General features: G+C 71.9%; 49 protein-coding genes, 1 tRNA gene and 1 pseudogene (1 of these 51 running past the window's edge). 25 read left to right on the plus strand and 26 right to left on the minus strand.

The window, feature by feature from the left end; all coding sequences use genetic code 11:
• From ACW9J6_RS27370 to ACW9J6_RS27405, 8 genes and pseudogenes are all read left to right on the plus strand, one after another.
• Positions 1 to 248, plus strand: a pseudogene (locus ACW9J6_RS27370) (hypothetical protein); the annotation flags it as partial.
• Positions 245 to 2,344, plus strand: coding sequence for a DNA cytosine methyltransferase (locus ACW9J6_RS27375; RefSeq protein WP_457119504.1), 2,100 nt, complete (start codon positions 245 to 247; stop codon positions 2,342 to 2,344). The pseudogene ACW9J6_RS27370 and the gene ACW9J6_RS27375, both read left to right, overlap by 4 nt.
• Positions 2,341 to 2,778: a hypothetical protein gene (locus tag ACW9J6_RS27380; RefSeq protein WP_457119505.1), complete on the plus strand. Its 438-nt coding sequence runs from the start codon at positions 2,341 to 2,343 to the stop codon at positions 2,776 to 2,778. Before ACW9J6_RS27375 ends, ACW9J6_RS27380 begins: the two co-directional genes overlap by 4 nt.
• Positions 2,779 to 2,780: 2 nt before the next feature.
• Positions 2,781 to 3,008 (plus strand): hypothetical protein, encoded by a 228-nt coding sequence (locus ACW9J6_RS27385; protein ID WP_457119506.1) that lies wholly within the window; start codon positions 2,781 to 2,783, stop codon positions 3,006 to 3,008.
• Between the two features lie 40 nt (positions 3,009 to 3,048).
• Positions 3,049 to 3,474: a phosphatase domain-containing protein gene (locus tag ACW9J6_RS27390; protein WP_457119507.1), complete on the plus strand. Its 426-nt coding sequence runs from the start codon at positions 3,049 to 3,051 to the stop codon at positions 3,472 to 3,474.
• Positions 3,475 to 4,058: 584 nt separating this feature from the next.
• Complete coding sequence (locus ACW9J6_RS27395) at positions 4,059 to 4,664, plus strand: DUF1643 domain-containing protein (RefSeq protein WP_457119508.1); 606 nt, start codon at positions 4,059 to 4,061, stop codon at positions 4,662 to 4,664.
• A complete protein-coding gene (locus ACW9J6_RS27400; RefSeq protein WP_457119509.1) occupies positions 4,654 to 5,076 on the plus strand; it encodes a hypothetical protein in 423 nt (140 codons plus the stop codon). Before ACW9J6_RS27395 ends, ACW9J6_RS27400 begins: the two co-directional genes overlap by 11 nt.
• A gap of 444 nt (positions 5,077 to 5,520) precedes the next feature.
• Positions 5,521 to 6,384, plus strand: a complete 864-nt coding sequence (locus ACW9J6_RS27405; RefSeq protein ID WP_457119510.1) for a tyrosine-type recombinase/integrase — start codon at positions 5,521 to 5,523, stop codon at positions 6,382 to 6,384.
• A 59-nt stretch (positions 6,385 to 6,443) separates the two neighbouring features.
• Here ACW9J6_RS27405 and ACW9J6_RS27410 read toward each other — a convergent pair.
• A tRNA-Pro gene (locus tag ACW9J6_RS27410) sits at positions 6,444 to 6,520 on the minus strand.
• A gap of 205 nt (positions 6,521 to 6,725) precedes the next feature.
• Between ACW9J6_RS27410 and ACW9J6_RS27415 the strand changes: the two genes are divergently transcribed.
• Together ACW9J6_RS27415 and ACW9J6_RS27420 are read left to right on the plus strand one after the other, a co-directional pair.
• Entirely contained in the window at positions 6,726 to 8,363 is a 1,638-nt protein-coding gene (locus tag ACW9J6_RS27415; RefSeq protein WP_457119511.1) for a PAS domain-containing protein, read from the plus strand.
• A gap of 69 nt (positions 8,364 to 8,432) precedes the next feature.
• Positions 8,433 to 9,260 (plus strand): class I SAM-dependent methyltransferase, encoded by an 828-nt coding sequence (locus tag ACW9J6_RS27420; protein ID WP_457119512.1) that lies wholly within the window; start codon positions 8,433 to 8,435, stop codon positions 9,258 to 9,260.
• Between the two features lie 526 nt (positions 9,261 to 9,786).
• Here ACW9J6_RS27420 and ACW9J6_RS27425 read toward each other — a convergent pair.
• From ACW9J6_RS27425 to larC, 5 genes are all read right to left on the minus strand, one after another.
• Complete coding sequence (locus ACW9J6_RS27425) at positions 9,787 to 10,368, minus strand: HupE/UreJ family protein (RefSeq protein ID WP_457119513.1); 582 nt, start codon at positions 10,366 to 10,368, stop codon at positions 9,787 to 9,789.
• Between the two features lie 74 nt (positions 10,369 to 10,442).
• On the minus strand, positions 10,443 to 11,558 hold the full coding sequence (locus ACW9J6_RS27430) for an aldo/keto reductase (protein WP_457119514.1): 1,116 nt from the start codon (positions 11,556 to 11,558) through the stop codon (positions 10,443 to 10,445).
• A gap of 35 nt (positions 11,559 to 11,593) precedes the next feature.
• Positions 11,594 to 12,262 carry a nickel pincer cofactor biosynthesis protein LarB gene (gene larB, locus ACW9J6_RS27435; RefSeq protein WP_457119515.1) on the minus strand — a complete coding sequence of 223 codons (669 nt, stop codon included), beginning with the start codon at positions 12,260 to 12,262 and terminating at the stop codon, positions 11,594 to 11,596.
• A complete protein-coding gene (locus tag ACW9J6_RS27440; protein ID WP_457119516.1) occupies positions 12,259 to 13,062 on the minus strand; it encodes an adenine nucleotide alpha hydrolase in 804 nt (267 codons plus the stop codon). Before ACW9J6_RS27440 ends, larB begins: the two co-directional genes overlap by 4 nt.
• Entirely contained in the window at positions 13,059 to 14,381 is a 1,323-nt protein-coding gene (larC, locus tag ACW9J6_RS27445; protein ID WP_457119517.1) for a nickel pincer cofactor biosynthesis protein LarC, read from the minus strand. Before larC ends, ACW9J6_RS27440 begins: the two co-directional genes overlap by 4 nt.
• Before the next feature lie 286 nt (positions 14,382 to 14,667).
• Here larC and ACW9J6_RS27450 point away from each other — a divergent pair, with 286 nt between their 5' ends.
• Positions 14,668 to 16,710 carry a M23 family metallopeptidase gene (locus ACW9J6_RS27450; protein WP_457119518.1) on the plus strand — a complete coding sequence of 681 codons (2,043 nt, stop codon included), beginning with the start codon at positions 14,668 to 14,670 and terminating at the stop codon, positions 16,708 to 16,710.
• 561 nt (positions 16,711 to 17,271) lie between these two features.
• Here ACW9J6_RS27450 and ACW9J6_RS27455 read toward each other — a convergent pair.
• Positions 17,272 to 17,742: an Lrp/AsnC family transcriptional regulator gene (locus tag ACW9J6_RS27455; RefSeq protein ID WP_457119519.1), complete on the minus strand. Its 471-nt coding sequence runs from the start codon at positions 17,740 to 17,742 to the stop codon at positions 17,272 to 17,274.
• 108 nt (positions 17,743 to 17,850) lie between these two features.
• Here ACW9J6_RS27455 and ACW9J6_RS27460 point away from each other — a divergent pair, with 108 nt between their 5' ends.
• From ACW9J6_RS27460 to ACW9J6_RS27470, 3 genes are all read left to right on the plus strand, one after another.
• Complete coding sequence (locus tag ACW9J6_RS27460) at positions 17,851 to 18,825, plus strand: mitochondrial fission ELM1 family protein (RefSeq protein WP_457119520.1); 975 nt, start codon at positions 17,851 to 17,853, stop codon at positions 18,823 to 18,825.
• A gap of 29 nt (positions 18,826 to 18,854) precedes the next feature.
• Positions 18,855 to 19,844: a thioredoxin-disulfide reductase gene (gene trxB, locus ACW9J6_RS27465; protein ID WP_457119521.1), complete on the plus strand. Its 990-nt coding sequence runs from the start codon at positions 18,855 to 18,857 to the stop codon at positions 19,842 to 19,844.
• 135 nt (positions 19,845 to 19,979) lie between these two features.
• Positions 19,980 to 20,870 (plus strand): LysR family transcriptional regulator, encoded by an 891-nt coding sequence (locus tag ACW9J6_RS27470; protein ID WP_457119522.1) that lies wholly within the window; start codon positions 19,980 to 19,982, stop codon positions 20,868 to 20,870.
• Between the two features lie 277 nt (positions 20,871 to 21,147).
• Here the strand turns inward: ACW9J6_RS27470 and msrP are convergent, their stop codons facing one another.
• Complete coding sequence (gene msrP / locus ACW9J6_RS27475) at positions 21,148 to 22,122, minus strand: protein-methionine-sulfoxide reductase catalytic subunit MsrP (RefSeq protein ID WP_457119523.1); 975 nt, start codon at positions 22,120 to 22,122, stop codon at positions 21,148 to 21,150.
• A 99-nt stretch (positions 22,123 to 22,221) separates the two neighbouring features.
• Positions 22,222 to 22,485, minus strand: a complete 264-nt coding sequence (locus ACW9J6_RS27480) for a hypothetical protein (RefSeq protein ID WP_457119524.1) — start codon at positions 22,483 to 22,485, stop codon at positions 22,222 to 22,224.
• 128 nt (positions 22,486 to 22,613) lie between these two features.
• On the opposite strand from ACW9J6_RS27480, the gene ACW9J6_RS27485 reads away from it, so the two are divergent.
• On the plus strand, positions 22,614 to 22,850 hold the full coding sequence (locus tag ACW9J6_RS27485) for a hypothetical protein (protein WP_457119525.1): 237 nt from the start codon (positions 22,614 to 22,616) through the stop codon (positions 22,848 to 22,850).
• A gap of 57 nt (positions 22,851 to 22,907) precedes the next feature.
• Here the strand turns inward: ACW9J6_RS27485 and ACW9J6_RS27490 are convergent, their stop codons facing one another.
• From ACW9J6_RS27490 to ACW9J6_RS27500, 3 genes are all read right to left on the minus strand, one after another.
• A complete protein-coding gene (locus tag ACW9J6_RS27490; RefSeq protein WP_457119526.1) occupies positions 22,908 to 24,617 on the minus strand; it encodes an AMP-binding protein in 1,710 nt (569 codons plus the stop codon).
• A gap of 106 nt (positions 24,618 to 24,723) precedes the next feature.
• Positions 24,724 to 25,425: a hypothetical protein gene (locus tag ACW9J6_RS27495; protein WP_457119527.1), complete on the minus strand. Its 702-nt coding sequence runs from the start codon at positions 25,423 to 25,425 to the stop codon at positions 24,724 to 24,726.
• Between the two features lie 676 nt (positions 25,426 to 26,101).
• Positions 26,102 to 27,619, minus strand: coding sequence for a leucyl aminopeptidase (locus ACW9J6_RS27500; RefSeq protein WP_457119528.1), 1,518 nt, complete (start codon positions 27,617 to 27,619; stop codon positions 26,102 to 26,104).
• A gap of 273 nt (positions 27,620 to 27,892) precedes the next feature.
• Between ACW9J6_RS27500 and lptF the strand changes: the two genes are divergently transcribed.
• The 5 genes from lptF to rsmA are packed head-to-tail and all read left to right on the plus strand — an operon-like array spanning position 27,893 to position 34,784.
• The gene (lptF, locus tag ACW9J6_RS27505; RefSeq protein ID WP_457119529.1) at positions 27,893 to 29,059 is read left to right on the plus strand and encodes an LPS export ABC transporter permease LptF; all 1,167 of its coding nucleotides are present in this window, start codon (positions 27,893 to 27,895) and stop codon (positions 29,057 to 29,059) included.
• Between the two features lie 7 nt (positions 29,060 to 29,066).
• Positions 29,067 to 30,155: an LPS export ABC transporter permease LptG gene (lptG, locus tag ACW9J6_RS27510; protein ID WP_457119530.1), complete on the plus strand. Its 1,089-nt coding sequence runs from the start codon at positions 29,067 to 29,069 to the stop codon at positions 30,153 to 30,155.
• Complete coding sequence (locus tag ACW9J6_RS27515; protein WP_457119531.1) at positions 30,155 to 32,833, plus strand: LPS-assembly protein LptD; 2,679 nt, start codon at positions 30,155 to 30,157, stop codon at positions 32,831 to 32,833. The genes lptG and ACW9J6_RS27515 overlap by 1 nt, the downstream gene beginning before the upstream one ends.
• Before the next feature lie 26 nt (positions 32,834 to 32,859).
• A complete protein-coding gene (gene pdxA, locus ACW9J6_RS27520; protein ID WP_457119532.1) occupies positions 32,860 to 33,858 on the plus strand; it encodes a 4-hydroxythreonine-4-phosphate dehydrogenase PdxA in 999 nt (332 codons plus the stop codon).
• On the plus strand, positions 33,855 to 34,784 hold the full coding sequence (gene rsmA / locus ACW9J6_RS27525; protein ID WP_457119533.1) for a 16S rRNA (adenine(1518)-N(6)/adenine(1519)-N(6))-dimethyltransferase RsmA: 930 nt from the start codon (positions 33,855 to 33,857) through the stop codon (positions 34,782 to 34,784). The genes pdxA and rsmA overlap by 4 nt, the downstream gene beginning before the upstream one ends.
• Positions 34,785 to 34,910: 126 nt before the next feature.
• Here rsmA and ACW9J6_RS27530 read toward each other — a convergent pair whose 3' ends face one another.
• The 10 genes from ACW9J6_RS27530 to ACW9J6_RS27575 all read right to left on the minus strand — a co-directional run bounded on the left by ACW9J6_RS27530 (position 34,911) and on the right by ACW9J6_RS27575 (position 44,681).
• Positions 34,911 to 35,861, minus strand: coding sequence for a Tim44 domain-containing protein (locus ACW9J6_RS27530; RefSeq protein ID WP_457119534.1), 951 nt, complete (start codon positions 35,859 to 35,861; stop codon positions 34,911 to 34,913).
• 182 nt (positions 35,862 to 36,043) lie between these two features.
• Positions 36,044 to 37,153, minus strand: coding sequence for an ATP-binding protein (locus ACW9J6_RS27535; RefSeq protein WP_457119535.1), 1,110 nt, complete (start codon positions 37,151 to 37,153; stop codon positions 36,044 to 36,046).
• Between the two features lie 154 nt (positions 37,154 to 37,307).
• Positions 37,308 to 37,661: an SUF system Fe-S cluster assembly protein gene (locus ACW9J6_RS27540; protein WP_457119536.1), complete on the minus strand. Its 354-nt coding sequence runs from the start codon at positions 37,659 to 37,661 to the stop codon at positions 37,308 to 37,310.
• Positions 37,662 to 37,669: 8 nt separating this feature from the next.
• Entirely contained in the window at positions 37,670 to 38,911 is a 1,242-nt protein-coding gene (locus ACW9J6_RS27545) for a cysteine desulfurase (protein ID WP_457119537.1), read from the minus strand.
• Positions 38,912 to 39,178: 267 nt separating this feature from the next.
• Complete coding sequence (sufD, locus tag ACW9J6_RS27550; protein WP_457119538.1) at positions 39,179 to 40,498, minus strand: Fe-S cluster assembly protein SufD; 1,320 nt, start codon at positions 40,496 to 40,498, stop codon at positions 39,179 to 39,181.
• Positions 40,499 to 40,500: 2 nt separating this feature from the next.
• Positions 40,501 to 41,253: a Fe-S cluster assembly ATPase SufC gene (gene sufC, locus ACW9J6_RS27555; RefSeq protein ID WP_457119539.1), complete on the minus strand. Its 753-nt coding sequence runs from the start codon at positions 41,251 to 41,253 to the stop codon at positions 40,501 to 40,503.
• Positions 41,254 to 41,256: 3 nt separating this feature from the next.
• A complete protein-coding gene (locus tag ACW9J6_RS27560) occupies positions 41,257 to 41,553 on the minus strand; it encodes a hypothetical protein (protein ID WP_457119540.1) in 297 nt (98 codons plus the stop codon).
• The gene (locus ACW9J6_RS27565) at positions 41,553 to 41,963 is read right to left on the minus strand and encodes a hypothetical protein (RefSeq protein WP_457119541.1); all 411 of its coding nucleotides are present in this window, start codon (positions 41,961 to 41,963) and stop codon (positions 41,553 to 41,555) included. The genes ACW9J6_RS27560 and ACW9J6_RS27565 overlap by 1 nt, the downstream gene beginning before the upstream one ends.
• 4 nt (positions 41,964 to 41,967) lie before the next feature.
• Positions 41,968 to 43,437, minus strand: coding sequence for a Fe-S cluster assembly protein SufB (gene sufB, locus ACW9J6_RS27570; RefSeq protein WP_457119542.1), 1,470 nt, complete (start codon positions 43,435 to 43,437; stop codon positions 41,968 to 41,970).
• A 68-nt stretch (positions 43,438 to 43,505) separates the two neighbouring features.
• Positions 43,506 to 44,681, minus strand: coding sequence for a cysteine desulfurase family protein (locus tag ACW9J6_RS27575; RefSeq protein ID WP_457119543.1), 1,176 nt, complete (start codon positions 44,679 to 44,681; stop codon positions 43,506 to 43,508).
• A gap of 258 nt (positions 44,682 to 44,939) precedes the next feature.
• Here ACW9J6_RS27575 and ACW9J6_RS27580 point away from each other — a divergent pair, with 258 nt between their 5' ends.
• The 4 genes from ACW9J6_RS27580 (at position 44,940) to ACW9J6_RS27595 (ending at position 50,775) form a co-directional block, all read left to right on the plus strand.
• Positions 44,940 to 45,599, plus strand: a complete 660-nt coding sequence (locus ACW9J6_RS27580; RefSeq protein ID WP_457119544.1) for an alpha/beta hydrolase — start codon at positions 44,940 to 44,942, stop codon at positions 45,597 to 45,599.
• Between the two features lie 168 nt (positions 45,600 to 45,767).
• On the plus strand, positions 45,768 to 46,727 hold the full coding sequence (locus tag ACW9J6_RS27585; RefSeq protein WP_457119545.1) for an endonuclease domain-containing protein: 960 nt from the start codon (positions 45,768 to 45,770) through the stop codon (positions 46,725 to 46,727).
• Positions 46,724 to 47,581, plus strand: a complete 858-nt coding sequence (locus tag ACW9J6_RS27590; RefSeq protein ID WP_457119546.1) for a hypothetical protein — start codon at positions 46,724 to 46,726, stop codon at positions 47,579 to 47,581. Before ACW9J6_RS27585 ends, ACW9J6_RS27590 begins: the two co-directional genes overlap by 4 nt.
• Positions 47,578 to 50,775: a helicase HerA domain-containing protein gene (locus ACW9J6_RS27595; RefSeq protein ID WP_457119547.1), complete on the plus strand. Its 3,198-nt coding sequence runs from the start codon at positions 47,578 to 47,580 to the stop codon at positions 50,773 to 50,775. Before ACW9J6_RS27590 ends, ACW9J6_RS27595 begins: the two co-directional genes overlap by 4 nt.
• A 266-nt stretch (positions 50,776 to 51,041) precedes the next feature.
• Here the strand turns inward: ACW9J6_RS27595 and ACW9J6_RS27600 are convergent, their stop codons facing one another.
• The 4 genes from ACW9J6_RS27600 to mnmA form a co-directional block, all read right to left on the minus strand.
• On the minus strand, positions 51,042 to 52,478 hold the full coding sequence (locus ACW9J6_RS27600; protein ID WP_457119548.1) for a sensor histidine kinase: 1,437 nt from the start codon (positions 52,476 to 52,478) through the stop codon (positions 51,042 to 51,044).
• 123 nt (positions 52,479 to 52,601) lie between these two features.
• Positions 52,602 to 53,435: a TVP38/TMEM64 family protein gene (locus tag ACW9J6_RS27605; RefSeq protein WP_457119549.1), complete on the minus strand. Its 834-nt coding sequence runs from the start codon at positions 53,433 to 53,435 to the stop codon at positions 52,602 to 52,604.
• Between the two features lie 5 nt (positions 53,436 to 53,440).
• Positions 53,441 to 54,094, minus strand: coding sequence for a class I SAM-dependent methyltransferase (locus ACW9J6_RS27610; RefSeq protein ID WP_457119550.1), 654 nt, complete (start codon positions 54,092 to 54,094; stop codon positions 53,441 to 53,443).
• Positions 54,095 to 54,136: 42 nt separating this feature from the next.
• Positions 54,137 to 55,285, minus strand: coding sequence for a tRNA 2-thiouridine(34) synthase MnmA (gene mnmA, locus ACW9J6_RS27615; RefSeq protein ID WP_457119600.1), 1,149 nt, complete (start codon positions 55,283 to 55,285; stop codon positions 54,137 to 54,139).
• A gap of 333 nt (positions 55,286 to 55,618) precedes the next feature.
• On the opposite strand from mnmA, the gene ACW9J6_RS27620 reads away from it, so the two are divergent.
• On the plus strand, positions 55,619 to 56,600 hold the 5' portion of the coding sequence (locus tag ACW9J6_RS27620) for a flagellar hook-length control protein FliK (RefSeq protein WP_457119551.1). 215 nt of this gene lie beyond the right edge of the window; 982 of the gene's 1,197 nt are visible here — the first part of the coding sequence; it begins with the start codon at positions 55,619 to 55,621; the stop codon falls past the right edge of the window.

Here is a 56,600-nt window from a genome sequence, read left to right on the forward strand (position 1 = left end):
CGGTGATCCTGTCGATCGCGCTCCAGCACGGCGTGCCGCTCGCCGCGTTCCGCGACGCCGTCACCCGCCTTGAGAACGGCCAGCCGGCCGGCCTCGCCGGGCGGCTCCTCGCGGAGATCGAGGCGCGCGAGCCGGAAGCCTTCGCGACGCGACCCGGCCCGGACGACCCGGCACCCGCCGCGCCGGACCCTCGCCCGACCCCCGACGCACCCGCCCCGGCGGCGGCTGAGATGGAGCGCGGCCAGTGATCCGCCAGGAAATCCGCCACTTCCACGTCTGCTGCGGCGCCGGCGGCGGCGCCAAGGGCTTCAATCGCGGGCAGGCCCGGGTCGGGAACGTCGTCGCCGCGCCCCGCTGCATCGGCGCCGTCGACGTCGATCCCGCGGGGATCGCCGATTTCGACCGGGTCGCCGGCGTGCGCGGCACCGTGCTCGACCTGTTCACCCGCGAGCAGTTCGAGGCGTTCCACGGGCGGCTCCCGGCCGCAGGCTGGCGCGAGGCCGTGCCGGACGACTTCCGGCGCGCGGCCGGTGGCGAGCGTCCGCACGTCGTCTTCATGTCGACGCCGTGCAAGGGCTTCTCCGGGCTCCTCTCCGACAAGATCAGCGGCACCGCCCGGTACCAGGCGCTCAACGGCCTGACGCTGCGCGCGGTGTGGCTCACCCTTGAGGCGTGGGCCGGGGACCCGCCCGAGTTCATCCTGTTCGAGAACGTGCCCCGCATCGCTACGCGCGGCCGCTGGCTCCTCGACCAGATCGAGGCGCTCCTGGCCGCCTACGGCTACGTGTTCGCCGAGACCACCCACGACTGCGGCGTCATCGGCGGTCTGGCTCAGAGCAGGAAGCGCTTCCTGCTGGTGGCGCGGCACGCCGCGAAGGTGCCTCCCTTCCTGTACGAGCCGCCCCGGCGGCGCCTGCGCGGCGTCGGCGAGGTGCTTGGCCGCCTGCCGCTGCCCGGGGACCTGTCGGTCGGCCCGATGCATAGGGTGCCCTCGCTGCAGTGGAAGACGTGGGTCCGTCTCGCCTTCGTGGAGGCCGGGTCGGACTGGCGGTCGCTCAACCGGCTGCGCGTCGACGGCGGGCAGCTCGCGGACTTCGGCATCGCGCCCGAGGCCGGCTGGCACGCCGGCGTCCTCGGCGTTCAGCCGTGGGAAGCGACGTCCGGCACGGTCACCGGCCGGAGCATGCCGAGCAACGGCGCCTTCGCGATCGCGGATCCGCGCCCGGGCTACGGGCACGCGTTCTCGCAGCTCGGCGTGCGGACCTGGGACGAGCCATCGGGCGTCGTGACGGGCCAGAAGTCGCCCGGGCAGGGCACGTTCTCGATCGCGGACCCGCGGCTCTCGGGCTCGCCCCGGTTCAACAACACCTACCGGATCGTCCCGTGGGGCGGCGTCTCGCCGGCGATGGCCGGCCCGGGCGGGCCCGGCGGCGGCCTCGCCGTCGCCGACCCACGGGCGGATGCTGGGTTCGGTGGCAAGGGGAAGTACCGGGTCACGGCCTACGAGGAGGCGGCCGGCACGGTGATCGGCGCCTCGACCACCGGCCAGGGCGCGTTCGCCCTGGCGGACCCGCGCACCGGGTTCGGTCCCGGCACCCACCACAACGTCATGCACGTGGCGGGCTGGAACGCGGCCGGCAAGACAGTGACCGGCAGCAATCACCCGTCAGGCGGTGCGCTGTCCGTCGCGGACCCGCGCATGACGTGGGCGGATTCCGCTCACCGCAACAAGCTCAAGGTGGCCCGCTACGACGCGCCGGCCGGCTGCGTCACCGGCGCGGACCGCGTCGGCTCCGGGGCGCTGTGCGTCGCGGATCCCCGGCCGGACTTCGCACGCGGCGGCCGCGAGGCTTACCAGACCGGCGGGCACTATGGCGTAACGGCCTGGGATGCCGCCGCGGGCGCGGTGACCGGGTCGGCGCAGCACGACAACGGCCGCTGGTCCGTGGCGGACCCGCGCGTCGAACCACCTACTGAGGACCCAGAGGCATTTACTGAGACCCTTCCGGCGGCTGACGACCGCGTCGTGGCCGTGATCCGCGCACTCGACGGCACCTGGCACCGCCCCTTCACCACCTACGAGCTCGCAGCCCTCCAGAGCTACGTTGACCCGGACGACCTGTCGCCGCTGGTGATGGAGGGCTCGTCGGATAGCGCGTGGCGCGAGCGCATCGGCAACATGGTGCCTCCCGCGAGCGCGGAGGCGATCATGGGCGTGATCGCTCGGACGCTGCTGCTCGCCTGGGCCGGTGAGACCTTCCTCCTCAGCAACGAGCCGATCTGGGTCCGGCCGGTCGCGATCGCAGCCGCGATGGACCTCCCGCTGCAGGGAGGCGAGGCATGACGACCCCGCCCGCCACCGAGGCCTTCCCTCGCATCAGCGGCGCCGAGATCTGGTCCACCCTCTCACGCCAGGAGCAGGCCGACGTTGGCGCCATCGTCGTCGAGCTCGTCGCCGCGCGAAGGTTGGAGCAGCGCGTCTACGAGGATCAGCTCGATTTTGTCGTCGGCCGCGCGGCCGACGCTGCCCTGCGGCTGCTGAACTACATGCTCGACGCCGCTGTGGGCGAAGCCTTCGTCGACGGCGCCCTCGAAGCCGAGGACGGTGTGACGCCCCGCATCCCGTCCCTGCTCGGCGGCGTGTGCCGCACCTGCGGCTGCACCCAGGACGATGCCTGTCCGGGCGGGTGCGGCTGGGCCGGCCCGGACCTCTGCACCGCGTGCGCCGACGATGGGACGGCGGCCGCGGATCCCCACCCATTAGCGGCCGGAGCCTGACCGTGGCCGAGCCCTACACCGCCGCCGACAAGCTCGCGTGCGCCGAGCGCGAGGTGCGCCAGCGCCGCCGCGTCTACCCACGCCTCGTGGCCGATGGCCGGATGCGCCAGGACGAGGCGGAGCGGCAGACGGCGCTCATGGAGGCCATCGCGGCCGACTATCGCGCGCAGGTCGCGGCTGAGAAGCCGGACCTGTTCGGTGAGACGCCGAAGGTGCGGCATGCCGGCTGAACCCGCCCACGACACCCTCATGAGAGAGACGGAGCGCCGCATGTTTGTCGTGTTCGACCTGGACGGCACGCTCGCCCTCACCGAGCACCGGGCGCACTTCCTGGAGCGGCCGGGCAAGAAGGACTGGCGCGGCTTCTACGCGGCCTGCGACAGGGACGAGCCCTGCCACCCGATCATCCAGGTACTGCTCGCCCTCCACGCCACCGGCGCCGAGGTCGAGATCTGGTCGGGCCGGTCCGACGAGGTGAAGGACAAGACGACGGCGTGGCTCGCGGCGCACGGCCTCGGCCACATCCCGATCCGGACGCGCAAGGCCGGCGACCACCGCCCGGACACGGTGCTCAAGACCGAGTGGCTGGACGAGGGCCGCAAGCCGTCGCTCGTCTTCGAGGACCGGTCGTCCGTGGTCGCCATGTACCGCGCCCGCGGGATCGTCTGCTGCCAAGTCGCGCCGGGAGCCTTCTGATGGCTCAGATCCGCATCCCCCGCCCCAACTGCGCAGCGGCCGACAGCTGCACGTTCGGCGGGGGGCGCAACAGCTGGTTGGATCGGCTTTCGTTCCGTAATGGCGAGGCCGCAATCCCGGCCCGAGTTCGCGCGAGCGGCGAAACCGTGTGGCCAGAAGCGATATAGCCTCAACAATTAGAGTGCGACTGAAATGCGCCTTAACACCACCGGCACTACGCGCTTCGTTGTCATTATTGGGCGGCATGCGGTCAAAATTGCACGCGGAGTGACGGGCCGTCGCTGCAATCTTTATGAGGCAAAAACTTGGGCGACAGAATCACAGGAACGAAAAAGCATCCTATGTCCGGTCGTCTTTTGCAGCTGGACCGGTGATGCTCTGATCATGCCTTCGGCTACGCCTCTGACTGAAGCACAGAAGGAGGCGTTTATTGAGTCGGACGCTTTCCCTGATTGGGATTACATCCCTGGGGGCAGCAGGTCTCCGTTCGAATATAAGGCGTCAGATTGGGGATTTCTGGACGGCAAGCTAGTAGCCCTTGACTATTCAGCACCAGCTTTGTTTCCGCATGAGGAGGATTAAGCATGCTCACCGGCCTCTGCGCCAAGGAATTGTTTGGGGTGTCTCTCGCTGACTCGATCCAGCGCTCTGCCAACATCTCGCGCTGTGGAGCCTACCGCTACGCGCTCACCCGAACCTGGGCCGAGGGCGAGCACGTCTGCTTCATCGGGCTGAATCCTTCGACGGCGGACCACCGCGTCGACGACCCGACCGTCTGCCGCTGGATCCACTTCGCCCGAGCCTGGGGCTACGGCGGGTTCACCGCCGTCAACCTCTACCCGTTCCGTTCCTCGTCGCCGGCCGAGTGCCGGGCGTGGTCGCGGTGGCAGGAGAACGGGCCCGACTACTACGCCCGAGATCGGATCTGGGCGAACGAGACCATCGTCGTCGAGGAGGCAAAGCCCGCGGCCGTCGTCGTCGCATGCTGGGGCGCCGGCGCCTGGGACCCCGAATACGTCGACCACGTCTGCGAGCAGATCCAGGAGGGCGAGGCGCCCTGGCCGGACCTGCACTGCTTCGGCACCACAGCCGGCGGCAGCCCGATCCACCCGCTCGCGCGCGGTCGCCACCGCGTGCCGAACGCTGCGCCGCTCGTGATGTGGCGCAAGGGAGGCCCGCATGTCGGCTGACGCTGCCCGCGCCGCCTACGAGGCGCGCTGGACCGGCATGACGCTCGGGCCGCGCGGCGCCGCGCCGGCCTGGGATGACCTGGAGCCCGAGGGCCGCGCGGTGTGGGAGCGGGTGGCCGCGGCCGCGCGCCAGGGCGCGATGAGCCTCACCGAACACAAGCAGCTGGTCGCGGTGGTCGAAGGTGCGTTTGCCGCGCTACGCACCGAGCACCAGGAGGTGCTGTGCGACCTGAGCGACAGCCAGGACGAAGTCGCCCGCTTGAGAGCCGAGCAGGCGGTGCTCCGCCGGCAGCATCCCTGGCGCACCCGGTTCGACAGCCGCCGCGAGCGCCGCCGGCTCGCCGTGATGATCCGGGCCGTGCAGGTCGCGATCATGCGGCAGGAGGAGCGGAGATCCGATGCGCAGGGTTGAGCGAATCCCCTCACTCAGCGAGGTTGACGACGATACGCCCCTGCTGCTCGACGTTGCGGCGGCTGTTGCCTTCCCCGATGGTTCGGTGTCCGGGCTGGTGCTTCGCCGGGCGGCCACCCGGGGTGACCTCGACACTGAACGGCACGGCGGCCGGATCTACACGACCCTGGCGGCTATCAGGGAGATGCGCGCGCGATGCCAGCAGAGGCCAAGGGACCGCGGCTGTGGTTCAAGCGGGGCAACCTCGGCGCCGATGGCAAGCGTCGGCCCGGCACCTGGACCATCAAGGACGACGGAGGCGTCCGTGTCAGCACGGGCGTCCGCGGAAGCCGCGCTGGCCGACCTCCGCCAGCGGCTCAAGAGGCCCTCGCACAGTACCTCCTCCGCCGCCGACAGGTCCCGCGAGAGCGCAACCGTCACGCCGATGAGGTCGACCTCGCGGACGTGATCCGGCTCTATGCCGAGGAGCGGGCGCCGCAGCAGGCGCGCCCGGTCGAGGTGATCGCCCGGTGCGAGACGCTGATCCGCTGGTGGGGCGACCGCAAGCTGTCCGAGGTTACGGGACGGACCTGCCGGGCCTACGTCGAGCACCGCGCCTCCCCTGTTGCGCGGCGCGAGCTCGAGGATCTGCGGGCCGCCATCAATTATCACCGCGCCGAGGGTTACTGCCGCGAGGTCGTGAGCGTCGTGCTGCCGGAGGCCGCGCCGCCGCGCGATCGGTGGCTGACGCGGTCCGAAGCGGCGCGCCTGATCTGGGCAGCGTGGCGCTACCGAGAGGTGCAAAAGGGCCAGCCGACCGGGCGCCGATCGCGCCGGCACGTCGCGCGGTTCATCCTGGTCGCGCTCTACACCGGCACACGGGCGAGCGCGGTCTGTGGCGCCTCGCTCGGGCCCGTGAAGGGTTCGGGTTGGGTCGACCTGGAGCGGGGCGTCTTCTACCGCCGGGCATCCGGCGAGCGGGAGACGAAGAAGCGGCGACCGCCGGTGCGGCTGCCCGACCGGCTCCTGGCGCATCTCCGCCGCTGGCATGGGCTAGGGCAGACCTACGCCGTCGAGTGGCTTGGCCAGCCAGTCGGGACCGGCGTCGAGAAGGCCTTCCGGAATGCGGCCAAGGACGCGGAGCTGAAGGACGTTACGCCGCACACGCTCCGGCACACGGCCGCGACGTGGCTGATGCAGAACGGGACCGACCTCTGGGAGGCCGCCGGCTATCTCGGAATGACGGTCGAGACACTGGAGCGGGTCTACGGTCACCATCACCCGGCGCACCAGAAACAGGCTGCCGCCAACATCGTCCGCAAGGCGTGATACGGTCCACGATGCGGTCCACGGTCCAAGGAGGCAATTTGCTAAGTATCGGGAAAGATTGGTCGGAGTGGCAGGATTTGAACCTGCGACCCCCACGTCCCGAACGTGGTGCGCTACCAGACTGCGCTACACTCCGAAGCGTCGGCACCGCCGACGTGGGGGGCTTATAGCGACGGCCTTCGCGGGCCGCAAGCACCCTCGGCGCGCGAAAAACGGGAATCTGCGCCGGCGCGAAACCGGAGAAGGGCCGTGCCCGTTCGAATTGGCAACGAGGAACGAACTCGCGGGTTTCAGGCTGCGGACGGGCCCGGGTTCGGGCGCGGCGGACATCAGGGGGGTGCGTGAAGGACAACGACCCGAATTCGACGGAGGAGCCGGTGCCCGCGGCGCCGGCGCCGCGATCGTGCGCGCCGCGTCCCTCGCCGGTGATCCGCCGGTCGGGGCTCGACGGGCGCGGGACCGTGTTCTTCGCCGCAGTCGAGATGACGCAGATGCCGATGATCCTCACGGATCCGCACCTGCCCGACAACCCGATCGTGTTCGCCAACCGGGCCTTCCAGGATCTCACCGGCTACGCCGAGGGGGAACTGCTCGGGCGCAACTGCCGCCTCCTCCAGGGCGTCGAGACCAGCCAGGACACCGTTGCGGAACTTCGCGACGCCCTGCGCGCGCGGCAGGCCATCACGGCGGAGATCCTCAACTACAAGCGCGACGGCACGCCGTTCTGGAACAGCGTGTTCATCGGGCCGGTCTACGACGAGGCCGGCGACCTGATCTACTTCTTCGCCTCGCAGCTCGACGTGTCCCGGCGCTGGGCCTCCGAGCACGCGCTGCGCCAAGCCCAGAAGATGGACGCGATCGGCCAGCTGACCACCGGCCTCGCCCACGACTTCAACAACCTCCTTCAGGTCGTCACCGGCAACCTGGAGATGGCGCTGCAGGGCATCACCGAGGAGCGGCCGCGGCGGCAGATCGAGCGGGCGCTGGAGGCGGCCGAGCGCGGCACCAGCCTGACGCGGCAGCTCCTCAGCTTCGCCCGCCGCACCCGGCTCGAACCGCGCGCCCTCGACCTCAACGCTCAGGTCCGGACCTTCTCGGAGGTGGTGGCGACGACGCTCGGCGAGGGGATCGCCCTGTCCCTCGACCTCGCACCCGACCTGCCCGCCGTGGTGCTCGACCGGACCCAGCTCGAGGTCGCGCTCCTCAACGTCCTCCTGAACGCCCGCGACGCGATGCCCGAGGGCGGCACGATCACCGTCGCGACCGGATCCCTGCGGATCGCCGACGACGTGCTCGCGCGCGGGCTGCCGCCCGGGGACTACGCGGTGCTGCGGGTGCGCGACGAGGGTGAGGGCATGCCCGGCCACGTCCTCGCCCGCGCGACCGAGCCGTTCTTCTCCACCAAGGGCGCCGCGCGGGGCACGGGGCTCGGCCTCGCCGTGGTCCACGGCTTCGCGCAGCAATCGCTCGGGCGGCTGGAGATCGACAGCCGGGTCGGCGCCGGGACGACGGTCTCCCTGGTCTTCCCGGCGGCCGCCGGCGTCACGCCGGAGAAGCCCGACAATGTGCCGGCGCCGCCGCGGGGGGCGATCCTGGTCGTGGAGGCCGCCGATGCGGGGCCCGCGACCAGCCTCGGGGACCTGGAGGGTCTGGGCTACCGGGTGCTCCTCGCGCGGGACGGGGCGGAGGCGCTGGCGGTGATCGCGGCGGATCCGGACGTCGCCCTCCTCTTCGCCGACCTCGCCCGGCCGGGCGCCCTCGACGGGCTCGCCCTGGCCCGGGAGGCGCACCGCCTGCGTCCCGGCCTGCCGGTCCTGCTCGCCGACGCCGACGCGCGGGACCTCGCCGCGGCGGAGCCGCCAGTCCCGGGCCTGGAGCTGCTCGGCAAGCCCTACCGCAAGACGGACCTCGCCGCGCGGGTCCGGTCCGCGCTCGACCGGGGCGCCGCTCCCCGCGGCGGTCCCGGCCCGTGGCGCTGATCCGGCCGGCTTGCGGGCGCGGCCGGAGCATCGGACAACGGGCGGACCTCACCCCGCGCCGGAGGCCCCATGCCCGATCCGATCTCACAGGCGGAGTACTGGAACGGCGAGGCCGGCGAGCGCTGGGCGCGGATGCAGGACGCGCTCGACACCGCCTTCGCGCCGCTGACCGAGGCGCTGCTGGCGGCGGCGGGGCTGCGCCCGGGCGAGCGCGTCCTCGACATCGGCTGCGGCTGCGGGGAGACCGCGCTCCTGGCCGCCGCCGCGGTCGGTCCGGAGGGCGCCGTGACGGGCCTCGACGTGTCGCGGCCGATGCTGGCGCGGGCGCGCACGCGCACCCCGCCGGGCGCACCGGTTCGGTGGATCGAGGGCGACGCCCAGACCCTGGCGCTCGCCCCGGACCACGACGTGGTCCTGTCGCGCTTCGGGGTGATGTTCTTCGAGGATTCGGCCGCGGCCTTCGCCAATCTCCGCCGGGGCCTGAGGCCCGGCGGACGGGCGGCGCTCCTGTGCTGGCAGGCCCTGCCAGCCAATGCCTGGATCGCGGTGCCGCGGGAGGCGATGCTGCGGCTGGTGCCGCCGCCGGAGCCGCCGGTCCCGGATGCGCCCGGCCCCTTCCGCTTCGCCGAGCCGGGCCTCCTCCCGGGTCTCCTGGCGCGGGCGGGCTTCGCGGAGGCGCGGGCGGTCCCGATCTCCCGCGACCTCACCCTCGGGCGCGACCGCGAGGAAGGCGCGCGCTTCGCGCTGACGCTCGGCCCGACCTCCGCGCTGGTGCGCGACCTCGGCGAGGCGGACAGGACGCGGGTCCAGGCGGCGGTGGCGGCGGCCCTGCCCGCGACGGGGCCGGTGGTTCTCGGCGCCGCCTGCTGGCTCGCCACCGCGACCAACCCGGGGTGAACAGAACGCGGAAATACATCCGAGACAGATAGTTACGTCAGCACACGTTGGTTCCCGGGTATGGCGCGGGGGACCCCTCTCCCGTGCGGGCTACCGTGTGCACACTTCGGGTAGCGCGCATGCCCTCTGCCCGCACGCGCACGGCTGTCCGGGAAAAATCGGAGGCACTTCTCCCCTCTCCCGAGTGCGAGAGGGGCCGGGGGTGAGGGTGGCTCGGCTTCAGCACGAAGACTGAACCGTGCCGCTGGAAGCTCAACAGTTCAGATTCATCCTGGACCCGAGCCACCCTCACCCCTACCCCTCTCCCACTCGGGAGAGGGGATCCCGCGCGAGCTGGAATGGCGTAGTTTGTTGTTAAAGTAGGGCTTTTCGGACACCAAAGCGCACGAAAAGAAGCCTCCGATTTTCCCCGGACAGCTGTGCCGCACGCGGGGAGAGGAGTTCCCCCCGCCAAGGCCTCCGGTCCAAACGCGTCGAATGTCGCAGCAGCGACGATGCCTTGCGAAGGAGTTCGAGACAGACAACGTCAGACGAGCGGCAGGACGAGCAGCGCCAAGCCGGCGAGCGCCACGGCTCCGCCCACCACGGGCGCCGCCGGCCGCACCCGCGCGGCGGCGAGGCCGAGCCCGATCCCCGCCGCGTGCAGCAGCGCGGTCGCGGCCACGAAGCCGGCACCGTAGGCGAGACCGGAGGCGGTCTCGGGTATCTCGGCCCCGTGCGCGTGGCCGTGGAACACCGCGAAGACCCCGACCAGGGCGGCGAGCGCCGCCAGCGGCAGCCCGCCCCCGACCGCCACCGCGAGGCCGAAGGCGACGATCGACAGGGCGATCCCGGTCTCGACGGAGGGCAGCGCGACGCCGGACGCCCCCAGCACCCCGCCCACCACCATCATGCCCAGGAAGGCGGCCGGCAGCGCCCAGAGGGCGCGCCCGCCGCGCAAGGCCGCCAGCAGCCCCACCGCCACCATGGCGAGCACGTGGTCGGCGCCGCTCAAGGGATGGACGAAGCCGTGCGCGAGGCCGGCGGCGTCGCCGTGGCCCGGATGGGCGAGGGCCGCCTGGGGCAGGAGCAGGAGGGCGGCGGCGAGGAGGGGGAGACGGCGCGTCATGGTGGGCTCCGGCAAGGGATCGCGGTCGAGCTTAAGCAAGATTCGGGGCGGCCGTCACCGGCCGCCCGGGACGCCTATTCCATGGTCGGCGCGAGGGACTTCACCCCCTCGACGTCGCCGCCGAGCCAGGCGGCGTTCTTGGCGGTGCCGTCGAAGGTCGAGGAGGTCTTGAACAGCTCGTACTTGCCCTCCAGCGCGAAGGGCCGCGCCCGGGACAGCAGCTCCGCCACCGCCGTCTTGTCCATCGGCCGGAAGGTCTTCACCGCCTCGAAGGCCTGGTCGAGGTCGCGCTGGCTCTGGATCCCGGTGATCACCACCGAGGTCGGCAGGTTGAGGTTGAAGTGCAGGTACTCGATCGGCTGGATCGGGGCGTTGCTCTTCAGGATCACGCCGTCCCCGAAGGTCTTCATGCCCAGCACGCCGATGCCCTGCTCGACCAAGTAGGGCAGGACGAGGTGCGAGAAGCTGCGGAACTGCGCGTCGAGCACGTTGAGGGGCATCTGCACGGTGTCGAAGTGGAAGCCCCGCTCGGCGGCTACCTCCAGCATCTGCAGGTGGATACGCGGGTCCTTGTGGCCCGTGAAGCCGATGAAGCGCAGCTTGCCGGCCTGGCGCGCCTCGACGAAGGCCTCCATCGCCCCGCCCTCGGCGAAGACCCGGTCGGGATCGTCGTAGCGCAGGATCTCGTGGTGCTGCACGAGGTCGATGTGGTCGGTGCGCAGGCGCTTGAGCGAGGTGTCGATCTGGGCCGCCGCCTCCTTCTTGGTGCGGCCATCCATCTTCGACATCAGGAAGACCTTGGCCCGGTAGCCGCCCTCGGCGAGCGCCGCGCCCATCCGCTCCTCGGACTTGCCGTCGTTGTAGTCCCAGCAATTGTCCATGAAGGTGATGCCGCGATCGACCCCCTCGTGGATCAGCCGCGTCGCCTCGGCGTCGGTCAGCGCCTTCTTGCCGAGGTGGAACCCGCCCATGCCGATCGCCGAGACGGTGACGCCGGTGCGGCCCAGCGGCCGGTAGAGCATCTCGCCGCGGCGCTCGCCCGGATCCTTGACGAAGGGCAGGTCGGCCGGATCGGCGGGCCGGTTCGGGACCGAGGCCGGGGGCTGCACGGTGGCGGCCGAGGCCCCCGAGCCGCCGGCCGCGAGGCCCGCGCCGAGAACCGCACCCTGCAGGAAGCTGCGACGTTCCATGGTCGTCCTCCGTGTCCGGGGCCTCGCCCCGGGGATCAGGCGCCGGCCAGCCGGCCGGCGGCGTGGATGAGGCGGAGCGCCGCGCAGGCCGCCCCGTAGCCGTTGTCGATGTTGACGACCGCGAGGCCGGGCGCGCAGCTCGCGAGCATCGAGTCGAGGGCCGAGCGCCCACCCGCGGCGACGCCGTAGCCCACCGAGGTCGGAACCCCGATCACCGCGCTTCCCACGAGGCCGCCGAGCACGCTCGCCAGCGCCGCGTCCATGCCGGCCACCGCGATCACCACCGGGTGCGCGCGGATCTCGTCGAGGCGCCGCATCAGCCGCCAGATCCCGGCGACGCCGACATCGGCGATCACCGTCGCCCCCTCCCCCGCGTAGCGCAGGGTCCGCTCCGCCTCGCGCACCACGGCGAGGTCGGAGGTCCCGGCCGCCACGATGGCGATGTGCCCCTCTCCGCGCAGGGGCCGCAGGGGGCCGAGCCAGGCGGTGCGCGAGAGGTCGCAATAGTCGAGGGCCTGCCGCTGGGACGCGGGGAGCGCCGCGAACTTCTCCGGGTCGAGGCGCGTGACGAGGAGGCTCGCCTCGCGCTCCACCGCATGCGCCACGATGGCGGCGACCTGCCCGGCGGTCTTGCCGGCCGCAAAGACCGCCTCCTCGAGGCCGATCCGGGCCGGCCGCTCGACGTCGAAGACGAAGTCGCTCACGGGGCGCCCCCGGTCAGGAAGGCGCTGCCCGTCCGGTAGGGCGCGAAGCGGATCTCGGCCCCGACGAGGTCGACCGGCGCCTCGCCGGCGATGCGCAGGCCGAGCGCCACGCGGTCGTCCGCCGTGAGGGCCGACAGGCTCTCGGGATCGAGCTCGACCACCACGCCCGAGGCCCGGACCCGGCAGCGCACCGCCCGCCGGGGGCCGGGCGCGCCGCCGAGCGCGTCGCCCACCAGCCGCTCGACCGCGTGGACGAAGCCGAGCGTCGCCGGCTCGATGGCGATCCCGGTCTCGACCCGGCTCGACAGGCAGGGGGCCGCGGGCAACTCCGCGATCGCGCCGAGGCCGAGCCGGCGGGCGAGCGCGCGCACCGCCTCCTTGGCCATGCCGGCCTCCACGAAGGGGTGGCGCACCCCGTGGGCCTTGGCGGCGTCCAGCCCCGGCCGGTACTCGCCGAGGTCGTCGAGATTGGCGCCCGACACGATCAGCCGCCCGGTGCGGGCGCGGATCGCCCCGTAGAGATTGGTCTTGCAGAAGAAGCAGCGGTTGACCGGGTTGCGGCGGTAGGCCGGGTCGCTGAACTCGCCGGCCTCGATCACCGCGAGGTCCCAGCCCTGCCGCGCCGCCTCGGCGCGCACCCGGGCCGTCGCCTCACCGGGAACGGCGGGGGAGACCGCGTGGACCATCTCGGCGCCGTGCGCATGCGCCACGCTCGCCAGGGTGAGGCTGTCGACGCCGCCGCTCACCGCAACGGCGACGGGGCCGAGTTCCGCCAGGATGGCGTCGAGGCGCTGGCTCACGAGGGCTCCCCGTCGAGGGCGCGGCGCTCGGCCGCGCGCCGGAAGGCGGCGCGGGCCGCGTGGGTGTCGCCGGCCGCGTCGTCGGCCTCCGCCTTGGCGGTGCGTCCGCCCGGGCGCTCGACGCTCTTCACCCGGACCGGGCGGCCGTCGAGGGTGACGGTCTCGCTGCGGCGGGGCAGGGCCGCGCCCGCCACGACGTGATGGCGCAGGCCGATCGTGGTCGTCTCGCGGAAGCAGGCCTCGATCACGGCGTCGAGGGCCTCCGCCCGCGCGAGCACGCGGATATGGGTCATCATGCGTCCCTTCTTGCCGAAGACCGGCGCCTGGACGACGTCGTGCACGGCCTCGTGCGCCCGCAGCCGCTCGATCCCGGTCGCGAGGTCCTCCGCGGACTGGTCGTCCACCTCGAACTCGATCACGCCGAGTTCGCGGTGGCGGCCGGCGCCGGGGCCCGGCCCCTCCTCGAAGGCGAGCACCCGCAGGCAATTGCTCAGGCCAGGGAGCCGCCGGGTGCCGAAGCCGATGCCGCTCCTCCCCATCATCCGCGGGCCGGCCGCCGGGTTCCCGCCGCCGCAGAGGTGGCGCAGGATCGCCGCGCCCGTGGGGGTCACCCGCTCGCCCGGCACGCCGTCATCGATCACCGCGAAGCCCTGGAGCAGGAGGGCGGTCGCGGGCGCCGGCACCGGCAGGGGGCCGTGGGCGGTCATCACGCGGCCGGAACCGAGGGGCAGCGGCCCGACGCTCCAGCGCGCGGGCGAGAGCGCGGCGATCAGGTGGGCCGCCCCGACGATGTCGGCGATCGAGTCCCAGGACCCGACCTCGTGGAAGGCGACCTCATCGACCGGGATGCCATGCACCCGGCCCTCGGCCTCGGCGAGGTGGCCGAAGATCGCCAGCGCGTGCCCGGCGACCGCGGGAGCGAGCCCGGCCCCGCCGAGCGCGGCGCGGATCTCGGCCCAGTGCCGGTGCGGATGGGCGGGGTGACGGGGCGCGTCGTGATGATGCGGGTGGTCGTGATGATGTGCGTGAGCGTGATGAGGGTCGTCGCGCCGGTGATCGTGGTGCGGGCGGTCGTGGTGCGCGTGGTCGTGATGCGGGTGGTCGTGATGCGGGTGGTCTTGGCCCTGCTCCTCGACCAGGAACCGGCTCCCCTGCAGCACGCCGTCGCTGTGCGCGATCCGGCGGCACGCCACGCTCGCCCCCGCGACGCGCCCGATGCTGTCGAGGAGCCCTGCCTCGTGGTCCGGGAAGGCGTCCAGCAGGGCGGCGACGAACATGTCGCCGGCCATCCCGCCGACCGCGTCGAGGTGAAGGTGCATGCCGCCTCGCGTGAGATCCGGCCGAGAACATCGTCCGCCGCCCGGCCGGGGCAAGGCCCGGCAGAAAGCCGCAGGCGGGCGGTGCACGAGGCGATCGCGCCCCTTCGATCGCGGGCCGGCGCCTCAATCTCGACATCGGCGGGGCGCAAACGTCTGAGGATCGGGGTGCGTCCGGCGGTTGATTTCGGGTCCCGGCCTCCGCATGGTCGGATCCTGCAGCCGGATGCCGCCGCATCTTCCGCCCGGTTCGACGGGCGCCCGGTACGATGTCCTTCCAGGAGCCACGGTGAACCGCGCGCGCCTCGACCCGGCCGGGTTTCAGCCCTCCCTTCCCCGCGCGGGCCGCGGATCCGATCCCGGGCACGAGCCGCCGCTCAACCTCGCCGGGGCGGTGTCACGCCAAGCCGACCGGCACCAGGTGAACCTGCGCTGGCTCGCCGCCTGCGTGCTCACCGGCATGGCCGGGACCGGACTGATCGGCTCGGCGATCTGGATCGCGCTGCAGGGCGAGGCGAGCTTCGCGCAGCTGCCGCAGGCGGTGGCGGTCGCGCCCCGGCCGCAGCCGAGCGACGGGGGCTCGAACATCGCCCGCAAGGGCGACCGGCTGGTGCGCAACCCGATGGTGGCGCTCGCCAAGCAGAGCTTCCGCGCCCCGGTGACGATCCGGGCCGGAGAACGCGAGATCATCAAGGTGCGTCCCTTCGTGCGCATCGCCACCGCCCTCTCCGCAACGGCGGGGCTCGCCGCCCCCGACATCCCGCCCTTCGACCCGATGCGCTTCTTCAGCGAGCCCGGGATCGAGCGCGCGCCGGAGCCGCCGGCGGAGACGCCGGATGCCGACGTCTCGGTGGTCAAGCGCGACCTCGCCGAGGTCACGGTCGGCGCGGGCGCCCCGGCGCTGACCGACGACGACGTCGCGGCACAGATCGAGGAGGAGCGGCGGCTCGCGGCGGAGGCCGGGCGGCTCGCGGCCCTGCCGATCGCCCCGCAGCTGATGCTCTCGCGGGCCCTGCGCGGCTTCCCGGCGCTGCCGGCCCTCGACAACGACTTCGCCCGCGATTCCGGGCCCTTCAAGTCGATCGAGGTCCGGGTCCTGCGCGAGAACGTGACGGACCTTGCCAAGCTCGAATTCCGCGCCCGCGAGGCGCCCCTCGTGGAGGAGCGCGACGTCACGATCCGGCGCGGCGAGACGCTGGAGGGCGTGCTGCGGGCGAATGGCGCCCGCGACGAGCAGGTCCGTCCGATCCTGGCGGCGCTCGGCGGCTTCACCCGGACGGTGAGCGTGGGCGAGGGCCAGCAGATGCGGGTGCTGATCGGGCCCGGCGTCCGGGCGGGCGAGCCGCGCCAGCTCAACCGCGTCATCCTGTACGGCGAGGGCGGCATCGAGGCGATCGCGGCGATGAACGATCGCGGCCTGTTCGTCTCGGTGGCGCCCCCGGCCCAGGAGGGCGCGGCGCCGAAGACCGCGGCGGCGCCGAACGGGGAGGACGGCGACGACGAGGGTACGGGCGCGCGCCTCTACGCGAGCCTCTACGAGACCGCGGCCCGGCACGACCTGCCGCGCAGCATGGTCGAGGACCTGGTGCGGATCTTCGGCTACGACGTCGACCTGCAGCGCCGGGTCGGCAGCGGCGACAACCTGGAACTCCTCTACACCTACGACGAGGAGGGCGGCGGCTCGGCCGAGCGGCCGGACCTGCTCTACGCGGCCCTGACCGTCGGCGGAGAGCCGCGGCGCGTCTACCGCTTCCAGTCGCCCGACGACGGCGGCATCGAGTACCTCGACGAGATGGGCCGCTCGCTGAAGAAGTTCCTGATCCGCAAGCCCGTGGCGACCGACGCGGCGATGAGTTCGGGCTTCGGCTACCGCCGCCACCCGGTGCTCGGCTACGCCAAGCTGCACACGGGCGTCGACTGGTCGGTGCCGATCGGCACGCCGATCCTGGCGGCCGGCAACGGTCTGGTGCTGAAGGCCGAGTGGGATTCGGGCTACGGCCGCCGGGTGGAGCTGCAGCACACCAACGGCTACGTCACCACCTACAACCACATGTCCCGGTTCGGCCGCGGCGTCACCGCGGGGGGCCGAGTGCGCCAGGGTCAGGTGATCGGCTATGTCGGCTCGACCGGGCTCTCGACCGGGGCGCATCTCCACTACGAGGTGATCATCAACGGGCATTTCGTGGACCCGATGAAGATCCGGGTGCCGCGGGGCCGCGAACTCGACGGCCGCCTGCTCGCGGATTTCCGCCGCCAGCGCGAGCAGGTCGACGGCCTGATCCAGCGCTCGACCGCGGGGGGCGCGCTCGCCCAGCGCGAGGCGATGCGGTGAGGTCGCGGCCGCAGGGCTGAGGCCGGGACAGGAGGGCTCGACTCCCTCCCTCCCCCCTCTGCGGGGGAGGGTGCCCGGCGGAGCCGGGCGGGAGAGGGGAACCACGGTACCGGATCAGCCTGGAGCGTTCTCACGGGCGCTCGCTGAAAAATCGTCGCGCCGGCCCCTCTCCCGGCTCGCTCCACTCGCCACCCTCCCCCGCAGAGGCTAGCCTGTTCACACTTCGCCTATCGGCACGAAAAAGCTCTTTTCTCGCAGTCGCTTGAACGGAACTGAGGAGACCCGCGGGATCCCCTCTCCCGTGCGGGAGAGGGGTAGGGGTGAGGGTCCCGGACCGTTCCATCATCAACCGAAAACGGTCGTGCTGGCAGCGGGACAGGTCAGAATTCTTGCTGAACCACCTGGACCCTCACCCCTGCCCCTCTCCCGCACGGGAGAGGGGTTCCCCGCGCCACACCCGGGAACCGTCGTGTGTCGACGCAAGTATCTGCCCTACTTTTATTTTTCGCGCTCCGTGAATCCGCTAGCCCGCAGAGGGGGGAGGGTTCACCTGCGCCCCGCCTATCCCTCCGCCAGCGGCACCACCGGGTCGTCCTTGATCTGGTCGAGCGCGAGCGCCGTGCGCACGCTGCGGACATTGGGCAGCGCGGTTAGGTCGCCGACGAGGCGCTGGAAGGCCGGCAGGTTGGCGGCCACGCATTTCAGCAGGAAGTCGGTCTCGCCCGAGAGCGTCCAACCCTCGCGCACGGCCGGCCAGGTGCGCATCTCGGCCGCGAAGGCGGCGATCTCCGCCTGGCCCTGCGTGGCGAGCTGGACCATCGCGAAGCACACGACCTCGTAGCCGAGGAGTTTGGGGTCGAGCAGCGCCCGGTAGCCGCGGATGATCCCGGCCTCCTCCAGCGCCCGCACCCGGCGCAGGCAGGGCGGGGCCGAGAGGCCGACCCGGCGCGCCAGGGCCACGTTGGTGATGTTGCCGTCGGCCTGCAATTCCCGGAGGATCGCCCAGTCGATGGCGTCGAGGCGGACGGGCAAGGCGCTGGCGGGTCCCGGGAAAGAGGTCAGCGGGTCCCTACAGGGCGGCCGCGCGGGAAACAAGGCGCCGGGCTTGACTCCGGGGTCGCGGCGACCCGATGCCGAGGCGTGACCACGCTCCCACCGGGTACCACCGCCTGGATCCTCACCGACGGCAAGGCCGGCGATCTCGCGCCCTGCCGCGGCCTCGCCGAGGCCCTCGGCCTCACCCCCGAGGAGCGGCGCGTCGCGCCCCGGCCGCCCTTCTCCTGGCTCGCCCCGCGCGGCCCCGCCGATCCGCGCGACCGGATCCTCGCCCCGCCCTGGCCCGACCTCGCCATCGCCACCGGCCGCCGGGCCGTCCCGGCGCTCCGCGCGCTCAAAAACCGCTCAAGCGGGGCGACCTTCACGGTCTTCCTGCGCGATCCCCGCATCGGTCCCGGGGCCGCGGATTTCCTGTGGGTGCCACGCCACGACCGCCTGCGGGGAGCGAACGTGCTGGCGACCCTGGCCGGGCCGCACCGCGTCTCCGCCGCCCGCCTCGCCGCCGCGCGGGCGGCGCCCGACCCGCGCCTGTCCGCCCTGCCCTCTCCGCGCGCCGCGGTGCTGGTGGGCGGCGACGGCCGCCACGGGCGGGTGCGGCCGGACGCGCAGGCGCGCTTCCTCGCCGCCCTCGACCGCCTCGCCGGCGAGGCGAGCCTGATGGTCACCGCGTCGCGCCGCACGCCGCCTCCCCTGCGCGCGGCGCTGGCGGATCTCGTTCACCATCGGGGCGGATTCTTCTGGGACGGAAGCGGCGAGAACCCCTACCTGTCGCTGCTGGCGCTCGCCGACGCGATCGTCGTGACCACGGACAGCATCAACATGGCGGCGGAAGCGGCGGCCACCGGCCGCCCGGTTCTCCTCTTCGCGCTCAGTGATACCTATGTGCGGCATCGCCCGTTCTTCGCCGCACTCGGGGAGTACGGAGCTGTGCATCCGTTCCAGGGCAGACTTGAAGGTTCTCGCTACGAACCCTTAGATTTCACCCCCGCGATCGCAGAGGCCGTCGCGGCCGCCTTCCTCGGGCGGCGCGATCCGCAGGCCCGAACGACCGGCCCCTGAGGCCGGCGAGGGTCGGCCCGGAGACATCGATGTCCATCACCCACGAGACGCCCGTCCACGAGAAGCTCATCATCATCGGCTCGGGCCCGGCGGGCTACACGGCCGCGATCTACGCCGCCCGCGCGATGGCCGAGCCGCTGCTGATCTCCGGCTTCCAGCCGGGCGGGCAGCTGATGATCACCACCGACGTGGAGAACTACCCGGGCTTCGCGGAGGCGGTCCAGGGCCCCTGGCTGATGGAGCAGATGCGCGCGCAGGCGGAGCACGTGGGCACCCGCATCGTGTCGGAATACATCGCCAAGGTCGACCTGAAGACCCGCCCCTTCCGCCTGGAGGCGGATTCCGGCGCGGTCTTCACCTGCGACGCCCTGATCATCGCCACCGGCGCCCAGGCGAAGTGGCTCGGCCTGCCCTCCGAGGCGAAGTTCCAGGGCTTCGGCGTCTCGGCCTGCGCCACCTGCGACGGCTTCTTCTTCCGGGGCAAGGAGGTGCTGGTGGTCGGCGGCGGCAACACCGCCGTCGAGGAGGCGCTCTACCTCGCCAACCTCGCCTCCAAGGTGACGGTCGTGCATCGCCGCGACGGCTTCCGCGCCGAGCGGATCCTGCAGGAGCGGCTGTTCCGCCATCCGAACGTCGAGGTGGTGTGGAACCACACGGTCGAGGAGATCTGCGGCAGCGACCGCCCGCCCTCCGTCACCCATGTCCGGCTGAAGGACGTGCGGACCGGCGCGATCAGCGAGCGCAAGGCCGACGGGATCTTCGTGGCGATCGGCCACCAGCCGGCGACGGCTTTGTTCGAGGGCCAGCTGCCCCTGCGCGCGGGCGGCTACCTCGCGGTGACGCCCGGCACGGCGGCGACCGAGGTCCCGGGCGTGTTCGCGGCCGGCGACGTGACGGACGACGTCTACCGGCAGGCGATCACCGCCGCCGGCATGGGCTGCATGGCCGCCCTGGAGGCCGAGAAGTACCTGGCGAACCTGGCGATCGGCGAGACGCCGCGCCAGGCCGCCGCCGAGTAGGCGACCGAGCGGGACCTGTCGCGGCACCGGCGGGGCCCGCCCCGCCCGCCGCCGCGGCGCAACGACTGTACGCGTTCGCGAGAGCCGCCCGCCGATGCTCGCCGGCCGGGACTCTGGCGCCGGGGGTGAACGGCCGTGGATTGGGACAAGATCCGGATCTTCCTGAACGTCGCTGAGGCGGGCAGCTTCACGAAGGCGGGTGACGACATCGGCCTCAGCCAGTCGGCGGTGAGCCGCCAGATCAGCGCGCTCGAACGCGAGCTGAAGGCGCCGCTGTTCCACCGGCACGCCCGCGGGCTGATCCTCACCGAGCAGGGCGACCTGCTGTTCCGGGCGGCCCGGGACATGAAGATGCGGCTGGAGACCACCCGCGCGCGCCTCGTCGAGACGAGCGAGCGGCCGTCGGGGGACCTCAAGGTGACGACGACCGTGGGGCTCGGCACCGCTTGGCTGTCGCAGCGCGTCGCCGAGTTCCTCGACCTGCACCCGGAGGTGCGCATCGAGCTGATCCTCACCAACGAGGAGCTCGACCTCGCCATGCGCGAGGCGGACGTGGCGATCCGCCTGCGCCGCCCGGCCCAGCCGGACCTGATCCAGCGCCGGCTGTTCACGGTGCACTACCATGTCTTCGCTTCGCTCGAGTACATCAAGCGCTTCGGCGAGCCGAAGACGATCGAGGACCTCGACAAGCACCGCATCGTCTCGTTCGGCGGCGACCAGCCCTCCTACCTCATGGCGACGCACTGGCTGTCGACGGCCGGACGCGAGGGGCGCGAGCCGCGCAACGTGCAGTTCACGGTCAACAACATCTCGGCCCTGCAGGTGGCGGTGGAGACCGGGGCCGGCATCGGCATCCTCCCGGACTACGCGGCGAACGGGAACCCGCTCCTCGCCCAGGTGCTGCGCGACATCGAGATGCCGAACCTGGAGAGCTACCTCGTCTACGCGGAGGAGATGCGCTCCGTCGCGCGCGTCCAGGCCTTCCGGGACTTCCTCGTCGCCAAGGCGCAGCGCTGGACGTATTGATCGGACATGCCGAGGTGAATCCTGGCGGATGAGACCAGGAGGCACCCGCTTCTTCCGAGTTCCCCTTTTCCGGACGACGGAAGCGCCAGCGGAAGGAGATCCGGAAACCAGATGATGAATCGCCGCGAAGCGGCTCCGAATGCCAGCAAGGGTGCTGACAACCGGTCGCTTCGCGGAGTCTTGCGCTGGTTTCCGGGTCGCATTCCGCTGGCGCTGCATGCGCCCGGAAAAGGGGCGGCGCTCTTAAGGTCGTCCGATCCCCGGTCCTGCGACCCGGCTAAGCGTAGAGCCGCTCCTTCTCTAGCCCCTTGTAGAGGCCCGCGACCTGCTCGGCGTAGCCGTTGAAGAGGAGCGTCGGCACGCGCTGGTCGGTGCCGAGCACGCGCTCGCTCGCCTGGCTCCAGCGCGGATGCGGCACCGCCGGATTCACGTTCGCCCAGAAACCGTACTCGGAGGCCTGCAACCCCTCCCAGAAGGTCTTCGGGCGCTCGGCCGTGAAGGTGATGCGGTTGATCGACTTCACGGATTTGAAGCCGTACTTCCACGGCACGGCCAGCCGCAGCGGCGCCCCGAACTGGTTCAGCAGCGGCTTGCCGTAGACGCCGGTGACCACGAAGGCGAGGTCGTTGCCCGCCTCGGCCAGGGTGAGCCCCTCCGTGTAGGGCCACGGATAGAAGAACCGCCGCTGGCCCGGTGCCATCGCCTTGTCGAGGAAGGTCTGCATCTGGACGTACTGCGCGTCGGCGGTGGGCTTGGCGAGCGCCACCAGGGCGGCGAGCGGGAATCCCGTCCAGGGCACGGCCATCGACCACGCCTCGACGCAGCGATGCCGGTACAGGCGCTCCTCCAGGGGCAGCTTGCGGACGAGGTCCTCGAAGCCAATCTCGAACGGCTTCTCGACGAGACCGTCCACCTTGATCGTCCAGGGATCGACCTTCAGGGCGTCCGAGGCCGGCGTCACCGTCTTGTCGGTGCCGTACTCGTAGAAGTTGTTGTAATCGGCGCTGTAGCGCTCGTCGGTGACCGGCCGGTCGAGGGCGTAGGCCTCGTTGCGCTTGGCCGGGTAGAGGTCCGCGGTCTTGCGCGCGCCCGTCCCCTCGCCCGGAATGGCGGCGCGGGCGGGCTCGACCGCGAGGGACGCGGCGGCGAGACCGAGCGCCCCGCCGATCAGGGACCGGCGGTCGAGGAAAACCGCTTCGGGAGTCGCCGCGCTCTCCGGGATCTCCCAGCCGCGCCTCGCCTTGATGTGCATGTCCGTCTCCCAGGGGCGATCCGTCCGCCCTGTCCGCCCGGGACATTGGAACGCGGCGGCCCCGTCGCCAATCACGGTTCGGCGAGGCGACGCCCCGGGTTACTCCCCGGCGAGTCGCACCGCGCCCGGCTTGGCGGCCGGGAGGGGACGGCCCTGCAGCGTGGCGGCCCGAATGCGGCGGGCCTCGGCGGCGCTCCGCGCCAGCGCGGACGCGAGCCCGGCGGCGGCCTCCACCGGCAGCAGCAGGAACGCCTCACCGCCCGCCTCGGCCGCGAAGCGGAGCGCCAGCGTGTCGCCGCCGTCGATCACGTCGATCCCGGCGAGATTCGCCGCGGGCAGTACGACCGGTTTGGAGGCGCCCATTGCCGCTCGACTCTCTCCACGACCTGCCACCGCCCGAGCGTATTGGATTGACGCTACGTCATGACAAGGCAACTTCGGTGGACGGAGAAAGCCCAAGACAGGCGGATGTGGGCGTGCCATAGAGCCGCATGCCCACGAAGACGTCCAGACAGACCGCCTTCACGGTCGCGGTGTCCCCCGCGAGCGAGGTCGGCGGGACGCTCCCGCTCCAGGTCTACGTGGCCATGGCGCGCGACGCCGCCGCGGCGATCGAAGCCGTGCGCGCCGTCACGGATCCCGACGCGACGGTCGAGTTGAGCGGCACCCTCTCGGACCGCCTGACCGCCCGTCTCAAGCTGCGGCCGGACGAAGTGCGGCCGATCTGACGATCGGGGCCGATCGTCAGATCGGCGGCGATCCGACGACCGCGGGCGGTCGCGGGATCAGGCGGCCCCGTCGCGCAGCTCGCGCCGCAGCACCTTGCCGACGTTGCTCTTGGGCAGGGTGTCGTGGAAGACGATCTCGCGCGGAACCTTGTAGGCCGTGAGGGTCTTGCGGGCGAAGGCGCGCAGGGCCTCGGGCGTCAGATCGGGATCGCGCTTCACCACGTGGGCGACCACCGCCTCCCCGGTCTCCGGCGCGGGCCGCCCGACCACCGCGACCTCCAGCACGCCGGGATGGGTGGCGAGCACGTCCTCGACCTCGTTCGGGTAGACGTTGAAGCCGGAGACCAGGATCATGTCCTTCATGCGGTCCACGAGGCGCAGTTGCCCGTCCGGCTGCAGCACGGCGACGTCGCCCGTGCGGAAGAAGCCGTCCGGCGTCATCACCTTGGCGGTCTCGTCGGGGCGCTGCCAGTAGCCGGGCATCACCTGGGGGCCGCGCACGCAGAGTTCGCCCGCCTCGCCGATCGGCACCTCGTCGCCGGCCTCGCTGCGCACGCTGACCTCCGTGCCGGGCACCGGGTAGCCGATCGTCCCGGACCACTCGGTCAGGTCGCGCGGGTTGACGGAGACCACCGGCGAGGTCTCGGAGAGGCCGTAGCCCTCGATGATCGGCCGGCCGGTGAGCGCCTTCCAGCGCCGCGCCACCACGGCCTGCACGGCCATGCCGCCCGCATTGGCGTATTCGAGGTGGGACCAGTCGACCTTGCCGATGTCCGGATGGTTGAGGAGCGCGTTGAACAGCGTGTTCACGCCCGACAGGTTGGTGAAGCGGTTCCGCTGCAGCAGCTTCACGAAGCCCGCGATGTCCCGCGGGTTCGGCACGAACAGGCAGCAGGCCCCGAGCTGCGTCATGAAGAAGAAGCAGCAGGTCAAGCCATAGATGTGGTAGAGGGGCAGGGCCGTGACCATGACGCGGCCGGCCGGCTCGTCCTCGCTCATGCGGAACCAGAGCCGGGACTGCTCGATATTGGCGACCACGTTGCGGTGGGTGAGCATCGCTCCCTTGGAGACGCCGGTCGTGCCCCCGGTATATTGCAGGAAGGCGAGGTCATCCTGGGCGATCGCGACCGGGGTGAAGCCGGTCCGGCGGCCCACCGAAAGGGCGGCCGGAAAGGTCTCGGTCCTCTCCGCGGGCAGGCTGTAGGGCGTCACCGCCTTCTTCAGATGACGCGCCGCCAGATTGATCAAACGACCGCGCAGGCCCAGCGCGTCGCCGGGACCGGTCACGACGACCCGCTCCAGGCCGGGCAGCGCGGGCAGCGCCTGGGCGACCACGGCGGCGAAGTTCTCCAGCACGACCAGCACCCGCGCGCCCGCGTCGCCCACCTGATGGGTGAGTTCCCGCGCCGTGTAGAGCGGGTTGACGTTGACGGCGGTGGCGCCGGCGATCAGGGCGCCGAACAGGGCGATCGGGTAGGCCGGGACGTTGGGGAGCATCAGGGCGACGCGGTCGCCCTTGCGGATGCCCTGCGCCTGCAACCAGCCCGCGAAGGCCTCGGCGCCCGCCTTCAGGTCGGAATAGGTGAGCGTGCCGCCGAAGCAGCGGATCGCGGGACGATCCCCGTAGCGGGACGTCGAGCGCGCGAAGAGGTCGGCGAGGGTCCCGAGCCGGTCGGCATCGATCTCCGTCGGCATCCCCTCGGGATAGGCCCGCAGCCACGGCCGGTCGGGGTTGCGGGCCGACGAGACTCGCACGGGGTCTGCCATCGCGTTCCTCCTGCGGCGGCCCTCGCGGGCGCACGCCGTCCGTCACGTCAGCCCGGCTCGCCCGGGTCTCCTCTGGGATCTGGCCTAGCGCCTCCGCCGGGCCGATTCAACCACCGCGCCTGAGAGCAGCACCCCCGGCCCCCAGGGTCGCGGCGAGGAGGTGCGGAAGGAAGGCCGCGGCGACGAGCCCGGCCGCGAGCAGGGCCTCGCGCCCGTCGAGGGGGCGCTGCGGCCAGCCCACGAGGCCGAGGGCACGGGCGAGGCCGAGGATCGCGAGCGCCCACCACAGGGCGGCGGCCCGGACCAGCCCCCGCAGCCAGCGGCCCCGGCTCCCCTTTCGGCCGCCGACGAGGCCCGCGAGGCCGAGCGCCGCGCCGAAGGGCAGCATCGCCGCGAGGGCCCCGAGCGCCCGGGCGGCGGGAAGCGGCACCCCGTTGAGGAAGCTCATCCCGCCGACCATGAAGCCGGCCCGCAGCACCGCGCCGCCGAAGGTCGGGTAGAGCGACAGGGCGAGCAGCAGGCCAATCCCGAGGATCGCGCCGAGAAGGCGCAGGGCGGCGGGCCGGTCCATGGCCTCGCCCGTCACGGCGAGGATTCGGGCGATCCCGTACACGATCGCGAAGGGGTAGAGCGGGAACAGGTCGAGGAAGAAGCCGTAGAACCACGCTCCGTATCCCGCCGCCTCGAGGCGGGCTTGGCTGAGACCGGTGGCGAAGGCGAGCGCGACCGCGGCGAGGGCCGCCGCGAGGGGCAGGACGGCCTTGATCAGGGTCCGGGCGGAGAGGGTCACGGTCCGTCCCTCGGTCACGATTCCGGCTCTCCCTTAGAAGAACACGGCTGTTCTGTGAATAAGGGGCGCCTCTCCCCTCTTCCCTCTCCCGGGCGGGTTACCGTGTGCACACATCTCTGAAGCCAGCCCATCGGCTGAACGAAACTGGAAGGCACAACACCCCTCATGCTGAGGTGCTGCGCAGCAGCCTCGAAGCACCCCCAACCGTCAATCCAAGAGAAGAGTGCATTGGATAAGCTGTTCTGGGGTGCGTGCGGGCCTGCGGCCCGCCAGAGGCTCCCTTCGGTCGCACCTCAGCATGAGGAGTTGGGTTTGTTGCCATGAGCCGGGTTTGAATCTGTGGCTCACCATCACCTGACTGGATGAAATCGACCGGTCTTGAGCTCCGTCGGCGTCGATCGAGCCTTGCGATGCCCTGCTGGCGATCGCGCAGCGGGTGCGGCTGAGCGATGAAGGATCCGCTCGAAGTCTGGTCGATCGGAACGATCATCCTTTTGATACAGAACATGTTTTCCTATGGTGTGTGCACACCGTAGCCGCACGCGGGGAGAGGGCACGCGCGCGACCCGACGTCCAGAGCGGATCCCGCGCCATGGGGCGGAAGCACAGGGTCCGCCCGTGATCGTGGTCGCAGGGAGTGAGGCGTCTCACGCGCCCGTTCGGTTTTCCCCGTGAACCATGAGACGCTTCGCCCTCACCCCTCGTAGTGGTCGCGCACCAGCCGGTCGAGCAGGCGCACGCCCCAGCCCGAGCCCCAGGAGCGGCTGATCTCGCTCGACGGGGCGTTCATGCCCACGCCGGCGATGTCGAGGTGGATCCACGGCACGTCGGTCACGAAGCGCTTGATGAACTGCGCGGCCGTGGCCGAGCCGCCGTGACGCCCGCCGGTGTTCTTCATGTCGGCGAACTTCGAGTCGATCAGCTTGTCGAAGCCCGGCGCCAGCGGCATCCGCCAGACCTTCTCGCCCGTGACCTCGCCCGCCGCCGCCAGCCGCGCCGCGAGCTCGTCGCTCGTGGCGAACATCCCGGCATATTCCTGGCCGAGCGCGACCAGGATCGCTCCCGTCAGGGTCGCGAGGTCGATCATGAAGCGCGGCTTGTAGGCCTGCTGGACGTGCGTGATCACGTCGGCCAGGACGAGCCGGCCCTCCGCGTCGGTGTTGATGATCTCGATCGTCTGCCCGGACAGGGAGGTGACGATGTCGCCCGGCCGCTGGGCGTTGCCGTCCGGCATGTTCTCGACGATGCCGATCGCGCCGAGCGCGTTCACCTTCGCCTTGCGGCTCGCGAGCGCGTGCATCAGGCCGACCACGCAGGCCGCGCCCGCCATGTCGCCCTTCATGTCCTCCATGCCGCCGCTCCCCTTGATGGAGATGCCGCCGGAATCGAAGCAGACGCCCTTGCCGATGAAGGCGACCGGCGGGGCGGAGGGATCCTCCGCGCCGTTCCAGCGCATCACCACCGTGCGGGGCTCCTTGGCGGAGCCCTGCGCGACCGCCAGCAGTGCGCGCATGCCGATGCGGCCCATGGCCGCCGCGTCGAGGATCTCCACGGAGACGCCGAGCGCCTCCAGCGCCTTCGTGCGGCGGGCGAATTCCTCCGGATCAAGGACGTTCGGCGGCTCGTTGACGAGGTCGCGCGCCAGGATGACTCCCTCGGCCACCGCCTCCGCGGCCCGGAGCGGCGCCTGGAGGGCGGCGGGCTCCTCCACCACCACCGTCACCTTGCCGCCGCCGGTCTCCTCCGCCTCGCCCTTCTTGCTCTTGTAGCGGTCGAACTTGTAGGCGCGCAGGCGCAGCCCGAGGGAGAACTCGGCCGCCGCCTCGGCGCCCGGGGCGGCGTCGAGGACCACCAGGGCGCGCCGCCCGCCGACCTTGCCGGCGACGGCGCCGCCCAGGGCCGCCCAGTCGAGCTTGCCCCGCTCCGCCTCCGGGCCGAGTCCCACCACGACCAGCCGCTCCGCCGTCACGCCCGCGGGCGCCGTCACGGTCAGGACCGCGTTCGCCTTGCCCTTGAAGCGCTCGGCCGCGGCCGCCCGCGCCACCAGGGGGCCGGCCGCCTCGCCCGCGAGGTCCGCCGCCCGGCCCGAGAGGACGAGGTCCTCGCCGACGAACACGACGAGGTCTCCCCCCTCCCCCGCCCGGGCCAGGCTCTTGACCGAGTCCCTGGCCGATCCGAAGGAGTCGAACGCGATGCTGATGCCGTCCGCCATGACGCTGCTTTCACCTTGTGGGGAACTTGAAGCCGCCTGAAGGACCCTGTGTAGCGGGCGGGCCCACGGCAAGGCAACGCGCGGCGGCGCGAGGGCCCGGGCGCGCGTCGACCGGCCGCGCGGCCCGCGCGCTGTGGTGCCGACCACGCAGCGGAAACGAAATCGCCCGCAAAAGGCCGCGTTCCCGGCGCCAGGAGAGGCGCGGCGCTTGTGCGGACGACCTCCGCAGCTTAACCCCTGTGCCGCGGGAGGGGGCCCGACCGCGACGAGCCGATGAAGCAGATCGAGCGTTACATCTTCCGCATCGCGCTCTCCGCCTTTCTGGCATGCCTGGCGGGATTGACCGGCGTGATCTGGGTGACCCAGGCCCTGCGCGAGCTCGATCTGGTCACGGCCAAGGGTCAGACGCTGCTGATCTTCTTCCTGATCACCGGCCTGTCGGTCCCGGCACTGCTCGCGATCGTGGCGCCGGTCGCCCTGTTCGTGGCGGTGGTCCACACCCTCAACCGGCTCAACGGCGATTCCGAACTGATCGTGATGAGCGCCGCCGGGATGTCGCCCCGCCAGCTGCTGCGGCCGTTCCTGACGCTCGCGCTGATCGTGAGCGCGGGAGTCGCCTTCCTGACCATCCAGATGCTTCCGTCGAGCTTCCAGGAGCTGCGCGAGATGCTCACCCGGATGCGGGGCGACTTCATCGCCAACGTGGTCCAGGAGGGGCAGTTCACCAGCCTCGACAACGGCATCACCTTCCATTTCCGCGAGCGCGCGCCGGGCGGCGTGCTGCTCGGCATCTTCATGCAGGACCGGCGGGAGGCCGGGCGCAGCGTCACCTACCTCGCCGAGCGCGGCCAGGCCGTCGACCTCGACGGGGCGACCTACCTCGTCCTGGAGAAGGGCAGCATCCACCGGCAGCAGCCGAACAGCCGCGACGCCTCGATCATCACCTTCGTGCGCTACGCGGTCGACCTCGCGGCCTTCACGCCGCCGGACACGGACACGATCTACAAGCCGCGGGAGCGCTCGACGGCGCAGCTCCTGTTCCCGGACCCCAACGAGCGCTACTACAAGCTCGTGAAGGGGCGGTTCCGGGCCGAGCTGCACGACCGCTTCACCGCCTGGCTCTACCCCCTCGCGATGGCGCTGATCGCCTTCGCGGCCCTCGGCGACCCGCGCACCACCCGCCAGGGGCGGGGGCTCGCGGTGGCGGGCGCGGTGGCGGCGATCGTCGGCCTGCGGATCGCCGGATTCGCGGCGGCGGGCGCCGCGGTGCGCAGCGTCGGCGGGACGGCCGCGCTCTACGCGGTGCCGCTTCTCGCCTGCGCCCTGGCGCTCCTCGTCGCCTTCCAGGGCAACCGGGTGCGGGCCTTCAACGCCGCCCTGGTCCGACGCCTGCGCCAGGCCGGAGCGGGCCGGCCGCGGCTGCGGCCGAGCCATGGCTGAGGGCGCGATGCTGATCGGACCCACCCTCGGCCGCTACATCGCGGGCCGGTTCCTGCGCATGATCGCGGGCGTGTTCCTGACCGTCTTCGTGCTGGTCTACACCCTCGACTTCGTCGAGCTGATGCGAAGGGCCGGGGACACCCAGGGGATCAGCGCGCTCACCGTCGCCCACCTGTCGCTGCTGCGCACGCCGACGGTGGCCGAGCAGGTCATGCCCTTCGCGATCCTGTTCGGGGCGATGGGGGCGCTGCTGCAGCTCAGCCGCAAGCTCGAACTCGTGGTGGCGCGGGCGGCCGGCATCTCGGCCTGGCAGTTCCTGCTGCCGGGGATCCTCGTCGCCCTCGCCATCGGCGCCCTGATGGTGGGCGGCTACAATCCCCTCGCCGCCTCGCTCAAGCAGCGCTCCACGCAGGTCGAGGCGCGGCTGTTCGCCCGCTCGGCCAAGGGAGGACCGGGTGACGACCTCTGGATCCGCCAGCGCTCCGTCGACGGCCAGGCGATCGTGCGGGCGAGCACGGTCGTCGAGGGCACGACCACGCTCGCGGGCGTCAGCGTCTTCACCTTCGACGCGCAGGGCGACTTCGCGCAGGAGATCGAGGCGCGGCGGGCGATCCTGCACGACGGCTACTGGGAATTGCAGGACGCCCGGGTCCTCGCCAAGGATTCGCAGCCCGAGAGCTACGACACCTACCTGGTCGCCTCGAACCTGGTGCCGAGCCAGGTGCGCCAGCGCTTCACCCCGCCGGATTCCGTGCCTTTCTGGCAACTCGGCGAGACGATCGCACGGACGGAGCGGGCGGGATTGGACGCGACGCGCTATCGTCTGCAGCGGGCGGTGCTGATCGCCCGACCGATGCTGTTCGTCGCGATGGTGCTGGTGGCCGCCTCCGTTTCATTAAGGTTCTTCCGGTTTGGTGGGATCGGCCGAATGGCCCTCGCGGGCGTCGCGGCGGGCTTCGCGCTCTACGTCGCCCGCCAGATCATGGAGGGCCTCGGCGCGGCCGGGATCGTCGCCGCCCCGGTGGCGGCGTGGTTCCCGGCCGTGGTAGGGAGTCTGCTCGGTACGCTCGCGCTTCTCTACCAGGAGGACGGCTGATGCAGTCCCTCCGGTCGGCGGCAGCGACGGCAACGGGTGCGTGGATGGGTCTGGTCGTGCGTACGGTCGCCTCGCGGGCGGTCGCCCTGGTGCTGGCGCTGCTGCCGGCCCTCGCCCTGTCGGCGGGGCTGACCGGGCCGGCGCGCGCGCAATCGACCCTCAACGACCGCGTGAACGCCAGCGCGGCGAAGCGCGCCGCCCCGGGCGGGGGCGAGCAGCGCCTCCTCGTCGAGGCGCAGGAACTCGTCTACGACAACGACCACAACACGGTGCTGGCGGTCGGCAATGCCGAACTGCATTACGGCGCGCGCACGCTGCTCGCCGACCGGGTGCGCTACGACCGCGGCAGCGGCCGGGTCTTCGCGGAGGGCAACGTCCGGCTGACGGAGGAATCCGGCGCGGTGGTGACCGGCGACCGGATGGAGCTGACGGACGATTTCAAGACCGGCTTCATCGACAGCCTGCGCCTGCAGCAGACGATCGCGCCGCGCGGCCGCGTCGCCCGGGTCCGCTTCTCCGCCCCGCGCGCCGAGCGGGTCGAGGGCGAGACCACGATCTTCGAGCGCGGCACCTACACGGCCTGCGAGCCGTGCAAGGACCACCCGGAGCGCCCGCCCCTGTGGCAGGTCAAGGCCGCCCGGATCATCCACAACAATCAGGAGCGGCGGATCTACTACGAGGACGCCTCGGTGGAGATCGCCGGCATCCCGGTCGCCTACCTGCCCTACTTCTACACGCCCGACCCGACGGTGAAGCGCGAGACGGGCTTCCTGACCCCCCACTTCGTGACCTCGGGGGTGTTGGGCTACGGCATCGGCACGCCGTTCTTCTGGAACATCGCGCCCGACTACGACCTCACGGTGACGCCGACCTTCTCCACCAAGCAGGGCGTGCTCGGGCAGATGGAGTGGCGCCAGCGCCTCGCCAACGGCTTCTACAACCTGCGGCTGTCTGGCATCTTCCAGACGACGCCGAGCGTGTTCCTGTCCTCCCCGCTCGGACCGGGCGACCGGGAGTTCCGCGGCTCCGTGGAATCCGCCGGCCAGTTCTACCTGAGCCCGCAATGGCGCGCGGGCTGGGACGTGGTCGGCGTGACCGACAAGTGGTTCCTCGACAACTACCGCATCCGCAACCAGGCGATCACCACCGACTACTTCCGCGAGGCGGTCTCCACCGCCTACCTGATCGGCCAGGGCGACCGCTCCTGGTTCGAGGCGCGGGGCTACTACTTCAAGGGCCTGTCCACCTACGACTGGCAGAAGCAGCAGCCGGTCGTCGCCCCGGTGATCGACTACGACAAGCGCATCACCGGCCCCGACCCGCTCGGGGGCGAGGTGCGCTGGCAGATGAACGTCCAGAACCTGACGCGGAGCGCGACGCAGTTCGAGGAGATCCCGCGCACCCGCTCCTACCTGCTGTCGCCGAGCCTGTCGGGCATCTCCTACCCGCTCTACCCGACCTGCACGGTCTTCCAGCGCGGCCAGTGCATCGTGCGCGGCCTCGCGGGCCTCGACACGCGGCTCTCCGGCCAGGTGTCGTGGCGGCGGGAGTTCGTGGACGAGTTCGGGCAGGTCTGGCAGCCCTTCGCGTACCTGCGCGCGGACGCCTTCTACGTCGATCCGAACACGACCTCGTATCAGAACGCCCAGGTCGCCAGCCTGTTCTCGCCGGACACCAACTTCTCGGGCCGCGTGATGCCGGCCGTCGGGCTGGAATACCGCTACCCCTTCGTGTCCGACATGGGCCCGCTCGGGGTACACACGGTGACGCCGATCGCCCAGGTGATCGCGCGGCCGAGTGAGACGCATATCGGCCGGCTGCCGAACGAGGACGCCCAGAGCCTCGTCTTCGACGACACCAACCTGTTCCAGTGGGACAAGTTCTCGGGCTACGACCGGGTCGAGGGCGGGGTCCGCGCCAATCTGGGCGCGGAATACGCGATCACCACGAACAACGGCTTCCACGCCAACGCGCTGGTCGGCGAGTCGATCGCGCTCGCCGGCGTGAACTCGTTCCGGCGCGGCGACATCGCCAATGTCGGCCTCGATTCCGGGCTGGACAAGCGATTCTCGAACTTCGTCACCCGCTTCCAGGTCTCGCCGAACCAGAACATCAGCTTCATCACGCGGGCGAATTTCGACAACGACACCTTCGCGCTGAAGCGGCTGGAGACCGGCATCTTCGCCAAGTTCTCGCCGTTCCTGCCGCTCGACACCTCGATCCTGTACGCCCGCTACGCGGCGCAGCCGGAACTCGGCTACGACTACCGCCGCGAGGGCATCCAGGCCTCGGCCACCTACAACTTCACGCCGAACTGGTTCATCACCGGGGCGCTGCTCCTCGACCTGTCGCACTTCCTCGAGGTGCGCGACCAGTACGCGGCGTCGCTCGATGCCTATCTGCTCAATCCGGTCGGGACCCCACCGGTCTACGTCAAGGGCAGCAAGTTCTACATCTCCTCGACGCAGATCGGCGTGGGCTACCGCGACGAGTGCACGACCGTGTCGCTCAGCTACTATTCCTCGCCGATCGAGACGGCGGTGGGCCTGCGCCAGCGGAACGAGACCCTGCTGCTGCGGCTTGAGCTGCGGACGCTGGGCGAGGCGAACGTGCGCCAGAACCTGAGCCCGAGCACCACGACCACGGACGGGATCGCGACGACCACGTCGGTGCGGTGACCGTCCGCGGGCGGCAGGAGACCGCGATGCGCCTTTGCCTCGCCCTGACCCAGGGCGATCCCGCGGGGATCGGCCCGGAAATCACCCTCAAGGCCTGGGCCGCGCGCGAGGCGGTGGGACTGGCCCCGTTCTTCCTGATCGGGGATCCGGACTGGCTCGCGCAGCGCGCCTCCGCCCTCGGCCTGCCGGTTCCGGTCGAGGCCGCGAGCCCCGAGACGGCGGCGACCGTGTTCTCCCGCGCGCTCCCGGTCGTGCCCCTCGACCGGCCCGTCCGCGCCGAGCCCGGGCGGCCCGATCCCGCGACCGCGCCCGCGACCCTCGCCTCGATCGACGCGGCGGTGCGGCTGGTGCGCGCGGGCCGGGCGGGCGCCGTGGTGACGAACCCGATCGCCAAGCACGTCCTCTACGCCGCCGGCTTCCGGCATCCGGGCCACACGGAGTACCTCGCGGCCCTCGCGGCGGGGCCGGATGGCGTCGCGCCCCGCCCCGTCATGCTGCTGTGGTCGGACATGCTGGCGGTGGTGCCGGTGACGATCCACGTGCCCCTGCGGCGCGTGCCTGACTTGCTGACCGAGGACCTCGTCGTCGAGACCGCCCGGATCGTGGACCGCGACCTGCAGCGGCATTTCGGCCTGGCCGTGCCGCGCCTCGTACTGGCGGGGCTCAACCCGCATGCGGGCGAGGAGGGGAGCATCGGCACCGAGGACCGGGACGTGCTCGCCCCCGCCGTCGCGCGGCTGCGGGACGAGGGCATCGACATCCGCGGTCCGCTGCCGGCCGACACGCTGTTCCATGCCCGCGCCCGGGCCGCCTACGACGTGGCGCTGGCGCCGACCCACGACCAAGCGCTGATCCCGATCAAGACGCTCGCCTTCGACGAGGGGGTGAACGTGACGCTGGGCCTGCCCTTCCTGCGCACCTCGCCGGACCACGGCACCGCCTTCGACATCGCCGGGCGGGGCCTCGCCAAGCCCGACAGCCTGATCGCGGCCCTGCGGCTGGCCGGCCGCCTTGCGGCGCGATGACGGCCGACGGGTTGCCGCCCCTGCGGGAGGTCGTGCGCGCGCACGACCTCATGCCCCGCAAGGCGCTCGGGCAGAACTTCCTGTTCGACCTCAACCTCACGGGGCGGATCGCCCGGGCGGCCGGGCCGCTCGCGGGCGTCACGGTGGTGGAGGTGGGTCCGGGGCCGGGCGGCCTGACGCGGGCGCTGCTCGCGGAGGGCGCCGCGCGGGTGGTGGCGATCGAGCGCGACCCGCGCGCGCTGCCGGCGCTCGCCGAGATCGCCGCGCACTACCCGGGCCGCCTCGAGGTGGTGGAGGCGGACGCGCTCGCCTTCGACCCTCGCCCGCTGGTCGGGGACGGCCCGGCCCGGATCGTCGCCAACCTGCCCTACAATGTCGGCACGGCGCTCCTCACCGGCTGGCTCTCGACCGAGGCCTGGCCGCCCTGGTGGGACTCGCTGACCCTGATGTTCCAGCGCGAAGTGGCGGAGCGGATCGTCGCGGACGAGGGCGACCGGGCGAATTACGGACGGCTCGGCGTGCTGTGTGGCTGGCGGACGCAGGCGCGCCTCCTGTTCGACGTGCCGCCCTCGGCCTTCGTGCCGCCCCCGAAGGTGACGTCGAGCGTGGTGCGGCTGGTGCCGCGGCCGGATCCGCTGCCCTGCCGCGTGCGGGCGCTGGAGGCGGTGACCGGGGCGGCCTTCGGGCAGCGCCGCAAGATGCTGCGCCAGAGCCTGCGGGCGGCGACGCCGGATCCCGCACCGCTGCTGGCGGCGGCCGGCATTCCCGAGACGGCGCGGGCCGAGGAGGTGCCGGTGGCTGGGTTCGTCGCGATGGCGCGGGCGCTGCGGCCGGTCGAAGTCCCTCCGCAGCCGAACCCTCCCCCCTCCGCGGGGGAGGGTGGCCTGCGGGGCAGGCCGGGAGAGGGGAACCCCGCTTCAGGATAAGGCGCCCGTCAGAGCGCCTCAGGCTTTTCCGGCACCGGGGTTCCCCTCTCCCGACCCGGCCTCACGGCCGGGCCACCCTCCCCCGCAGAGGGGGGAGGGTTCACGCGCAAGGCGCGTTGTGCCGGCTCACCGGGTCTGCTGGATGGCCGAGAGCAGCCACGGCCCGCCGCGGTCGCGGCGGAAGGTCCAGACCTCGACGGCCTCCGGATCGCCGTTGGCGACGACGCGGTTCGAGCCACGTTCCACCGTCACGTCGCGCAGGGCGTAGCGCATCGCGACGGTGGCGTAGTCGGTCGGTCCCTCGCGCCACGCCTCCGACAGGTCGCCCTGCAGGAGCTTCACGTCCGAGATCCGGTTGACCACGCCGCGAGCCGCGTTGGCCTGCAACTCCTCGGTGAAGTAGCCGACCATCTCGGGTGTCGCGAGCCGGCGCAGGGTCCCGACATCCTCGGCGCCGTAGGCCAACTGAACCTGGGTCAGCGTCCGCTCGAAAGCTTCGTAATCGGCCGGGCCGATGCCGACCTGGTCACGCTGCGGCGGGCCGGACGGACGGCCGCCGCCACCGCCGAGGCCGCCGATCGGCCCCGGGGCCGGGGGCGGACCCGAGCGGGCGTACCCGCCCGCCATGGCCGGCTGCGGATCGCGGCGGCGGAAGAAGCGCATCGCCAGCATCACGAGGCCGACGAGCAGGCCGACCTGGAACAGGAAGCCGATGAAGGAGCCGATCCCGCCGAGGCCGCCGAAGAAGCCGCCGCCGAGGAGCGCGCCGAGCAGGCCCGCCCCGAGCAGGCCAGCGAAGAAACCGCCGCCGAAGCGGGGCCGCGCGGGCTGCGGCGCGTAGCCGGGGTTGTTCATGGTCGGGCCGGGCGCGGTCTGCGAGCGCTGGATCGGGCCCGGCATGCCGGGCGCCGTGGCGGTCGGCGCGGGCGCCGAGTAGGTGCGCGAGCCGCGCGAGCCCAAGCCGGAGCCCGACGAGATGCCCGGACGCGCCTCCCCGGCCGTCGCGGCCACGGCCATCAGGGCCGCCAGGCCGAGCGCCGCCGCATGCCGGCGTGTGCGGGTGAAGGTGGTCATCATGGGTTCGTTTCGCCTCACGCAGTCGACTCGGGCATCAAATGCCCGCGTCCGATATGGGGAGCGACGCTCGCCAGTAAAAGAGCCGGACGTCACCGTACCGGCAGCACCAACGAGTCTCGACGCCGACACACTCATCGACGGGTGGCGGTTTCGCCAGGACGAAATTTTTTCGAAAGTCGGGATTAACTCTGGCGGTTCTTCGTCAGCCGGGGCGGCTCGGCGGCCGGGAAGCTGAGGCGCAGGATCGTGCCCTCGCCGAGCGCGCTGCGCAGGGCGACGCTGCCGCTTTGGCGCTTCATCAGCGCGTTGAGGATGGCGAGCCCCGTGCCCCGGCCGGGTTCGCGGGTGGTGAAGAAGGGTTCGAGGGCGCGGGCCAGCACCTCGGGGGGCATGCCGCCGCCGGTATCCGTGACGGTCAGGACGACGTGGCGCCCCAGGGTGCCGTCCGCCGCCACGCCCTCGCCGCCGTGATTGGCGGTGGCGATCGTGACGTGCCCGCCCTCTGGCATCGCCTCGCGGGCATTGGACAGCATGATCTGCAGGATCAGCTCGGTCTGGATCGGGTCGAGGCAGGCCGGCCAGAGGGCGCCGTCGAGGGAGAGGTCGAGCGCGATGCCGGGCCCCAGGATCGCGCGGGCCCGGGCCTCGTAGCCGCGCAGGAGCGCGTTGAGATCGACCGGACGCGGCTCGGGCCGGTGCTTGCGCGAGAAGGCCAGGAGGTGCCGCGTCAGCGTGGTGGCGCGCTCGGCGGCATCGGTCGCGCGGGTGAGCGCCCGCTGAACGAAGGGGTCCGGGTGCTCGCCGAGGCGGCGCTTGAGACCGTCGACGTAGCCCACCAGGATCTGCAGCAGGTTGTTGAACTCGTGCGCGACGCCGTTGGTGAGCTGACCCAGCGCCTCGCGCCGCTGCGCCTGGGCGAGCGCCGAGTCGAGGTCGCGGCGCCGGGACACGTCGAGCCACTGGACGAGGCGCAGCCCCGTCCCGTCGCCGACCGGCGAGAGGTGCAGGGCGGCCCAGAGCGTGCTGCCGTCGCGGCGGCGCAGCAGCACCTCGCCGGCCGCCGGCGCGGAGGCGCGCAGCAGGAGGCGCAGGGCGCTCGCCGCCTCGGCCTCGCCGCAGAAGCTGGCGAGCGGCTGCCCGAGGAGGTCGTCCGGCGCCGCGTCAAGCCCCCGCGCCGCGGCGGCGTTCACGAACCGGATCGCGTCCTCGGCGTCGAGCAACAGGGAGGGCAGGGGCGAGGCGGCCAGCGCACCGCGCAGCAGACCAGCCTCGGGCGCGAGGACATCCGGCACGGCAGCCCCTCGGTCGCGGCAGCGTTCTGCGCCGCACGTCTTCGGTCCGGGACGCCAGCGACGCGTCTCCGTCCGTGGCGATCCTACGCCTGCGCCGCCGCGGAGGCTACTCGTCGCGCGAACCCCGCGGCTCTGGGCGGAGAATCTGCGCCCGCTACCACATGTCGAGGGCGACGCGGGCCTCGTCGGACATCCGGCTCTGGTCCCACGGCGGGTCGAACACCATGGTGACGGAGCAGCCCTGCACGCCCGGCACGGCCGCGACGGCGTTCTCGACCCAGCCCGGCATCTCGCCGGCCACCGGGCAGCCGGGGGCGGTCAGCGTCATGTCGATCGCCACGTGGCGGTCGTCGTTGATGTCGACCTTGTAGATCAGGCCGAGCTCGTAGATGTCGGCCGGGATCTCGGGGTCGTAGACGGTCTTGAGCGCGGCCACGATGCCGTCGGTGAGCCGGTCGAGCTCTTCCGGCGGCAGGGCGGGACCGGTCTCCGGTGCGGTGTCGGTCATCGGGGTTCCTACGCGAACATCATCTCGGCCTTGGCGAGCGCCGCCACCAGCGCGTCGACCTCGTCGGGGGTATTATACAGTCCGAACGAGGCGCGACAGGTCGAGGTGGTGCCGAAGCGGTTGAGGAGCGGCATGGCACAATGCGTGCCGGCCCGCACCGCCACACCCATGCGGTCGATCACCGTGGCGACGTCGTGGGCATGCGCGCCCTTCATCTCGAAGGAGATCACCGCGCCCTTGCTCTTCGCCCGGCCGATGATCCGCAGGGAATTCATCTCGGACAGGCGCTGATGCGCGTAGGCCGACAGGGCCGCCTCGTGCGCCGCGATGTTCTCGCGGCCGAGCCTCATCATGAATTCGAGGGCGGCGCCGAGGCCGACCGCCTCGATGATCGCCGGCGTGCCGGCCTCGAAGCGGTGCGGGGGCTCGTTGTAGGTGATCGCGTCCTCGGTGACGGTCTGGATCATCTCGCCGCCGCCCTGGTAGGGGGGCAGGCGCTCCAGCCATTCCTTCTTGCCGTAGAGCACGCCGATGCCGGTCGGCCCGTAGACCTTGTGTCCGGTGAAGACGAAGAAGTCGCAGTCGAGGTCCTGGACGTCGATGGTCTGGTGCACGGCGCTCTGGGCGCCGTCGAGGAGCACCGGCACGCCGTGGGCGTGGGCGATGCGCACGATGTCACGCGCCGGCGTGATCGTGCCGAGCACGTTCGACATGTGGCTGATCGCCACCATCTTGGTTCGGGGTGTGAACAGCTTCTCGTAGTCCTCGACGAGGAAGTTGCCCTCGTCGTCCACGGGCGCCCACTTGATCACCGCGCCGCGGCGCTCCCGCAGGAAGTGCCAGGGCACGATGTTGGAATGGTGCTCCATGATCGAGAGGATGATCTCGTCCCCCTCCCCGATCAGGCCCGCCCAGCCCATCGACGTGGCGACGAGGTTGTAGGCCTCGGTGGCGTTGCGGGTGAAGATGATCTCGTCCGTCGATCGGGCGTTGAGGAACACGCGCGTGGTCTCGCGGGCGCCCTCGTAGCCCTCGGTGGCGGCGTTCGCCATGAAGTGCAGGCCGCGATGGACGTTGGCGTAGGCCGTTTCCATCGTGTTGGTCATCGCGTCGATCACCGCGCGGGGCTTCTGCGCCGAGGCGGCGTTGTCGAGATAGACGAGCGGCTTGCCGTAGACGGTCTGCGCCAGGATCGGGAACTCGGCCCGGATCGCGGCGACGTCGTAGGGCGGGAGGACGGGTGCGTTCATCGCGTCACGCTCTCTGCGATCTGATACCCGGCGCCTCGCGGCAGCCGGCCTTCTCGCCGGTGACGATGAGAGCGCGGGATCCCCTCTCCCGTGCGGGAGAGGGGTAGGGGTGAGGGTCCCGGACCTTGCCACAAGCATCCGCAATGGTCGGTGCTGGTAGCGGGACGGTTCAGTTTTCTTGCTGAACCACCTGGGCCCTCACCCCTGCCCCTCTCCCGCACGGGAGAGGGGTTCCCCGCGCCCCATCATGACGCGGCATCGATCGGCTCACCGCCGCGCGGCGAGCCATTGTTCGACCACGCGGATCGCCGCCTCGCGGGCGCCCTCGTGGGTGATCGCCTCCAGGGCCTCGCCCAGGAAGGCCTGGACCATCAGCCCCTCCGCCTCGACCCGCGGCAGGCCGCGCGCCATGAGGTAGAAGAGCAGGTCGTCGTCGAGCGCCCCGCAGGTGGCGCCGTGGCCGCAGGCCACGTCGTCCGCGAAGATCTCCAGTTCCGGCTTGTTCATCATCTGCCCCTCGTCCGAGAGGAGGAGGCAGTCGGACTTCATCTTGCCGTCGGTCTTCTGGGCGATCTGCTCGACGATGATCTTGCCCTGGAACACGCCGGTGGCGTCGCCGCCGATCACGGTCTTGAACTGCTCGCGGCTGGTTCCGCCGGGGGCGGCGTGGTCGGCGAGCAGCGTCGAGTCGCCGAGTTGCCCGTTGCCGAGCATCGTCGCCCCGTTGACCTGGGCGGTGGCGTCCTCGCCCGCGAAGAGCAGGTAGATCTGGTGGCGCGAGAAGACCGCGCCCGCCGCCACGTTGACGGTCTCGAGGTGGGACTTCGCCCCGAGCTTCACCGAGATCGTCGACAGCGCGACCGCCTCACGGCCCTCGCGGTTGAGGCGGGTGTGGCGCAGGGTGGCGCCGTCCCCGATCACCGCGTCGAGGGCATCGTTGGGCTGGTACGAGACGCCGTCCGGCCCCTCGTGGCTCTCGAAGACCGTGAACTCGGCCCCCTCCTCCAGCACCACAAGGAGGCGGGTGGCGGTGGAGAACGCCTCGGAGCCGGTGCCGACGAAGCGCAGGTGCAGGGGCCTGTCGACCTTGACGCCGGCAGCGACCCGGATCAGCGCGCCATCCGCCATGAAGGCGGTGTTGAGCTGGTAGATCGGATTCTCGCGGGCCTGGGCGACGGGCGTGAAGCGCTCGGTCAAGGCATGGCCCCGGGTCAGCGCCTCCGCGAGCGTCACGAGTTCGACGCCGTCCGGCATCGCGCCGAGATCCGAGAGGGCCGGCACGAGGTGGCCGTTGACGAAGGTGAGCCGCGCCGCCTCGACGGTGGCGAAACCCTCCGCCTTCATTACGGCGTTGCGGGCCGCCTCCGGCGTCGGCGCCTCGGCGGGCGGGGCCGCCTCGCGCAGAGCCGCCCGCAGGTCGGAGTACTTGAAGGCCTCGACGCGGCGGTGGGGCAGACCCGCCGCCTCGAAAAAGCGGAACGCCTCCTCGCGGGCGATGGCGGAGCCCGGCAGCTTCATGCGCCGGACCTCGAACAGCTTCGACAGGCCGGTCTCGGCCGCCGTGCGCAGGGTGGTGATCTCGGCCATGGTCACGCGGCCTCGGCGCTGCGGTACTCGGCGTAGCCGCTCGCCTCGAGTTCGAGGGCGAGCTCCTTGCCGCCCGACTTCACCACCCGGCCCTGCGACATGACGTGCACGGTGTCGGGCACGATGTGGTTGAGGAGCCGCTGGTAGTGGGTGATGACGAGGAAGCTGCGCTTGGGGTCGCGCAGGGCGTTGACGCCCTCCGACACGATGCGCAGGGCGTCGATGTCGAGGCCCGAATCGGTCTCGTCGAGGACGCAGAAGCGCGGCTCCAGCAGCGCCATCTGCAGGATCTCCATGCGCTTCTTCTCGCCGCCGGAGAAGCCGACGTTGAGGGCGCGCTTGAGCATGTCGCGGTTGATCTCGAGCTTGTCGGCGGCGCCGAAGACGCGGCGCATGAAGTCCGGCGTCGACAGTTCCTCCTCGCCGCGGGCCTTGCGCTGGGCGTTCAGGGCCGCCTTCAGGAAGGTCATGGTGGCGACGCCCGGGATCTCCAGCGGGTACTGGAAGGCCAGGAACACGCCGGCCGCCGCGCGCTCGTCGGGCGCCAGTTCCAGGATGTTCTCGCCGTCGAGCAGCACCTCGCCCTCCAGCACCTCGTAGTCGCCCTTGCCGGCGATCACGTAGGAGAGGGTCGACTTGCCCGAGCCGTTCGGGCCCATGATGGCGGCGACCTCGCCGTCCTTCACGGTCAGGTCGAGGCCGTTGAGGATGCGCTTGTCCTCGATCTGCACGACCAGGTTCTTGATTTCGAGCATGGTTCAGTGTCCGAAAAATTTCGAGAAGTTGGTCAAGAGGGCGGCCAAGCCGCCCGCGACGCTGAGCACGCCAATCAGGATGCTCGCGACGATCTTCGTCACCCGGTTGATCAGGGCCTCTTCGAAAGCCTTCAGCTCGGCGCGCAGCTGCGCGAACTCGTGCCGAAGCTCCTCCCGCGATGCGACATCCGCCAGGATCAGGTCCCGCGCGACTTCGGCATGAGCCTCGGCGTGGACCTGATCGATCCCGGCGTCGCGCAGGCGGCGGGTCACGATCAGCGTGTCGAGAATGAGCGGCATCAGATCACGCCGAGCGCTCTGAAGCGGTCGACATTATTCTGCACGGCTTCGATCGACCGGCCGAGCCACTGCCCGGCCAGTTCCTGCAGATCCTCATCCGCCGGCAGATCCTGGAACGACGGCGTGAGCTTCAGGTGCTCGATGACCGGACTGAAGATCCGGTTCTCGGTGCCATTGGTCGTGCCGAACGTGATGGCCAGCAGCTCCAGGCCACCGCGTCTGAAGCTGATGGTCTGACCCTGCTGCCGCACCGTCACGCCGAAGCCCTCCAAGCGGGACGCGTGACGCTGCATCTCGCCGAAGAAGGCATTCGCACGATCCTCGGCCTTGCGGAAGCGGCGCTGCCGCTCCGTATCGAAGTCCGCGTGCTGATGCGTCGCGCTCTCGAGCGCATCCCAGAATCCGACCATGGCGTTACCCCACGGAGCCTTCGAGGCTGATCGAGATCAGCTTCTGCGCCTCGACGGCGAACTCCATCGGCAATTGCTGCAGCACGTCGCGGACGAAGCCGTTCACGATCAGCGCCCGCGCCTCCTCCTCGCCTAGGCCGCGCTGCTGGCAGTAGAACAGCTGCTCCTCGGAGATCTTGGAGGTGGTCGCTTCGTGCTCGAACACCGCGCTGGCGTTCTTCGACTCGATGTACGGCACCGTGTGCGCGCCGCACTGGTCGCCGATCAGCAGCGAGTCGCAGTTCGTGAAGTTGCGCGCGTTGGTGGCCTTCTTGTGCGCCGAGACGAGGCCGCGATAGGTGTTCTGCGAGCGGCCGGCCGAGATGCCCTTCGAGATGATCCGGCTCGTGGTGTTCTTGCCGAGATGGATCATCTTGGTGCCGGAATCGACCTGCTGCATGCCGTTCGACACCGCGATCGAGTAGAACTCGCCCTGGGAGCCGTCACCGCGCAGGATGCAGGACGGGTACTTCCAGGTGATGGCCGAGCCGGTCTCGACCTGCGTCCACGAGATCTTCGAGTTGGCGCCGCGGCAATCGCCGCGCTTGGTCACGAAGTTGTAGATGCCGCCGCGGCCCTGCGCGTCGCCCGGGTACCAGTTCTGGACCGTCGAGTACTTGATCTCCGCGTCGTCGAGGGCGACCAGCTCGACCACCGCCGCGTGGAGCTGGTTGTCGTCCCGGCGGGGGGCGGTGCAGCCCTCCAGGTACGACACGTAGGCGCCCTTGTCGGCGATGATCAGCGTGCGCTCGAACTGGCCCGTATCGCGCTCGTTGATGCGGAAGTAGGTCGACAGCTCCATCGGGCACCGGACGCCCGGCGGGATGTAGACGAACGAGCCGTCCGAGAACACGGCCGAGTTCAGCGTCGCGAAGTAGTTGTCGGTCACCGGGACCACCGAGCCCAGGTACTTGCGCACCAGGTCGGGGTACTCGCGAATCGCCTCCGAGATCGGCATGAACACGACGCCGGCCTTAGCGAGCTCGGCCTTGAAGGTCGTCGCCACAGAGACGGAATCGAACACCGCGTCGACGGCGACGCGGCGCTCCGGCGCGATGCCCTCCAGGGCCTCGACCTCGCGCAGCGGGATGCCGAGCTTCTCGTAGGTCTTCAGGATCTCAGGATCGATCTCATCGAGCGACTGCGCCGTCTTCCGCTTCGGGGCGGCGTAGTAGTAGATGTCGTTGTAATTGATCTTGTCGTAGGAGACCCGCGCCCATTCCGGCTCCTTCATCGTCAGCCAGCGGCGATAGGCGTCGAGGCGCCATTCCAGCATCCATTCCGGCTCTTCCTTCTTGGCCGAGATGAAGCGGATCACGTCCTCGGAGAGGCCCTTCTCGGACTTCTCCATCTCGATCGTGGTCTCGAACCCGTACTTGTACTGATCGACGTCGATGGCGCGAACGCGATCGACCGTCTCCTGCACTGCAGGCATACCCGTCTCCTACCGCTGACGGCTTCAAGGGCCGCGAGGTGATGACACGGCCGGTGCGGGGCGCGCGCTCACGCGGCCCTCTCCCGACGCTTATATAGGGTGGCGATGAGCCGATCGAAGACCGACAGGAACCGGACGACGTCCGATTCCCGGCTCGACCACCCGAAACTCGCACGCAACGCGCCCGCCGCCAGGGCGGAGGGCACGCCCATCGCGGCGAGAACCGTGGAGCGCCCGACCTTGCCGGAGGCGCAGGCCGACCCCGACGAGACCGCGACTCCGTCGAGGTCGAAGGCGATGAGCGCGGTCGCCGCCTCCAGCCCCGGCACCGCGAAGCAGGTGGTGTTCGGCAGCCGCGGCGCCCCCGCCCCGAAAAAAACCGTCTCCGGCGCCCGGACCCGGAGTCCCGCCTCGAGGGAATCCCGCAGGCCGGCGAGCCGACCCGCCTCCTCGGCGAGGACGCGCCCGGCGATCTCCGCCGCGACGCCCGCCCCGACGATGCCGGGCAGGTTCTCGGTGCCGCCGCGCAGCCGCGCCTCCTGCCCGCCGCCCCGCACCAGCGCCGGATCGAGCGCGACATCCCCGGCGAGGACCAGGGCGCCCACGCCCTTCGGCCCGGCGAACTTGTGCGCGGACAGGGTCAGCGCGTCGAGTCCGGAGCCGGCAAAATCCAGGGGAAGGCGCCCCGCCGCCTGCACGGCGTCGCAGTGGACGAGCGCCGCCCCGTGCCGGCGCGCCAGGGCAACCACCTCCGGGAGCGGCTGGATCACGCCGGTCTCGTTGTTGGCGGCCTGGAGCGAGATCAGGACGCCCCCGCCCGCCAGAGCCGCGAGGCGCGCCTCCAGATGCCCGAGGTCGACGATCCCGTCGGCATCGACCGGCAGCACCTCGGTGGTGTCGGCCGAGAAGCGGTGGCCCGCGAGGATGCACGGATGCTCCGTCGCCCCGACGAGGAGCCGCGACGGCGCCGGGGTGCCGCGGCGGGCGAGCGCGCCCGACAGGACGGCGTTCGCCGCCTCGGTGCCGCCGCTCGCGAACACGACGCGCGCCGGCGCCGCGCCGACGAGCCCGGCCACACGTGCGCGCGCCGTCTCCAGGGCGGCGCGGGCCGCCCTGCCCTCGGCGTGGACCGAGGACGGGTTGCCGGGCAGGTCGAGGAGCGCGCGCGCGACCGCCTCCGCCACCTCGGGCCGCACGGGCGCGGTGGCGTTGTGGTCGAGATAGACGCGGTCCGCTGCCTGCACGTGCCGATTTCCTTTGCACTGCCCCGGGGTTGCCGTGCTAAGGCGCCGGCGAAACACGCGTTCCGCACGCCGCCCGGCGGCTGTCGAGCGGCCCGCGAATGGGCCGGCCACTCTTGTTTAGAACTGTTCTAACTACCTAGAATTGTTCTAAGAGTGCTTGTAGGGGAGCGAAACCCCGAGTCAAGGCTCCGCCTGACGTGCCGCATTCGCGCCGCCCGCATGCCTCGCCCGGTGCGCGGCCCTTCGAGAGGTTGTGCCATGCCCGAGGTCATCTTCGCCGGTCCCGCCGGCCGCCTGGAGGGCCGCTACCAGGCGCCCAAGCAGCGGGGCGCGCCCATCGCCATCATCCTGCACCCGCATCCCCAGTTCGGGGGCACGATGAACAATCAGATCGTGTACAACCTTTTCTACACGTTCGCCAATCGCGGCTTCGCGACCCTGCGCTTCAATTTCCGCGGGGTCGGGCGCAGCCAGGGCTCCTTCGACCACGGGGCCGGCGAACTCTCGGACGCGGCCGCGGCCCTCGACTGGGTGCAGGCGGTGAACCCGGAGGCGCGGGCCTGCTGGATCGCGGGCGTCTCCTTCGGCTCCTGGATCGGCATGCAGCTGCTGATGCGCCGGCCCGAGGTCGAGGGCTTCATCTCGATTGCCGCCATGGCCAACCGCTTCGACTTCAGCTTCCTCGCCCCCTGCCCGTCCTCGGGCCTGTTCGTGCACGGTTCCGAGGACCGGGTTGCCCCGGCCCGCGAGGTCATGCCTGTGATCGAGAAGGTGAAGACCCAGAAGGGCGTCATCATCGAGCACCAGGTGGTCGAGGGCGCCAACCACTTCTTCGACGGCAAGGTCGAGGAACTGAGCCAGGTGGTGGAGACCTATCTGGACAAGCGCCTCGGCAAGCGGGACGAGGCGGCGGCCTGAGACGGTTGAGGATGCACGGCATCCCCAACTTAGGGTTTTATCGGCCGCTTGCCGAATAACTCTCGGTTCGCTACGCACGGAGCGACGCGGCAACGACGCGGCGCGGCGGGGGCGGGCAATGCGCGGAGGGATCGGCGACATCGTCGCGGCGCCTCGGCGGCGGGCGTGATGGCGGCGGACCCGCGCGCGTTGCGGCCGGACGGGATCGCACCGCGGGTCGCGGCCCTCGCTCCCGGGCAGCGCCTCGTCCTCACCGGGATCGGCGGCAAGGGTCTCCGGGAGATCCTGGCCGCGTCTCCCGGGCTCGAACGCAGCGTCCTCTTCCTCGCGCCCCGGCCCGCCCCGAACGCGGATTCCGTCCTGGACCGGATCCTCGACGACCTCGCGTCGCTCGCGCTCACCCTGTGGCCGCACTGGCCGGCCAACGAGGCGCCGCCGGTCTCTGGTCCCTGGCGCAAGGCGGCGGCGAAATGCGCGGCCGCCGGGACGGTGCCCCGCTTCCGGCGCTGCGCCCGCGCCTTCGAACTCACCCAGCTCCTGCGCGTGGTCGACCCCGCCGGCGTCATCCTGGCCGCCGAGATCGACCCCGTGGCGCCGGGACGGGCCGCGCCGGTGATCGCGGCCCTGGAGGGCGGCCTCGCCCACGGCGCGGCCTGCCTCCTGGCCTGTCCGGCCGTTCCCCCGGACCTCCCGCCCTACGACCGCATCCTCTACGGGGCCGAGCCGGTGGCGCCCGCCGCCGAGCCGGTGGAGGCGCGCTTCCTCGCGCCCTCGCGCGCCCACTGGGCCAGTGCCACCGAGCGGCGGCTGGAGGAGGCGCTGCGGCGGGATCCCGAGATCGGCCCCCTGTTCTCGGGCAACGAGACCGTCGACCTCCCGGGCTACGGCGCGCCGCGCGTGGATCTGCTGTGGCGCGCGGGGCGAATCGTGGTGGAACTCGACGGTACGGAACACCGCGGCGCGGCGCGCTTCGCGGAGGACCGCCACCGCGACTACGAGCTGCTGGTCGCCGGCTACCTCGTGCTGCGCCTCACCAACCGCCAGGTCGAGACCGACCTGCAGCGGGCCATCGAGAAGATCCGCGCCGTCGTGCGGTTCCGGCGGTCGCAAGGAGGCTTGAGCGGATGAGCGAGACCCTGACGCCCCAGCGGGCGCTGATCCTGTGGTGCCTGCTCGGCCGGCAGGGCTGGGCCCTGCAGGGAGACGTGAGGCCCGCGGTGAAGAAGCTCGACCGGGAGGCGCTGGTCGCGAAGGGCCTGCTCTCTGCGGAGAAGCACGGGCGCTCCCTGCTGCTGAGCGTGACCGACAAGGGCTGGCACTGGGCGGGCGAGCACCTGCGCGACCCGCTGCCGGAGAGCCATGGCGTGCTGCGGGACTGGCTGGACCTGCTCCATCGCCACCTGGAGACAACGGGCGGGACGCTCGCGGATTTCGTCGGGCTGGCGCCCGAGCCGCCGCCCCCGCCCCTGCCGGAGAAGCAGGCGGCGATCCTCAAGGCCCTCCTCGCCCGGCACGGCTCGGCCCTGCCGCGGGAGATCGGCGTCGCCGTCGCCAAGGCCGACCGGGACGCCCTGGAACGGCGGGGACTGGTCACGGCGGAGAAGGCGGGCCGCTCCGTCCGGCTCACCGTCACCGAGGACGGCCGGCGCTGGGCGAGCGAGCAGCTCGGGTTGTCCCTTCCGGACAGGTCGGAGGCCGCGAGGCCGCCCGACCTCGGCGCCGTGCGCGCGCGCATCCTGGCCGCCTACCTCGCGCTGACCGACGGGCGCCGGTCCGAATCCGTGCGCCTGAGCCGGCTGCGGGCGGAACTCCGCGACCTCGACCGGGCGACGGTGGATGCCGCGCTCGCGGAGATGCTGCGCGAGGACGACAAGGCCCGGTTCCTCCAGTTCACCGATCCGCGCTCCGTCGATGCCGCCGAGCGCGCCGCCGCCTTCAGCCCGGCGGGCGAGCCCTTCCATATCCTGTGGATCGAACCATGACGGATGCCCTCGACGCCCTGCGCCGGGTCGATTTCGACTGGGTGCGCACCCTCGACAGCGTCTGGACCGACACCGGAGAGGAGCCCGGCCCCAACAGCCACCTCGCGGCCGAGATCGCCCGGGACCTCGTCGCCCGCGCCCGCACCTCGGACGACAGGCTGGCGGGCCGCGTCCTCGTCGGGCAGTCGGGGATCGGCAAGACGCATCTCGTCGGCGAGATGCGGCGGGAGATCTGGCGCGCCGGGGGCTGGTTCGTGCTCCTCGACGTGCTCGGGCTCGCCGATTTCTGGCGCAGCACGGCGCTGAGCTACCTCACGGCCCTGCTGCACGAGATGCCGGACGGGCGTCGCCAGTTCGAGGCGGTGCTCGCCGGGATCGCCCGCCGCTTCAACGTCGAGACACAGGTCGAGCAGGCCTTCAACACTCCGGAGATCGACGCGCGCCGGATCGTCGATCTCCTGGTGAAGGCACTGATGAAGATCGACATGCCGCGGGCGCTCCAGCACCAGGACGTGTTCCGCGCCCTCTGCCTCCTGCGCGCCAACGATCTCAGCGCCGTGGGCCTCGCCCATGCCTGGCTCCAGGGCCACGAGGCGGACGAGTCGGCGCGACGCGACCTCGGCTTCCTCAGCCCGCCGCCCCCGCCCGCGGACCTCGTGCGCGGCATCTCCTGGGTGATGAGCCTCGCCGGGCCGACCCTCGTCGCGGTGGATCAGATCGACGGTATCGTCAGCCCGGCGACTCTCAGCCTGACCGACGATTTCGAGCCCGGTCCCGACCTCGCCACGCTGCTCGCGTCAGGCCTGCTCGAACTGCACGACATCCGCCACCGCGGGCAGACGGTTGTCACCTGCCTCGTCGATTCCTGGGATCGCATCCAGGAGAAGGGGCTGGCAGCGGCCCGGCAGCGTTTCGGAGCCCCCGTCGCGCTGCAGGTCATGAAGGACCGAACGGCCGCCGCCGCGCTCGTCAGACGGCGGCTGGCACCCGCCTACGCGGAGGCCGGCTACGCGCCGCCCTTTCCGTCCTGGCCGTTTAGTGAGGCGGCGATCACCGCCGCGGCCGAGGCGGGCATTTTGCCGCGAACGCTTCTGATGCGCTGCGACGCCCACCGTCGCCGGTGCCTCGAACAGGGGGAGGTCAGCGTCTGCGACAGCCTGACCACCGAGTTCCAATCTCAGACGAACGGGTTGTCCATCCCTTCCTTCGACCTCGAAGGCGCACGCCGGAAGGTCACGATCACCGGCCTCCTCGACGGCGACGAGGGCGGCCTCGGCCCGTTCCTGCGCGACGCCTTCGACCTCTACGCCCTGCAGGCCGAACCGAGCGAGCAGGTCGAGGTCATCAACAAGGGCGATCCCGACCAGAGGATGCCGCCCCTGCACGGCCGACTGACCTTCATCTTCCACGAGGAGAACGACCGCGAGCGGCACGTCTGCTACCGGGCGCTCACGCACCAGAACGCCATCGCGTTCCAGGCGCGGCTGCGGGCGGCGCTCACGGCCTCGGGCATCTCCACCCGCATCCCCGACCGCGACCTCGTGCTGGTGCGGCGCGGCCCCATCCCGAGCGGCGCCAAGACGAAGACGCTGTTCGACACTTTCACCAAGGCGGGCGGACGCCTGATCGATCCCAGCGACGACGACCTGCGCACGCTGGCGGCCCTGATGGCTTTGCGGGTGCAGGCCCGGGCCGAGAGCCGGCTCGCAGCCTTCGAGGCCTGGCTGCGCCAGGAGCGGATCCTCGACGGGCTCGCCTTCTTCCAGAGGATCGGGCTCGCGGAGCCGGCCGTCGCGGAGGAACCCGCGAAGGCCGAGACGCTGGAGCGAACGCCGGCCGTGATGCCTCCGGTCTCGCCGCCCGACGCGGTGACCGCGCCCCGGCAGGGATCGCTCTTCCCCGCCCGGGAGATGCGTCGCGAAGCGCCCGTCGCCCCGCCGCCCCAGCCTACATCGCCGCCGACCCCGCCCGCCGACGCGATTCCGGTCGGGCACCGCATGACGCCCGAAGCCGAGCCGGTGACGGTCGCGACCCGCCTCCTGCCCCGGCACACGGCCATCATCGCCGGATCGGGCTCGGGCAAGACCGTGCTCCTGCGCCGGATCGTCGAGGAGGCGGCGCTGGCCGGCATCCCGGCGATCGTGATCGACCCCAACAACGACCTGTCGCGGCTCGGCGATCCCTGGCCGGAGCGGCCCGCCGCCTTCACCCCGGAGGATGCCGAGAAGGCGCGCCGCTACGGCCAGCGGGTCGAGGTGGCGGTGTGGACGCCGGGTCTGCGGGCCGGCAACCCGCTGTACCTGCCGGTCATGCCCGATTTCTCGGGGCTGGGCGGAGACCCGGACGAGCGCGAGCAGGCGGTCGAGATGGCGGCCGAGACGCTCGGACCGCTCGCGGGCGCACGGAAGGATCTGCAGCGCGGGGTGCTCGCGGCGGCCCTGCACCTCTTCGCGTCGAAGGGCGGCGGCGATCTCACCGCCTTCACGGCGCTCCTCTCCGACCTGCCCGACGGGGTGAGCCGGATCAGCGACGCGGGCCGGCTCGCCGCCGCCATGGCGGACCACCTGCACGCGGCGGTCGCCACGAACCCGCTGCTGCGCGCGGAGGGCCCGGTGGTCGACCCCGCCCTGCTGTTCTTCGGGACCGACGCGGCGCGCACCCGGATCTCGGTCATCAACCTCTCGGGCCTCGCCTCCGACGCGGCCCGCGAGGATTTCGTCAACCGGCTGCAGATGACCCTGTTCGGCTGGATCAAGCGCAACCCCTCGCCGCGGGGCCTGCTCTACGTGGTGGACGAGGCGCAGAGCTTCCTGCCCGCCGGGCGCCAGGCGCTCAGCCTGTCGAGCGGCATCAAGCTCGCCGCGCAGGGGCGCAAATACGGGCTCGGCCTGATCGTCGCGACGCAGGCGCCGCGGGGGATCCACAACCAGATCGTGTCGAACTGCACCACGCAGTTCCTCGGCCGGCAGGCGAGCCCGGCGACGATCGCGGCGGCGCAGGACATCCTCGCGGCCAAGGGCGGCGGGGTCGGCGACATCGGCAAGCTCGGCGCGGGCGAGTTCTACTTCTCGACCGAAGGGTCGGGCCGGCCGGCGAAGCTGCGCACGCCGCTCTGCCTGAGCCACCACCCGGCCAACCCGCCCACGCCCGAGGAGGTGGTGGCCCGCGCCCGCCAGGCGGCGGCGCGCTCCTGAGCGAGGCGAAGAGGGCCGCGCCGGAACGTTAGCGATCTGGCGCCCCCCTTTTCGGGACGACTGCAGCGAGAGCGGAAGGAGATCCGGAAACCAGATGATGAATCGCCGTGAAGCGGCTCCGAATGCCGGCACCGCGGCGGTCAAGCAGACGCTTCGCGCCTTCTTGTGCTGGTTTCCGGATCTCCTTCCGCCGTCGCTGCAGTCGTCCGGAAAAGGGGTGGTGGGCGTCGAGCGATGGCTTGAACGATGCCATCGCGCCCCCGTCGTCACCCCCGGTCCGGCAGGGTGATCCGGAAGCGCGCCCCGACCGGCGTCGGGTCGAGGCAGAGCGTGCCGCCGTGGAGGCGCATGAGTTCCGCCGCGATGGCGAGGCCGAGCCCGGTGCCGCCCGGCCGCGCCGATCCCTGGAAGGGCGAGAACAGGGCCGCCCGGGCGCGCTCCGGCAAGCCCGGGCCGTTGTCGGCGATCAGGAGCGTCACCACGGCGCCCTCGCGGTGACCCTCCAGCGTCACGCAGGGCGGCGCCCCGCCCACGGTGCCGGCCAGCGCCAGCGCCTGCACGGCGTTGCGCACGAGGTTGATCACCACCCGCGAGAGCTGGTCGGGATCCGCGTCGACCATCAGCCCCTCGGGCGTGCGGTCCTCGACCCGGATCGCCGCCCCGGGCGCCAACCCGGCGAGATCGAGGGCGTCGGCCAGGATCGGCCGCAGGGGCGTGAGCCGCCGCTCCGGCACCCGCTCGCCGGCCCGGCCATAGGCCAGCGTCGCCTCGCAGTAGCGGATCGCCCGGTCCAGGGTCGCCACCAGCCGGGGCGCCACCCGCTGCACGCCCGGATCCGCCGCGGCCTCCAGCCGGTCCCCGAGGAGCTGCGCGGTGGTCAGCAGGTTGCGCAACTCATGATTGATCTTGCTGACCGATAGGCCGAGATCGGCGAGGCGGCGCTTCTGGCGCAGTTCCCCCGCCAGGACGGATTCCATCCGCGCCAGCGCGGTCTCGGCGAGGCCGATCTCGTCGCGGCGCCAGGAGGGCGCGATCAGCCGGGAGGCATCCTCCGGATCGTCGGCGAAGGCCGCGATGTTGCGGGTGAGCCGCAGGACCGGGCGCACGATCGAGACCTGCAGGGCGAGGAAGACGAGGAGCCCGGTGATCCCCGAGATCGCCATCGAGGCGATGAGGATGCGGCCGGAGAAGTCGATCAGCGCCGCGCGCAGGGGCACCGGGTCGATCAGGATCTCGACGAAATCGACCCCGTCCATCCCGTGGCCGACGACGCGGATCGGTCCCTCGCTCGGGTGCAGCAGCGTCTGCCAGGCGCCCGCGATCATGTCGCCCCAGTCGCTGTCGCGCAGGTCGACGGTCTCGCTCACCTCGGAGGGCACCTCCGTCACGGTGATGAGGCGCCGCGCGCCCCCCGCCCGCAGCGCGATGGCCCGCGCGCCCACCCCCATCAGGAGGCGGCGCGCGAGATCGTCCGAGACCTTGGCCTGGGGGGCGGCGTCGAGGACGAGGGCCGCCACCTGCGCGGCCGCGACCCGGTCCGAGAGCCAGGTGCGCCGGTAATTCGCGACGCTCGGAACGTAGATGAGCACCTCGGCGATCAGCACGAACAGGATCGTGAGCAGCAGAAGCCGGCCGGAGAGGCCGAACCGGCTGGCTTCGGCGCCGAGGGCGCCGCGTTCCCGCAAGGCATCGGCGAGACGCACGAGCCGCGATCCTCCCCGGAAAGCCTCGTCTCGGCCGAGGCTGAGCTGCGGTTACGCCCGGGGCGGGCGGTTCACAAGCAGCCGCGACAGTCTAGACCGACTCGACGCCGGTGGATCGGGGTCTCAATCGTCGCAGGGGGCGGGCGCGCCGGCACCCGCCCGTCCGGCGCGCAGGCGCCGCACCAGGATCGGCAGCAGGGCGAGCCCCCCGAGGGCGAGGAGCGTGGCGACGAAGCCCGGCGTCACCACCGAGCGCAGCGAGAGGGCGCGGTCGCAATCCGTGCCCGCGGCGGCGAGGCAGGCCGTGCGGGCATCCTGGTGGGCCGCCACCACGGCGTCGATGCGCGCGCCCGTCGCCGCGTAGATGAAGCCCCCGGGCGAGATGCCGAGCAGCGTCGCCAGGGCGAAGATCCGCAGCCGGACCCCGAACACCGCCGGCCCAAGATTGGTCATCCAGAAGGGGAAGAGCGGCAGAAGCCGCAGGAACAGGATGTACGAGAAGGCGTCGCGGCGGAAGCCGGCGGCGAAGCGCCCGAGGCGCGCGCCCGCGTGCCGCAGCACGAGTTCGCCCGCCGCCGTGCGTCCGATCAGGAAGACCAGCACGGCCCCGGTGGTCGAGGACGAGATCGCCAGCAGCGCGCCGGGCACCGTGCCGAACAGGAACCCGCACAGCATGGTCATGAAGACCGAGACCGGCACCGAGACCACGACGGTGCCGATGTAGAGGAGCGACGTGAGCGCCATCGCGCGCAGGCGGTGCTCCTCGACCAGCGCCACCGCCCAGGTGCGGGAGGCGAGCAGCCGGTCGAGGCTGAACCACTGCGTGGCCCCGCCCACGATCAGCCCGACCGAGAGGAGCGCGAGGGCGACGAGGGGCAGCACGCGCAGCCACCTCCGCCAGGGCGGCCGGGCCACGGCCTCGGGCCCGGCCTCGGGCGCCGGCTCCTGCGGGCGCATGCGGGTCAGGCCGCCTTGCGCAGGCGCAGGATCTTGAAGAAGCCCCCCGGGAAGGTCGGCCGCAGCCCGACGACCGTCACGCCCCGCCGCCCGGCCCAGGCCTCGATGCGCGAGGCCTTGAAGTCGGAACTCCAGCCGATCTTCGAGCAGAGCGGCGCCACGATCTCCTCGACCCGGGCCACCGCCCCGTCCGCCTGCCCGAAATGGTTGGCGAGCACGATCTCGCCGCCCGGCCGCAGCACGCGCAGGAATTCGTCGAGGGCGCCCTCGGGATCCGGCACCAGGGTGATCAGGAACTGCGCCACCACCGCGTCGAAGCTCGCATCCGCGTAGCCGAGGCGGCAGACATCCATCACCTGCAGGCCCTTGACGTGGGAGAGCCCCCGGCGCCGGACCTTGCGGGAGGCGCGCTTGAGCATGTCCTCCGACAGATCGACCCCGTAGAGCTCGCAATCGGCCGGGTAGTAGCCGAGGGACAGGCCCGTGCCGACGCCCGCCTCCAGGATGCGCCGGCCGCTCGTCAGCGCCGCCCGCACGGCGTCGCGGGCGGCGGGCTCGGTCAGCTTGTCGTAGACCACGTCGTAGACCGGCGCCCAGCGCGCATAGGCCTTGCGCATCAAGGCGGTGGTCGGGCCCGCCTCCCGCGGCTCGCTCAGCATCGTTCCTCGTCTCTCCCCTTGGGTGCCGCGGATCGCCGCGCGTCAGGCAGCCTCGCGCTGCGCGGCCTCGACCCGCCGGATGGTGCCGCCCCCGAGCACCCGCGCCCGCGGCCCCTCGTCCGCGTAGATGGCGCAGGCCTGGCCGGGCGAGACGCCGTCCTCCGGCGCCGCTAGGACGACCTCCGCGCAGGCGGCGGCGGCGTTCCAGCGCAGCAGGGCCGCGCGCGGCTCCCGGGTCGAGCGCACGCGCACCGCCACCGGCAGGCCGTCGAGGCCGGGCAGCGGCGCGTCCCCGAGCCAGTTGACCTCCGCGAGCCGGATCACCGCGGTGGCGAGGGCCTCGCGCGGGCCGACCACCACGCGGGCATTCTCGGGATCGAGGCGCACGACGTAGAGGGGCTCGCCGGTCGCGAGCTTGAGGCCGCGGCGCTGGCCCACCGTGAAGCCGATGATGCCCTCGTGCCGGCCGAGCCGGCGGCCATCGAGATGGACGATCTCGCCGGGGCGCACCGCGTCCGGCCGCAGCCGGGCGATCACGTCCTGGTAGCGCCCCTGGGGCACGAAGCAGATGTCCTGGCTGTCGGGCTTGTCGGCCACCGGCAGGCCGAATGCGCGCGCGAGGCGCCTCGTCTCGTCCTTGGGCCGTTCCCCGAGGGGGAAGCGCAGGACGTCGAGCTGCTCGGGCGTCGTCGCGTACAGGAAGTAGCTCTGGTCGCGCGCCGGATCGAGGGCGCGGTAGAGGCCCCGCCCGCCGCCCGGCAGCGCGCGGCTCGCCACGTAGTGGCCGGTCGCGAGCGCGTCGGCGCCGAGGTCGAGGGCGGTGGCCAGGAGATCGCGGAACTTGATCGAGCGGTTGCACTCGACGCAGGGGATCGGCGTCTCGCCGTGGATGTAGCTCTCCGCGAACCGGTCGATGACGGCCTCGCGGAACCGGTCCTCGTAGTCGAGGACGTAGTGGGGGATCCCGAGCACCTCGGCGGCGCGGCGCGCATCGTGGATGTCCTGGCCCGCGCAGCAGGCCCCGCGGCGGTGGGTGGCCGCCCCGTGATCGTAGAGCTGGAGCGTGACGCCGACGACGTCGTAGCCCTCGCGCTTGAGCAGCCCGGCGACGACCGAGGAATCGACCCCGCCCGACATCGCCACCACGACGCGGGTGTCCTGCGGGGCCTTGGGGAGATCGAGCGAGTTCATCGTCCTGCGGGTCGGGCGCTGGCTGGGTCGGGCGCTGGCGGCGGCGCGGCCGCCGGGTCCCGGCATCGGCATCGCGCTCTTCCTATAGTGATGCGCGGCGGGTTCTGCCAGGGCGGGACCGGGCCACCGCCCGGCAAGATCTGCCCGCCGGCCGGCAGGAACCGCCGGGAGGCGGCGCGGCGCGAGCCCCATCGGTCGAAATTCTTTGTTTCAAAGCAGCAACTTACCCGTTCGTCGGGGATGGCCTCGGCCTTGCGACGGGTGTCGCGGACGAGGTGAGCCTGCATGTCGGTGACGCGAACGAGCGATGCGGTTTCGACGACGCGGGAGCCCGTGCGCCGTGCGCCGCAACGCGCTCCGGCCGAGGATCGCGCCTCGTTCCAGATCGATCGCCAGGGCGCCAGCCAAGTCTCCAGCCAAGTCTCCAGCCAAGTCTCGAACCAAGGCTCCAACCAAGTCTCCGCTCGGAACGCGCGCGAGGGCACGGCCGACGCCGCGGCGGCGCAGGCGTCCCGTCGGGATGAGGCCGCCTCGGCGCGCGAGGCGTCGCGCCGCGCGCAGGAGCAGGATCGGACGCAGGAGCGGGCGCAGGACCGTGCCCGGGAGGCGGACCGGCGGACGGAGTCCGACCGCGCGCAGGACGCGGGCCAGCCGCGGGACCCGGCCGGGGACGGCGCTGCGCCCGGTGCCGGAAAGGCCGCCTCGGATCGGGAGGCGGACGGGAAGCCCAAGGGCCCCGGCCGCAAGGACGAGGCCGCGGATCCGAAGAGCGATCCCGGCACGGCCACCCTGCAGCCCCCCTCCGACCCGACGGTCCCGGTCACCCAGGCCGCCCCGACCCCCGCGGCGCAGGCCGGGGCGAGCGCGGTCCAGGACGCCGAGATCGTCACCGCCGCGGCCGGACAGAAGGCGGCCTCGTCCCTCCTCGACGGGCTGGCGGCCGGGGCGGACGAGGGAGCCGAGGCGGCCGTTTCCGACGCGGGCGCCGCCCCGGCTTTCGCGGCGGCCCTGGCGGCGGCCCCGGCGGAGGCCCCCACGGGGCCGGACGCGGCGGGCGCGACGACGGCCCCGGCGCCCACACCCGATCCGACGCCCCCTCCCCCGACGCCGCTCGGCGCCGTTCCGATGACGATCGGCCTGCGCTCGCTCGCCGGGACGAACCGCTTCGAGATCCGCCTCGACCCGGCCGAGCTCGGGCGGGTCGACGTGCGCCTCGACGTGGACCGCGAGCACGGCGCGGTGAAGGCCCATCTCACGGTCGAACGGCCCGAGACCCTGGCGCTGCTCCAGCGCGACGCGGACAGCCTGCAGCAGG

The organism is Methylobacterium sp. JK268 (assembly GCF_054052225.1).

Excerpts from the sequence above, each read along its gene's own strand:
- ACW9J6_RS27380 (WP_457119505.1), top strand. The coding sequence starts at position 2,341 with ATGACGACCCCGCCCGCCACCGAGGCCTTCCCTCGCATCAGCGGCGCC.
- ACW9J6_RS27390 (WP_457119507.1), top strand. The coding sequence starts at position 3,049 with ATGTTTGTCGTGTTCGACCTGGACGGCACGCTCGCCCTCACCGAGCAC.
- ACW9J6_RS27395 (WP_457119508.1), top strand. The coding sequence starts at position 4,059 with ATGCTCACCGGCCTCTGCGCCAAGGAATTGTTTGGGGTGTCTCTCGCT.
- ACW9J6_RS27400 (WP_457119509.1), top strand. The coding sequence starts at position 4,654 with ATGTCGGCTGACGCTGCCCGCGCCGCCTACGAGGCGCGCTGGACCGGC.
- ACW9J6_RS27420 (WP_457119512.1), top strand. The coding sequence starts at position 8,433 with ATGCCCGATCCGATCTCACAGGCGGAGTACTGGAACGGCGAGGCCGGC.
- ACW9J6_RS27425 (WP_457119513.1), bottom strand. The coding sequence starts at position 10,368 with ATGACGCGCCGTCTCCCCCTCCTCGCCGCCGCCCTCCTGCTCCTGCCC.
- ACW9J6_RS27430 (WP_457119514.1), bottom strand. The coding sequence starts at position 11,558 with ATGGAACGTCGCAGCTTCCTGCAGGGTGCGGTTCTCGGCGCGGGCCTC.
- larC (WP_457119517.1), bottom strand. The coding sequence starts at position 14,381 with ATGCACCTTCACCTCGACGCGGTCGGCGGGATGGCCGGCGACATGTTC.
- trxB (WP_457119521.1), top strand. The coding sequence starts at position 18,855 with ATGTCCATCACCCACGAGACGCCCGTCCACGAGAAGCTCATCATCATC.
- msrP (WP_457119523.1), bottom strand. The coding sequence starts at position 22,122 with ATGCACATCAAGGCGAGGCGCGGCTGGGAGATCCCGGAGAGCGCGGCG.
- ACW9J6_RS27480 (WP_457119524.1), bottom strand. The coding sequence starts at position 22,485 with ATGGGCGCCTCCAAACCGGTCGTACTGCCCGCGGCGAATCTCGCCGGG.
- ACW9J6_RS27485 (WP_457119525.1), top strand. The coding sequence starts at position 22,614 with ATGCCCACGAAGACGTCCAGACAGACCGCCTTCACGGTCGCGGTGTCC.
- ACW9J6_RS27490 (WP_457119526.1), bottom strand. The coding sequence starts at position 24,617 with ATGGCAGACCCCGTGCGAGTCTCGTCGGCCCGCAACCCCGACCGGCCG.
- ACW9J6_RS27500 (WP_457119528.1), bottom strand. The coding sequence starts at position 27,619 with ATGGCGGACGGCATCAGCATCGCGTTCGACTCCTTCGGATCGGCCAGG.
- lptF (WP_457119529.1), top strand. The coding sequence starts at position 27,893 with ATGAAGCAGATCGAGCGTTACATCTTCCGCATCGCGCTCTCCGCCTTT.
- lptG (WP_457119530.1), top strand. The coding sequence starts at position 29,067 with ATGCTGATCGGACCCACCCTCGGCCGCTACATCGCGGGCCGGTTCCTG.
- ACW9J6_RS27515 (WP_457119531.1), top strand. The coding sequence starts at position 30,155 with ATGCAGTCCCTCCGGTCGGCGGCAGCGACGGCAACGGGTGCGTGGATG.
- pdxA (WP_457119532.1), top strand. The coding sequence starts at position 32,860 with ATGCGCCTTTGCCTCGCCCTGACCCAGGGCGATCCCGCGGGGATCGGC.
- rsmA (WP_457119533.1), top strand. The coding sequence starts at position 33,855 with ATGACGGCCGACGGGTTGCCGCCCCTGCGGGAGGTCGTGCGCGCGCAC.
- ACW9J6_RS27530 (WP_457119534.1), bottom strand. The coding sequence starts at position 35,861 with ATGATGACCACCTTCACCCGCACACGCCGGCATGCGGCGGCGCTCGGC.
- ACW9J6_RS27540 (WP_457119536.1), bottom strand. The coding sequence starts at position 37,661 with ATGACCGACACCGCACCGGAGACCGGTCCCGCCCTGCCGCCGGAAGAG.
- ACW9J6_RS27545 (WP_457119537.1), bottom strand. The coding sequence starts at position 38,911 with ATGAACGCACCCGTCCTCCCGCCCTACGACGTCGCCGCGATCCGGGCC.
- sufD (WP_457119538.1), bottom strand. The coding sequence starts at position 40,498 with ATGGCCGAGATCACCACCCTGCGCACGGCGGCCGAGACCGGCCTGTCG.
- sufC (WP_457119539.1), bottom strand. The coding sequence starts at position 41,253 with ATGCTCGAAATCAAGAACCTGGTCGTGCAGATCGAGGACAAGCGCATC.
- ACW9J6_RS27560 (WP_457119540.1), bottom strand. The coding sequence starts at position 41,553 with ATGCCGCTCATTCTCGACACGCTGATCGTGACCCGCCGCCTGCGCGAC.
- ACW9J6_RS27565 (WP_457119541.1), bottom strand. The coding sequence starts at position 41,963 with ATGGTCGGATTCTGGGATGCGCTCGAGAGCGCGACGCATCAGCACGCG.
- sufB (WP_457119542.1), bottom strand. The coding sequence starts at position 43,437 with ATGCCTGCAGTGCAGGAGACGGTCGATCGCGTTCGCGCCATCGACGTC.
- ACW9J6_RS27580 (WP_457119544.1), top strand. The coding sequence starts at position 44,940 with ATGCCCGAGGTCATCTTCGCCGGTCCCGCCGGCCGCCTGGAGGGCCGC.
- ACW9J6_RS27585 (WP_457119545.1), top strand. The coding sequence starts at position 45,768 with ATGGCGGCGGACCCGCGCGCGTTGCGGCCGGACGGGATCGCACCGCGG.
- ACW9J6_RS27590 (WP_457119546.1), top strand. The coding sequence starts at position 46,724 with ATGAGCGAGACCCTGACGCCCCAGCGGGCGCTGATCCTGTGGTGCCTG.
- ACW9J6_RS27595 (WP_457119547.1), top strand. The coding sequence starts at position 47,578 with ATGACGGATGCCCTCGACGCCCTGCGCCGGGTCGATTTCGACTGGGTG.
- ACW9J6_RS27605 (WP_457119549.1), bottom strand. The coding sequence starts at position 53,435 with ATGCGCCCGCAGGAGCCGGCGCCCGAGGCCGGGCCCGAGGCCGTGGCC.
- ACW9J6_RS27610 (WP_457119550.1), bottom strand. The coding sequence starts at position 54,094 with ATGCTGAGCGAGCCGCGGGAGGCGGGCCCGACCACCGCCTTGATGCGC.
- mnmA (WP_457119600.1), bottom strand. The coding sequence starts at position 55,285 with ATGAACTCGCTCGATCTCCCCAAGGCCCCGCAGGACACCCGCGTCGTG.